We start from the raw sequence: 56,923 nt of genomic DNA, 5'->3' as shown, positions 1-56,923 counted from the left end.
ATGGCCTGACCTATTATGGCACTCTCGCCGATGTGCCAGATCCTGTCGACATGGTGGATGTTTTCCGCGCACCGGAGAACCTGCCCGGCATTCTGGAGGAGGTTCTCGCTTTGCCGCACCGCCCGCGGGTGCTTTGGATGCAGCTTGGCGTAAGGGATGATGCCATTGCGACACAGGCGGAAAATGCCGGCCTGAAGGTGGTGATGGATCGTTGCCCCAAGATTGAATATCCGCTTCTCTTCCCCAAATAGCATCGAAAGCATGCGAATCGCGCTGTAATGACAGCAAGAGTATGTGGAATATATACAATCTAAAGACCAGGAAGGAACGATAATGAGTGATGAAACGCCCGTTTCGCAGGCTGCATCCCCCGGTTTTGCGACACTCGCCGTCCATGCCGGCGCCAAGCCGGACCCGACGACCCATGCACGCGCAACCCCCATCTACCAGACAACCTCATTTGTCTTTGATGATGTGGACCATGCAGCTTCGCTGTTCGGCCTTCAGGCTTTCGGGAATATCTATACGCGCCTGACCAATCCCACCACCGCCGTTCTGGAAGAGCGCGTCGCGGCGCTGGAAGGTGGCACCGCAGCGGTGGCAACGGCATCCGGGCATTCCGCGCAGCATCTGGTGTTCCACACCCTCCTGACGCCGGGTGACGAGTTCGTCGCGTCGCGCAAGCTGTATGGCGGCTCCATCAACCAGTTCAACCATGCCTACAAGAATTATGGCTGGAACGTCGTATGGGCCGACCCGGATGACCTGTCCACGTTCGAGCGTGCCATCACGCCGAAAACCAAGGCCATTTTCGTCGAGTCCATTGCCAATCCGGGTGGTGTTGTCGTTGATATTGCGGCCATTTCCGCGATTGCCCGCAAGGCCGGCATTCCGCTGATCGTGGACAACACGATGGCGACCCCCTATCTGTGGCAGCCGATCAAGGATGGCGCGGACATCGTCGTCCACTCCGCCACCAAGTTCCTCGGCGGGCATGGCAACTCCATGGGCGGCATTGTGGTGGATGCCGGCTCCTTCGACTGGTCGGCAACCGATCGCTACCCGATGCTCTCCAAGCCCCGCCCGGAATATCAGGGCATGGTGCTGCACGAGACCTTCGGCAATTTCGCGTTTGCCATTGCCGTTCGTGCCCTCGGCCTGCGCGATATCGGCCCTGCCATCTCGCCGTTCAACTCCTTCATGCTCCTCACGGGCATCGAAACGCTGAACCTGCGCATGCAGCGCCACAGCGACAACGCCCTTGCCGTCGCCCGCTTCCTCAGCGTCCATCCGAAGGTGGAGTGGGTGAGCTATCCGGGGCTGGAGAGCGACCCGTATCACGCGCTTGCACAGAAATATCTGCCCAAGGGGGCAGGGGCTGTTTTCACCTTCGGGCTGAAGGGGGGCTATGAGGCTGGCGTGAAGCTGGTTTCGAATGTGCACCTGTTCTCGCATCTGGCCAATATCGGCGATACACGCTCGCTGATCATTCACCCCGCCTCTACCACGCACCGCCAGCTCACCGATGAGCAGAAGACCATAGCGGGCGCCGGCCCGCAGGTGGTGCGCCTGTCTGTCGGAATCGAGGATCAGGCGGATATCATCGCGGATCTGGAGCAGGCGCTCGCCCAGCTCTGATCGACTCATGAATGGCACAGAGTTGAAGGCGTCGCGAAGAGTGAGGGACCATGGTTTCCGATCGTAATCTAGTGCGTAACGTCATCATCATCTGTGCCATTCTGGCCCTGATGTATTTCGCATGGCTGATCGTCGACGTTCTGTTGATGGTTTTTGCCTCGATCCTGCTCAGCATCGTCTTTCACAGCCTTGCCGTGCCGTTTTCCAGAGTCACCCGCATGCCTCTGCGTTATGCGGTCTTTCCTGTCGCCGTGTTGCTGGTCGGCGCGATCGGGACGGTGCTGTATCTCTTTGGCTCCACGCTTCAGGCTCAGGTTATCGAGCTGATGCAGGGCCTGCCCACCGCATGGGAGGGGCTGAAGGAGCGCCTCCATCTGGAAGGGCTGGGGCTGGATCTCATCCAGCGCGCCGAGTCTGTCGCCCCATCCGGAATCACGATTCTCTCAGGGTTCACGAGTAATGTGTTCGAGGCGCTGGTGGGGGCCTTTCTGGTGCTGGTGGGGGGCATCTATTTTGCCCTTGAGCCGACCCTTTACCGCGATCTTCTGCTCAAGCTGTGGCCTGAGAACAAGCGCGAGGATATTTCCCGGGTACTGCATTCCATCACCGGGGATCTTCTGGCCTTTCTGAAAGCCCAGTTCATCGCCATGCTCGTGGTGGGTGTGCTGGCCTATATCGGTCTGAGCATCATTGGCGTGCCATCAGCACTGGCGCTGGCGCTGTTTGCCTGCCTGGCCGAGTTCGTGCCGCTTATCGGCCCTATCATCTCGGCCATTCCCGCTCTTCTCATTGCGCTGACACTTGGGCTGGATACCGCGCTGTGGACCCTGCTGGTGTTCATCGTGGTTCAGCAGTCCGAGAGCAATGTCATCACGCCCCTGCTTCAGGAGCGCATGGTCTCCCTGCCGCCGGCAGTCACCTTGTTTGCTGTCGTGGTCTTTGGCTCCATCTTCGGGGTCATGGGGATCATTCTGGCTACGCCTTTGACTGTCCTGACCTTTTCCGCGATCCGCAATCATCCGAGATGAAACACGCGGATCCAGCTGACGCTGGGTCAGGAAGAAGGGGCGTTTGCCTTGCTCCTTTGGATGTGTATGGTCTCGCCTCCTGCTTTGAAGAGATACCCGCATGGCTCGCGATACGGTCGATGAAACCCCGATTTCCTCACGCGATGAATTGGTCGCCTGGATTGAAAAAGGGGTCAAACCGTCCAGTGCCTTCCGTATCGGTACGGAGCATGAAAAAGTCCCTTTTACTCTGGGCCGGCATGAGCCCGTGCCTTATGAGGGACCAGCCGGCATTCGCCGCCTGCTGGAAGGCATGCAGCTGTTGCTGGGGTGGGAGCCCATCATGGAAGGCGAGACCATTATCGGTCTTGCCGATGTGACGGGTGGTGGAGCCATTTCCCTTGAGCCCGGCGGGCAGTTTGAACTTTCCGGCGCGCCGCTGTGTAATATTCACGAAACCAGTGTGGAGCTGAATGCGCATCTGGCGCAGGTGCGGGAAGTGGCCCAGCCGCTGGGCATCGGCTTTCTCGGCATTGGCATGAGCCCGCGCTGGACCCGGGCGGAAACACCCGTGATGCCCAAGGGGCGCTACCGCATCATGGCCGGCTACATGCCGAAGGTAGGCACGCTCGGGCTGGACATGATGTTCCGCACCTGCACCGTGCAGGTGAACCTCGATTTCTCCAGCGAATCCGACATGGTCCAGAAGATGCGGGTGGGTCTTGCCCTCCAGCCTCTGGCAACCGCCCTGTTCGCAAATTCTCCCTTCACCGATGGAAAGCCCAATGGCTTTCTCTCCTATCGGTCGGAAATCTGGCGCGATACCGATAATGCCCGCGCCGGCATGTTGCCCTTCGCGTTTGAAGAGGGCTTCGGCTTTGAGCGTTATGTCGATTATGCGCTTGATGTGCCCATGTATTTCGTCAAGCGCGGGAATGACTATCTGGATGTCTCCGGCAGCTCCTTCCGCGATCTTCTGGCCGGGCGCCACCCCGCACTGCCGGGCGAGAGCGCGACTCTCTCGGACTGGGTGAACCATCTGTCCACCATTTTCCCGGAAGTGCGCCTGAAGCGTTTCCTGGAGATGCGCGGAGCCGATACCGGCCCGCGCTCATCCCTGTGCGCCCTCCCGGCCCTCTGGACGGGGCTGCTCTATGATGGGCAGAGCCTCGATGCCGCATGGGATCTGGTGAAGGGCTGGAGCGATCAGGAGCGGCAGGCGATGCGGGACGATGTTCCGCGTCATGGCCTGAAAACCGTGATTGGCGGGCGCACCCTGCGCGAGGTCGGCCGTGATGTGCTCGAAATCGCGGCGGCCGGCCTTCAGCGCCGGGCCCGCCTGAATGATGCCGGGCAGGATGAGCGCTCCTTCCTCGCCCCCCTCCATCCCGTGATCGAGAGCGGGCGCAGCCCGGCCGAACTGCTGCTGGAGCAGTATCATGGGGCGTGGAAGGGCTCTATCGAACCGGTTTTTCAGGAGCTTGCCTATTGAGGCCAAACCTGCCTTAAGCAATAGGGGCTTGTGTGGTGCTTACAGGGCCCGCGCAGAGGATGAGCCCAATGGGTGCCGTTTCGATCAATGACAAGCCGCTCAACGGGTTCGATTATCTGCTTTATGCAGCAAATATCCTGATTTTTGGCTCCGGCTGGCTGCCCATGCGGTTGCAGCTCGGGACCGTGGCGCCTGAAGTCTCGGTTCTCTGGCGCTTTCTGGCGGCAACGATCGTCATTTTCCTGTTTCTGGCCTTCCGTCAGGAGCGTTTCATGTTCCGCTGGAGAGACCATCTGCTCTTCGCGGGCATGGGCGCGACATTGTTTTCCCTGAACTTCCTGTCCTTTTATTATGCCGGCTATTATCTGTCATCGGGCCTGACTGCGGTCGTCTTTGCCCTGGCGGCAATTGTCATTCCGGCACTTTCGGCTGTTTTCCTGAAAGTGCCGGTGCATCCGCGTCTGATCATGGGGGCTGTTGCAGGCATCGGCGGTATTGCGCTGGTCTTCGGCCCGGCCCTTGCGGGAGCGGATCGGGTGCCGCATATCGGGACAGGATTGCTGCTTTCCCTGTTTGGAATGCTGTGCTTTTCCTGCGGCAGCCTGCTTTCCGGGGTGGCCGCAAGAAGGGGGCTGCCCCTGCTTTCCATGACGGCATGGGGCTTTTTCTACGGGCTCATCATTATTGGCGCGATCGTGCTGGCGCGCGGCGAGCCGCTTATCGTGGAATGGAGCCCACGCTATCTTGGCACGCTTTTCTATCTGATTTTCATTCAGACCCTGCTTGGCTTCGCCATCTATCTGCTGCTTGTGCGGCGGATAGGCACCAGCCGTGCAGGTTATGGCACGGTTCTGTTCCCGCTGGTCGCTCTTGCCATGTCCACACTCTTTGAAGGCTACCAATGGACCTTGACGGCGGGGGCAGGGGTTGCGCTGGTGCTGACAGGTGCGCTTCTCGTGCTCATGCCCCGCCAGTCTGGCAACCGCACGAACCGGACTGGATGACGCTGACAGGTTTCAGTCCGCAAGGGAGGCCTGGTCGGCGAGAGAGGCGAGCGCCTTGACCGTTTCGGCCTCCATGACCTTCAGTTCGGCGATGGTTTCCTCCAGCGCCTGCCGCTGGCGCTCCAGAAGGTCGAGACGGGTGCGGACCCTGTCCAGCAGCATGCGCATCTGCTCGACCTGGGTCGGGTCCATGTCATACAGATCGAGATATTCACGGATATCACGCAGGGAGAAGCCCAGCTTCTTGCCCCGCTGGATGACAATCATCCGCACCCTGTCCCGCTTGGTATAGATGCGGATATTGCCGGCGCGCTTGGGAGACAGGAGGCCCTTGTCCTCATAGAAGCGGATGGTGCGCGGCGTAACGCCCAGCTCACGGGCCAGTTCGGTAATGGTGAAGAAGACTTCCGCGGATGCGTTGCGTTTGTCACGCTTGGATTTTTCGTTCACTGCCTCACCTTTACGTCACCTCACATGCGTGACGATACATGCTCTCCCCCCATATGCAAGTCCATGGGTCCGGGAGATTCGAAGACACATGTCCACGACATCGGCCTGACAGGGGAGGTATTTGAGGAGGGATTCCCCTCTATCCACCGGCTTTCCATTCTGTGCGCTTCTGCCGCAGCTCGGCGGAAGCGGCAGGCTGAATGTTGGAAGGCGCGATAGGGTACTATAACATATTGAAAAATATTATGTTTCATAAATGTAATAGCTAAAAGCTATCAATTTCAACATATTTATCTATTTCACTTACCGCCGCTGGTTGCGTATGGTGCCGCTCGTTGGCTTCGGCCTGTTGCGTTGCAATCTGACCCTAAGGAATTGCCATGTCTCTCGTGAATACCAAGATCAAGCCCTTCAAAGCCCAGGCTTTCAAGGACGGCAAGTTCATTGAGGTGTCCGACGCTGATCTCGCCGGCAAGTGGTCTGTCTTCTTCTTCTACCCGGCCGACTTCACCTTTGTGTGCCCGACCGAACTGGGTGACATTGCCGACCACTATGAAGAGTTCCAGAAGCTCGGTGTCGAGATCTATTCGGTCTCCACGGACACGCACTTCACCCACAAGGCTTGGCATGACAGCTCCGAGACCATTGCCAAGATCAAGTATACCATGGTTGGCGACCCCACCCAGGTGATCAGCACCAATTTCGACGTGCTGCGCGAGGACGTCGGCCTTGCTGATCGCGGCACCTTCGTCATCGACCCGAACGGTGTGATCCAGGCCGTGGAAATCACTGCCGAGGGTATTGGCCGTGATGCGACCGATCTGTTGCGCAAGGTCAAGGCCGCCCAGTACATCGCGGCCCATCCTGGTGAGGTCTGCCCGGCCAAGTGGCACGAGGGCGAGAAGACCCTTGCCCCGTCTCTCGAGCTCGTCGGCAAGATCTGATCTTTCAACGCTGCCCCGGCCAGAAGGCCGGGGCAGCTTCCCGGCGGGAATGACCCGCCATGGTTTGTAACATGCGTTATCCATCTCTGATCGGAGCAAAGACCAATGCTTGATGATGCCATGAAGTCTCAGATCAAGGCCTATCTGGAGCGGGTGGTCCGTCCGATTGAGATCACTGCATCGCTTGATGACAGCGATCGTTCCAAGGAAATGCAGGCGCTGCTGGTCGATCTGGAGGCGCTTTCCGACAGGATTACCCTGAAGGAAGTGCGTGACGGTGAAGGCCGCGTTCCTTCTTTCGCGCTGAACAGCCCGGGTGAGAACATTCACCTGCGCTTTGCCGGCCTGCCCATGGGCCACGAATTCACATCGCTGATCCTGGCCCTGCTGCAGACGGGCGGCTACCCGCCGAAGGTCGAGCAGGCGGTGATCGACCAGATCAAGGGTCTGGACGGCGATTTCAAGTTTGAGACCTATTTCTCCCAGTCCTGCCAGAACTGCCCGGAAGTGGTGCAGGCGCTGAATCTGATGGCGGTGCTCAACCCGAAGATCCAGCATGTGGCCATTGATGGTGCCGGCTTCCAGAAGGAAGTGGACGAGCGACAGATCATGTCCGTGCCCACCATCTATCTGAATGGTGAACTCTTCGGCCAGGGTCGCATGGGCGTGGAAGAGATCGTCAACAAGCTCGATACCGGGGCGTCCGCGCGCGAGGCCGAGCGCCTCAATGCCATGGAGCCCTTTGATGTGCTGGTCGTCGGCGGTGGCCCGGCCGGTGCGGCGGCAGCCATTTATGCCGTTCGCAAGGGCGTGCGCACGGGTATTGCCGGTGAGCGTTTCGGTGGACAGGTGCTCGACACTCTGGGCATCGAGAACTTCATTTCCGTGCCCTACACGGAAGGCCCGCATCTCGCCGCCTCTCTGGAAGAGCATGTGCGCAGCTATGATGTCGAGCTCATGAACCTTCAGAAGGCCGTGAAGCTGGAGACAGGTGCTGACAATATCTCTGTCGAGTTCGCCAATGGGGCGAAGCTCAGCTCGCGCACCGTCATTCTCGCTACCGGCGCCCGCTGGAGGCAGATGGGCGTGCCGGGCGAGGAAGAGTATCGCACCAAGGGTGTGGCCTATTGCCCGCACTGCGATGGCCCGCTGTTCAAGGGCAAGCGCGTCGCGGTGATCGGCGGCGGCAACTCCGGTGTTGAGGCAGCTATCGATCTTGCCGGCATTGTCGGCCATGTCACCCTGCTGGAGTTCGACAGCAAGCTGCGGGCGGATGAGGTTCTCCAGCGCAAGCTGCACTCTATGCCGAACGTCACGGTGCTGCTTTCGGCCAAGACGACAGAGGTCACGGGCGATGGCAGCAAGGTGAATGGTCTTGTTTACGAGGACCGCACCACGGGTGAAAGCAAGAAGGTGGAACTGGAAGGCGTGTTCGTCCAGATCGGCCTCCTGCCGAACACGGAATGGCTGAAGGGCGCGGTCGAGCTGTCCCAGCATGGTGAGATCGTGATCGACAATCGCGGCCAGACCTCGGTTCCCGGCGTGTTTGCCGCCGGTGACTGCACCACCGTGCCGTACAAGCAGATCGTGATCGCCATGGGTGAGGGCGCGAAGGCCTCGCTTGCCGCCTTTGATTATCTCATCCGCTCTTCTGCCCCGAAGGCGGACGAAAAGGCGGCCTGAGCCTTCAGCCCCTCCGGTCAGGGCAGGCTGGGGATGTGAGGGGGGATGATCGCAAAGACTATCCCGTCTTCGCATCCATTGCGCGGGGGCCCGGCTCCCGCGCGCTTCCCTGAGGGACATGATGACCCTGCGTGAGTTGCAATATCTGATCGCGCTGGCGGACCATCGCAACTTCCGCCGTGCGGCTGAAGCCTGTCATGTCAGCCAGCCGACCCTGTCGACCCAGATCCGCAAGCTTGAGGATGAGCTGGGCGTGAAGCTGGTGGAGCGCGCCCCGCGCCGGGTGATGCTCACGCCAGCGGGGCAGGATGCTGTTGAGCGTGCACGCCGCATTCTCCATGAAGTGGCGCAGATGCAGGAGGCTGCACGTCGCGGGCAGGAATCGGAAGCCGGCTCGCTGCGTCTTGGCGTGTTTCCCACACTGGGGCCTTATCTGCTGCCGCATGTGGTGCCCCGGATCAGAGATCGCTTTCCGCGCCTTGAGCTGCTCCTGTTTGAGGAAAAGAGCGATGCGCTGGTCTCGCGCCTGATACAGGGTTCGCTGGATGCGGCCTTTCTGGCCTTGCCGGTTCATGACACGCATCTTCATGCCGAACTGCTGTTTGAAGAGCCTTTCCTTGTGGCCGTCCCCCCCGGGCACCCCCTTGCCGCACAGGACAAGCTGACCCTGCCGGAATTGAGGCATCACAATCTGATGCTTCTGGAAGACGGGCATTGCCTGCGCGATCAGGCTCTTGAAGTCTGCCAGCTCTCCGGCGCCCGGGAAACATCCGAATTCCGCGGCACAAGCCTTGAAACCTTGCGTCAAATGGTCGTCGCAGGAGTTGGCATCACCTTGCTCCCGGCGCTTGCCGTACAGGGCAAGGGGCAGGGGGGCGAGAATCTGCATCTGCTGGAATTCGTGGATTCGCGCCCCAGTCGCCAGATCGCACTGGTGTGGCGCAGGACTTCAGCACTGGAGCCTCTGCTGCGTCAGTTGGCGGATGTCTGCAAGGCCCTGCCGCCTTCCTTGTTCTCTCCTCTGGAGGCCGGGCAGCGCAAGGGTGAAAACGCGTACCCGGACTGAACTTGTGGCATTTGGTGCCGCCTGCACTTGTCTCTATAAGTTGTCCATGCACGGGTGCAGCAGACCGTGCCTTGCAGCTGCTGGAGGGAAATGATGGTGCTCTGGTGCTGGCGATGGGTCAAGCGAGGGGCCTTTGCCCTCGGCATTGTGCTGCTCACGCTTCTGGCTGTGCGCGCTTTCGATGCCTGGCGGGGGCCGCCGCTGGAACTGTGGCACACGGTGGTACCGCATGAACTCACCTCCCAGCAGATCGATGAGACCGATCTTGCCGGATACCTTGCTGCTGAAGAGCGCGTGTTCAAGGAGGTGCGGGAGAAGGTCACCGATCAGCTGTCGCCGGAAGAGCAGCTCCGGTTCAACCGCTATTTCGAGAACAGCGCCGTCTATCCTGGCAATTTCAGCCAGAACTTCAACCGGACCTTTTCCCTCTCGCCATCAGGTGAGGCCATTGGCGCGGCAGTTTTCCTGCATGGACTGACAGATGCGCCCTACAGCCTGCGTCATCTGGCGATGCATTATCAGGCGCGCGGTTTCCATGCTCTGGTCATTCGGCTGCCCGGACATGGAACAGTGCCGGGGGGATTGACGGACATAGATTATGAGTCATGGCAGGCAGCCGCACGTCTGGCCATGCGGGAGGCCCGCAAGCTTGCAGGGCCGGGCAAGCCGGTGCACATCATCGGCTATTCCAATGGTGGCGCCCTGGCGCTGATGCATGGGCTGGATGCACTCTCCAACCCTGCACTGGTGGCGCCAGACAAGATCGTGCTGCTCTCGCCCATGATTGGGGTGACGGAGTTTGCTCGGTTTGCCGGCATTGCAGGCTGGCCGGCCATATTCCCGGCCTTTGCGAAAGCCGCCTGGCTGAGCATTCTGCCAGAGTTCAACCCGTTCAAATACAACTCGTTTCCGGTGAATGCGGCACGGGAATCCTATCAGCTCACGCAAGCCCTGCAAACCAGCCTGCAACGCCATGTGGAAAATGGGCAGATTGCAAGGCTGGCGCCCGTTCTCACCTTCCAGTCGGTTCTGGACCATACGGTGAGCACCCGCGCTGTCATCCGCATGCTGCATGAGCGCCTGCCCGATAATGGCAGCGAGCTGGTGCTGTTTGATGTGAACCGCAATACCCATTTCGAGCAGTTGCTGAATGCGCGTGCTGATACCGCTCTCTCCCGCCTTTTGCCTCCTGCGCCACGCCAGTTCAGAACCAGTGTCGTCACCAACAGCACCCCCGGCTCTGATGCGATGGAGGTGCAGGTGACCCCGGCTGGCAGCACGGATACCATGACCCGGCCACTGGGGCTGGCCTATCCGCCGGATGTCTACTCACTCTCCCATGTTGCGGTGCCTTTTCCGCTGAGTGACGGGCTTTATGGGCTGGAACGGGATTCGGCAGACTATTTCGGCGTGCGGCTGGGTGATGTTGCAGCCCGCGGGGAATATGGAGCCCTCATCGTGAATATCGACATGCTGCTGCGCATGTCGTCCAATCCCTTTTTCCCCTATCTGCTGGAGCGGCTGGACGCAGATCTGCCATCCGCGCCTGCCCGCCAAAGATGATGGGCTGCGACCTGCCGTCGCTTTGGGGCAGATGAGGCGGCATTAGCCGAAAAAGACCCTTTCTAAAATCATGATTGCATGCCATTGAGGCGGCAGAACATGATTTTAGAAACGTGGAGGCATCATCATGGCACAAGCGCAGGCGTCTGGATGGGGAGGACCGATCCTCGCTGTTCTCATTCTTCTGTCTATTGTCGCGGCGGTTGTTCTCACGGCCATCTTCTGGAACCCGGCCATTCTTGGCCTGGTCGGAATCGCCGGAACGTTTATGGTGCTTTCCGCCCTGATTATCGTTTCCATTTCGTGAGCGCCCTTTCCCTGTGAGGGAATGAGAGCGCTCCGGTCCTGGGCCAGAAACAAAAAAGCCACCCTTCGGGGTGGCTTTCTCGTTTGTGCCGGCAGACTGCTCAGTCTTCCTTGGCGAGCGCGGCCGCGATGGTGTCCTTCAGGGCAAGACGACGCTTGCGCAGGATGGCCTCATCCTCATCGCTGATGGTGTCGATCCGGCTCTCGGCGCGGTGGATCTGGTCATTGACCTCGTCATATTCCTCAAGAATACGAGCGAAATGCGCATCCTTGGCCTTGAGGGCGTGGATCTTCTCCAGCTGATCGGGAAATTCATCGCCCAGGGTATGCGGGGTATTGGACATCACGTCTCCTGCACTTCGTTTTCTTTTATATTCTAGGCCGCCGCGAGAGTTTCCGAACTTGATTCGGATCAATGCCCGGCCTTTATAAGCGACAACTGGTATTGAAATACATAAGAAATCCTTGGCCGGATACAAGTGGATCAAGGATGGAATGCCCCGCTGCCCGTGTGGAAAACAGCACCCCATCCCACCCCCTGGCCTGCATCCTCAGGGCTGGCCAAGGCCAGACGTCCCCCATATAAGAAGACGTTACGGACGAGCCGCAGGCTCGGCCGCGTTTTGCTTTGGAGAGAGTACTTCATGAACGGCTCCCCGCGTTCCAGCGCTGATCTCGACCCACGCCGTCGCCGTCTGCTCTACCGGGCGTGGCATCGCGGCATTCGTGAGATGGATCTCGTGATGGGCCGTTTTGCGGATGCGGAAATCGCCAATCTGACGGATGATGAGCTGGATCAGTTCGAGCATCTCGTCGATGCGCAGGACCATGACGTGTTTTCATGGGTGAGCGATACGGTTCCGCTGCCGGCGGAATATGATACGCCCCTGTTCCACAAGATGAAGAACTTCCACCTGTCCGGGCGCGGCCTGCCGGAATAGGCGCGCCTTTTCCAAGCCCAATCACCAGCCAGATGATGCCCCCTGTCCGGTGGGCGACACTTTTCCCGGAGTCTGCCCCGTGAAGCGCCCCCGTCAGCTTGCAGAAGCGCTGGTCAAAGGTCGTCCTGTCCATTTTTCGCGGGTTGCGGATGGCATGGAGGCCATGGTGGTGGCGGATCTCGCCCGCGCCATCGCCGCCGAGAAGAATGCTCCATGGCCCAGCCTTACCGTGGTATGCCGCGATGGCCAGAGGCTTGCCGCGCTGGAGCGCGGACTGGCCTTCTTTGCCCCCCAGATGGAAGTGCTGACCTTTCCGTCATGGGATTGCCTTCCCTATGATCGCGCCTCGCCCAACCCCGCCATCGTCGCCCGCCGCATGGCAACGCTGGCGCGTCTTGCGCGGGTGAAGGGGGGCGGCGCCAGTGTGCTGCTCACCACGGTGAACGCCACCGTGCAGCGTGTGCCAGCGAAGGGGCTTGTCGCCGCGCAGTCGCTCTCGGCGGCTCCGGGACACTCCATCGCTCTGGATGGTGTGGTTGAATGGGCGGAGCGCAATGGCTTCCTGCGCACCTCCACCGTGCGCGATACCGGTGAATATGCCGTGCGCGGCGGGCTGATAGACCTGTTCCCACCCGGCTATGATGCGCCCATCCGCCTCGATTTCTTTGGCGATACGCTGGAAAGCATCCGCAGCTTCGATCCTGAAAGCCAGCGCACCACGGGCCAGCTCAAGGCGCTGGAACTGGTGCCCATGGCCGAGTTCCAGCTCACGACAGATACGATGCGGCGCTTCCGCATGGCCTATGTGGCCGCCTTTGGCGCGGCCCAGAAGGGCGATACGCTGTATGAGGCCGTGAGCGAAGGCCGCCGCCATGCCGGAATGGAACACTGGCTGCCCCTGTTCCATGAAAGCATGGATACGCTTTTTGATTATCTGGATGATGGCCCGCTGCTGCTGGACAATCTGGCGGAAGAAGCCGCCGGCGAGCGCGTCGGCCAGATTGCCGATTATCATGATGCCCGCCGGGAGGCGCTGGAGCATCAGGTGCCGGGGAGCGCGGTCTACCATCCCTTGCCGCCTGAGCAGCTCTATCTCTCCGGTGCGGAATGGAGCGCCCATGTCGCGGCGGCCCGGCTCGCCCATATGTCGCCCTTCGCCGCACCCGAAGGACGGGGCATCACCCAGATAGATCTGGAAGGTGTGGCAGGCCGCTCCTTCGCTGCGGAGCGCGCGGACCCTGAAGGCAATGTGTTTGATGTGGCGGTTGCCCATGTCCGCGAATTGCAGAAGCACAAGAAGGTCATTCTTGCCGGCTGGTCCGAGGGCTCGCGGGAGCGGCTGGGCACAGTGCTGGCAGACCATGGCCTGACCAATTGCACCACCATTTCCCGCTTCGAGCTGCTCGGCGCCATTCCGCGCAATCAGGCGGTTCTGGCCGTTCTGGGGATCGAGACCGGATTTGAAACTCCGGATTTCGCGGTGATCGGCGAGCAGGATATTCTGGGGGACAGGCTGGTGCGCCCCAAGCGCCGCGCCCGCAAGCCACAGGATGTCATCTCCGAGCTGACGGCTCTCACGGCCGGTGATCTCGTGGTCCATGTGGACCATGGTATCGGCCGTTTCATCGGCCTGAAGACCATCACCGCCGTGGGCGAACCGCGCGATTGTCTGGAGCTGCACTATGCCGGTGGCGACAAGCTGTTCCTGCCGGTTGAAAATCTGGAGCTTCTGAGCCGCTACGGCTCGGAGGAGACGGAAGCCCAGCTCGACAAGCTGGGTGGTGGGGCATGGCAGGCCCGCAAAGCACGGATGAAGAAGCGCATCCTTGAGATGGCTTCCGCCCTTATCCAGATCGCCGCGCAGCGCCAGCTGGGCGAGGCCCCCAAGCTGGAGCCCCCCACCGGGCTTTATGATGAATTCCGAGCCCGCTTCCCCTATGAGGAGACGGATGACCAGGATGCGGCGATTGAAGCCGTTCTGGATGATCTGGCCTCCGGTCATCCCATGGACCGGCTGGTCTGTGGTGATGTCGGTTTCGGCAAGACCGAGGTTGCCCTGCGCGCGGCCTTTGTCACCGCCCTCTCCGGCAAGCAGGTGGCCGTGGTGGTGCCCACCACGCTGCTGGCCCGCCAGCATTTCAAGACCTTTACGGATCGCTTCCAGGGCCTGCCGGTGAATGTGGCGCAGGCCTCGCGCATGGTGACGGGCAAGGCCCTGACCGAGGTGAAGAAGGGGCTGGCCGATGGTACGGTGGATATCGTCGTCGGCACCCATGCCCTGCTTGGCAAGAGCATTCAGTTCAAGGATCTTGGGCTCGTCATCGTGGATGAGGAGCAGCATTTCGGCGTCTCGCACAAGGAGCGGCTGAAGCAATTGCGCGCCGAGGTGCATGTGCTCACGCTGACGGCGACTCCCATTCCGCGCACGCTGCAACTGGCCATGACTGGTGTGCGGGAGCTCTCCATCATCGCGACCCCGCCGGTGGATCGCCTCGCCGTGCGCACCTTCGTCACCCCCTTCGATGCGCTGATCGTGCGCGAGGCCCTGTTGCGCGAACGTTATCGCGGCGGGCAGAGCTTCTATGTAGTGCCTCGCATTGAAAACCTTGCCGAGGTGCGCGAGTTCCTCGCCGCGGCCGTGCCGGAAGTGAAGGTGGCCGTGGCCCACGGGCAGATGGCGGCGACCGCGCTGGAAGACATCATGACCGCCTTCTATGACGGGCAATATGATGTGCTGCTCTCCACCACCATCGTGGAATCTGGGCTGGATGTGCCCAATGCCAATACGCTGATCGTGCACCGGGCCGACATGTTCGGCCTTGCCCAGCTCTATCAGCTGCGGGGCCGCGTGGGCCGCGCCAAGGCCCGTGCCTATGCCATCTTCACCGTGCCCGAGAACAGGGCCATGACAGCCCAGGCAGAGCGTCGCCTCAAGGTTCTGCAATCCCTTGAAACGCTGGGAGCCGGTTTCCAGCTTGCCAGTCATGATCTGGATATTCGCGGTGCCGGCAACTTGCTGGGCGATGAGCAGTCCGGTCACATCAAGGAAGTCGGCTACGAACTCTATCAGGAGATGCTGGAGGAGGCGATTGCCCACCTCAAGGCCGGGATTACCGAATATGTGGACGACAAATGGTCGCCCAATATCACCATCGGCATTCCGGTCATCATCCCTGAGGATTATGTGGCCGATCTGCATGTGCGCCTTGCACTCTATCGCCGCCTTGCTGATTTGCAGGAAGATCAGGACATCGACGCCTTCGGTGCGGAACTGACAGACCGCTTTGGCGCTGCCCCGCCGGAAGTTGGCCAGCTTCTGCAACTGGCCAAGGTGAAGGCGCTGGCCCGCGCCGCGAATGTGGAGAAGGTGGATGCCGGCCCGAAGGGCGTGGTTCTGGCCTTCCGCGGGAACGAGTTCGCCGACCCCTCCGGCCTTGTGAAGCTGATTGCGAATGAAGGCGCGGCTGCCAAGGTGCGGCCGGACTTCAAGGTCGTTTTCATGCGCGAGTGGTCTTCGGCCGAGGCGCGGCTGAAGGGCACGATCGAGGTGCTGAAGAAGCTGGCGGCACTGGCGCAGAAAAAGCAGCTATAGGCAAAAGGGGAGGGCAACCGTGGCCATGGGGCCACGTTGTTCATGATTTGACAGATAGGGCCCCGGCATGCCTCGCCGGGGCTTCCCTAAAGCCACAGAGAAGATTACAGGCAGGATAGAATCTTGCCAGATACGTCCTGCCCATGACCGGGGCAGACTTGGCCCCCTTACAGACATTCTTCCACACCAGGAGCGAACATGAGCGAGGAGCTGCATCCCGCCGATGCCGAGCGCATTGATGCCGTGCCTGATGTGCTGGACGATGAAGACAGTTTGACCGAGGCCTTCCGCGCCCATGTGGTGGAGGCCATTGAAGCGCGTGATGTGGAGGCCCTGAAGGCTATCGCCCATGATCTGCATGAGGCGGACATGGGCAGCCTTCTTGAGGCACTGGACGGAGAAGAGCGCCGGCGGCTGATCGAGCTTCTTGGTGCGGATTTCGACTTTCTTGCCCTGACCGAAGTTGACGAGACCGTGCGCGTGCAGCTTCTGCACGGGCTTTCTCCCGGTACCGTCGCCCAGGGGCTGCGGGCGCTGGATTCGGATGACGCGGTCTATATTCTCGAAGACCTCGCCGAAGATGATGTTTCCGCCATTCTGGAGCGGATGCCCGCGCCGGAACGCGTGGCCCTGCAACGCTCGCTTGATTACCCGGAAGAGAGCGCGGGCCGGCGCATGCAAAGCGCCTTCATCGCCGTGCCGCCCTTCTGGACCGTGGGGCGAACGATTGATTACATGCGGGAAACCGAGGACCTGCCCGATACCTTCTATGAGGTGTTCGTGGTGGACCCTGCCTACAGGCTCGTGGGCTCCGTTCCATTGAACCGCCTGCTGCGCTCGCGCCGCCCCGTGCTGATGACGGCGGTGAAGACCGAGCAGTTGCAGGTGGTGCAGGCTTCCGATGACCAGGAAGATGTGGCGCGCATGTTCGAGCGCTACAATCTGGTTTCCGCCCCGGTGGTGGATGAATCCGGGCGTCTGGTTGGTGTCATCACCATCGATGATGTCGTCGACGTCATTCAGGAAGAGGCTGATGAGGATCTGCGCGCGCTCGCCGGCGTGGGCAGCGATGAAGAGCTCTCCGACTCGGTGGGATACACCGCGCGCAGCCGCCTGCCATGGCTGATGATCAATCTTGGCACCGCCTTCATTGCCTCTTCGATCATCTCGCTGTTTGAAGGCACGATTGAAAAGATGGTGGCGCTCGCGGTGCTGATGCCCATCGTGGCCTCTGTGGGCGGCAATGCGGGTACGCAGACCATGACAGTCGCCGTGCGCGCGCTCGCAACCCGTGATCTGAGTAGCCACAATGCCCGCCGGGTCGTGACCCGAGAAGTGATGGTTGGCCTGTTCAATGGCGTGGTTCTGGCCTGTCTTCTGGGCCTGATTGCCTGGGCCTGGTTCGCCAGTATCGATCTGGGACTCGTCATTTCGGCCGCGCTGATCCTGAACATGGTTTCAGCCGGGCTATTCGGCATCCTCATCCCCATCATCATATCCCGCCTGAAGCTGGACCCAGCCGTAGCGTCAGGGGTTTTCGTCAGCATGGTGACGGATGTGGTCGGGTTTTTCGCCTTTCTCGGTCTGGCCGCGCTGTGGTTCAGATGGCCGTAGGTTGGGCGCAGGCAGAGAGTGAACGCAGACAGGACAAGCCCCGCCTGGAAGTCAGATTCAGGTTTCAGACAGGTTGGGAGGGCGGCTATTCTTACTCTGCCAGTTCAGCAGGTCTGCCTGTATCAAAAACAGATGATAAAGAGAGCTTCTGGTGTGGCGGGCAGCAATAGTTGCAAACCGGCGTGCGCAGCTGACATTTGCTTTTACGCGCAGCAGATTCCGATCTGCTTCCCAGACTTACCATCTGAAAAGAATCACCGCTCATAAACATTTGATATGATTGGTGAGCCCGTTGGGATTCGAACCCAAGACCCCATGATTAAAAGTCACGTGCTCTACCGACTGAGCTACGGGCTCACTGTGGTGCTGGTTAAGCCCTTGATGCACCATGGTCAAGGGTTATGCCTTCGATTAAGGCCTGACAGCTCAAAAAGCTTTGGATTGTTCCGCCCCTAAAAGGCGGCATTTCAGCTTGGCTTGTGGAGCGTGAAGGTGAGGCGCCCGGCCTCTACCTTCCGGCTTTCCAGCACGGCACCGGTTTCATGGGCCGCATGGGGAATGTCGATCACGGCCATCGGGTCCGTGCAGGTCACGACAAGGCGGCCGCCGGCCGGAAGTGATGCCAGGGCCTTGCGGGTATGCAAGGCGGGGAGGGGGCATTTCAGCCCCATCAGATCCAGCTCCACAAGAGGAGCGCCCGCCTTGCCCGTATTGCTCACGCCACCTGGTCCCGGATGCGGGCGAGGCTTTCATCGCGCCCCAGAATGGCGAGCACATCAAACACGGGCGGGGAGGTCGACTTGCCCGTGGATGCCGCGCGCAAAGGCTGGGCGACAGCCCCAAGCTTCACGCCCGCCTGCCCGGCATATTCACGCACGGTGGCCTCAATGGCATCGGCGGTCCACTCCACATTTTCGAGCAGCGGAAGCAGGCTTTTCAGATGTGCGCGGGCCTCTTCATTCAGCAGGGTGCCGGCCTTCTCATCCAGCGGCAAGGGTCGCTCGGCGAAGATGAAGCTGGCATTATCCAGCAGCTCCAGAAGCGTTTTCGCACGCTCCTTCAGGCGTGGCATGACGGCCTGAAGCTGTTCGCGCCGCTGCGGGGTGAGTGCCTTCAGCAGCTCTGATCCATTTGAAAGATGGGGGATCAGCTCATCAAGGGCCGACATCAACTCTGCATCCGTACTGGCGCGGATATATTGACCGTTGAGATTTTCCAGCTTCTGGAAATCAAAACGGGCTGCGGAGCGCCCAACCTTGTCGAGATCAAAGAAGGAGATCATCTCCTCGGTGGAAAACACCTCCTGATCGCCATGACTCCAGCCAAGGCGCACGAGATAGTTCCGCAGCGCGGCCGGCAGATAGCCCATATCGCGATAGGCATCCACACCCAGCGCACCATGGCGCTTGGAGAGCTTGGCGCCGTCCGGCCCGTGAATCAGCGGAATATGCGCCATATGTGGCACGTTCCACTCCATGGCGCGATAGATCTGTGTCTGGCGCGCGGCATTGGTCAGGTGGTCATCCCCGCGGATGATATGGGTGATGCCCATGTCATGATCATCCACCACAACGGCAAGCATATAGGTGGGGGTGCCATCGGAACGCAGCAGGATGAGGTCATCCAGATCCTTGTTCGGGAAGGTGACGGTACCCTGCACCATGTCCTCGATGACGGTCTCGCCATCACGCGGGGCCTTCAGGCGGATAACAGGTGCACGGTCCGCCGGGGCTTCCGAAGGGTCGCGATCACGCCAGCGGCCATCATAGCGTGGAGGGCGACCTTCCTGCCGGGCGCGCTCGCGCATTTCATCCAGTTCTTCGGGGGAGGCGTAGCAGCGATAGGCCGTGCCCCGCGCCAGCATCTCCTCCACCACGGCACGGTGCCGCTCGGCCCGCGCAAACTGGTAGATCGGCTCTCCATCACACTCGATTCCGAGCCAGCTCAACCCTTCGAGGATCGCATCAATGGCTTCCCGCGTGGAGCGCTGGCGATCGGTATCCTCGATCCGCAGCAGCATGCGGCCGCCCTTCGCTCTGGCATAGAGCCAGTTGAACAGAGCCGTGCGCGCGCCGCCAATATGCAGGAAGCCCGTGGGTGAAGGTGCAAAACGTGTGACGATCTCGGACATGGAGAACTCGGCGAAGCCAGACTCGCATAAGCAAGCAGGACATTTTGACGGAAAACGTCATGGCAAAGCCTGACGGCGTTGTACGCATAGGCGCACGATGTTCGTCCGTGTAGCATAGCCGTGACAGACAAGAAACCGGAACAGGCATGAGCGAGGGCAGGGGGCATGAGAAGCAGGAGCGGCTGGCGCTTCCGGGCGCGCGTGTTCCTGAACCGCCACCCGGCGCGCCACCTGCCCACCATGAAAGGGACTGGAGAGACGGTTTCGCGCGCCCCTGGAGGGTGCCCGGCATCATTCATCTTGTGTTGCGCCGGCTGGGTGAGGAATGGGCGCTGCAAAGTGTCGCCGGGCGCCTCTCCCTGTGGCTGCCTGTCGCGCTGGGTCTTGGCGTTCTGCTGTATTTTGCAGCCCCGCAGGAACCTGCGCTCTGGGCCTGCCTGATTCTGTTCGCGATTTCTGCCGGCGGGGCATGGATCAGCCGCAGGCGGCCTTTTGCCTTCAGCGCCATGCTTGTTCTCGCGGCCATCAGCGGCGGTATCACGCTGGGGGCGGGGCATACGGCGTGGATTGCCCATGATGTTGTGATTCCGCCGGATTATCCCGTGCGCCTGACCGGCTATGTGGAAAAGGTCGAGAGGCGGGTGAAGAGTGACCGTATCCTGCTTCGGCTGGATGATACGCCCATTCGCGGATTGAGTACCCCGCCTGCGCTGGTGCGCCTGACCCTTCGCAAGGGCACTGCTCCGCCCGTGGGAAGCCGGGTGAGACAACTGGCCCAACTGCTGCCGCCATTGGGCGCGGCCATGCCCGGAGGGCATGATTTCGGGCGCGCACCATGGTTCTCCGGCATCGGGGCGGTGGGTTTCGGGCTGGGTGCGCCAGTTGTGGAGCCTGCTGGGTCTCCACCCTTTTCCGTCCGGTTTGCCATGGGGATGGATGCCGTGCGCAGAGGGCTGGAAGCGCGGATTTACCAGTCCTTGTCCGGTGTGCCGGCGGCCATTGCGCTGGCTCTGGTTTCGGGCGACCGCACGGCCATTCCCCTTGAGGTGGAGGACAGCATGCGCGTCTCCGGCCTCACCCACATTCTCTCCATTTCAGGGCTGCATATGGCGATGGTGGCAGGCACGCTGTTTGCCATCATCCGGGGAGGACTGGCGCTTTTCCCGGCGCTGGCACTGGGCTGGCCCATCAAGTCCATCGCGGCTGTGATCGCCCTTGCGGGCAGCGCCTTCTATCTGCTGCTTTCCGGCAATGACCCACCGGCACAGCGCTCCTTCATCATGGTTGCCGTGGTGCTCGCGGGGGTGCTGATTGGACGAAGGGCCCTGACCCTGAGGACGGTTTCCGTTGCGGCAGTCATCATGCTTGCCTTCACACCGTCCGCCATTCTGGGGGCGGGGACGCAGATGTCCTTTGCGGCAACTCTGGCACTGGTTGCCGGATATGAGGTGTTCAATATTGCCCGGTTGCAGCCGCGCATGACGGGCTTGTCCAGATGGCTGTTGGCGGTGCCCATGCTGTTCATGCTGGGCATTGCCGTAACAACACTGCTTGCGGGCACTGCCTCATCACCCTATGGGGCCTATCATTTCCAGCGCGCGGCAACATATGGGCTGCTGGCCAATCTGGCCGCCATGCCGGTGGTTTCCTTTCTGGTAATGCCTTTTGGGCTGGTCGGGGTTCTGCTCATTCCGTTTGGCTGGGACGGGCTGGCCTGGCCTGTCATGGGGCTTGGCATAGAGCTGATGGTGCAGATCTCCGATTGGGTGACCCGCCTGCCAAATGCCGATGTCGCCGTGACATGGATGAATCTGGGCTGCCTGATGTGGCTGACACTGGCGCTGCTGTGCGCCTGTCTCTTCATCGGACGCCTGCGCCTTCTCGCGCTGTTTCCTCTGGCTTTTGCCGCGCTTGCAGCCGGGCCCCTGCCACGCCCGGATATTCTTGTTGCATCCAACGGCACGACCATTGGCATCAGGGGGGCGGATGGACGCCTTTCCATTGTGGATGCCAAACGGGGACGTTTGACAGCAGAACAGTGGCTGAGCCGGGAGGGCGACAGACGCACCGCCACAAGCGAAGGGCTGGATCACGCCTTCCGCTGTGATGCTGAAGGCTGTGTTGGCCAGTTGCCGAACGGCGAGCGTATCGCCATATCGCACCAGCCGGAAAGTCTGGTGGCCGACTGTCTGAATGCCAATATCGTCGTCAGCCGTCACATGCCGCCCGGTGATTGCCAGGCCCGTGTCATCACACTGGAGGAACTCTCCCGCACAGGCACACTGGCCTTGTTTCTGAAGCCGGAAGGCTGGCACGAGATGCCCACCCGGGCGCCATCTGTAGACCGTCCCTGGCTGCCTCCTGTCGCCAAAGAACCCACACCCGGCTCTTCGGGAACATGGGATACAGGCTCGGCAGAAGCAGAGGCATTTTCTGAATAGGCGACGCCATTCAGTAGCGGCGCATCAATCCGACAAGACGGCCCTGAATGCGTACCCGGTCCGGGCCAAAAATGCGGGTTTCATATGCAGGATTGGCCGCCTCAAGGGCAATGGATGCCCCCTTGCGCCGCAGGCGTTTGAGTGTGGCCTCTTCATCATCGATCAGGGCGACGATGATGTCTCCGGTCTCCGCACTTTCGCATTTGCGGATCAGCACCGTATCCCCGTCGAGAATACCGGCCTCGATCATGCTGTCGCCCCGCACTTCCAGAGCGTAATGCTCGCCGGAACCAAGAATTTCAGGCGGAACATTCAGGGTGTGGCTGCGGCTCTGGATGGCGGAAATAGGTGTTCCGGCGGCTATCCGTCCCATCATCGGCACGGCAACGCCCTGCGCCGGGGCATCTTCTTCCCCCTCCGGCACGGAGTGTACCCGCCCCAGGCTTCCCTCGATAACAGATGGAGAGAACCCCCGCGCCGAGCTGCGTCCACCAATTCCGGGAGAGACGCTGTCAGGCAGGCGCACGACCTCAAGAGCGCGGGCACGATTGGGCAGGCGGCGGATGAAGCCCCGCTCTTCCAGAGCCGTAATCAGCCGGTGAATGCCGGATTTGGAGCGCAGATCGAGCGCTTCCTTCATTTCGTCAAAGGAAGGCGGAACACCGGTTTCCTTTACACGTTCATGAATGAAGCGAAGCAAGTCATATTGCTTGCGTGTCAGCATCTCCACGCCCCCGTCTCGATGCGGCAACCACGGGCTGCGGCACAAATGCCGCTCAATCCTGCCCGCTGAACGCGCCATGAGTGAAACAAATCAGGAACGATGATTTATCTGTTCCATTTGTGTTCTGCAAGAGTGAAGATGGAGTTAAAGTCCATTTAATCAAAAAACGGGATGATTTCACATGTCTCGCCAGCGCGGGCGGCTGGCGCATCAGGCGCGCGCACCAGCAGGCAGTCCGAGCCGGCCATCACGGCCAGCATGGCACTGTCCTGCACTTTTGCCGGGGTCACGAGCAAGGCGCCATCATCCGCGCGAACAGTCGTGGCGCGCATGAAATCCTTGCGGGAGCCGTTGGACTTCACATCAACAGCCAGACGCGCGGGAATGGTCGGCAATGTGCCGGCCGCCTCTCCCTGCATCACCCGCAGCAGCGGTGCCATGAAGAGGACAGAGCAGACATGGGAGGAGACCGGATTGCCGGGCAATCCAAGACACAATGCCTTGCCTTTTGTACCGAACATCAATGGCTTGCCCGGTCGCAACGCAATCTTGTGGACATGCAGGTCCACCCCTTCCGCACGCAGGGCAGGGGCTACAAGGTCATGATCCCCGACCGATGCCCCGCCTGTTGAAACCAGCAGGTCGAACTCCCCGCCCACACCACGCGCAACGGCTTGCCGGGTGGCCTCCATCTGGTCTGGCACAATGCCGAGATCCGTCACCTCGGCCCCGAGCTGGCGGGCGAGGGCAGCAAGCCCAAAGGCATTGGAGACGACAATCTCACCCTGGGCACCGGTCCCCTGACCGGGCAGGACAAGCTCATCACCCGTCTGCATCAGCGCCACGCGGGGGCGGCGCGCCACCAGCAAAGTGGGATGGTCCATCGCCGCAGCCAGCATGACATCGCGCGCACTCAGGCGATGCCCCGCCTTGAGACCGGGCGTGTCTTTCAGAAAATCACAGCCCATTCGGCGGATATTGCGTCCCATGGGCGTGGGCTGGGTGGTGGTGATGAATTCATCTTCCCGCTGCGTATCTTCCTGAATGACAACGGTCTGCGCCCCCTCGGGAATGACCGCGCCGGTAAAGATCCGCACCGCCTCGCCAGAGCCGACAATGCCCGCGAAGGGGCGACCTGCGGCAGATTCGCCGATAATCCGCAGTCTTGCGCCCTGCTGTGTGCCATCAGCGCCGCACACGGCATAGCCATCCATGGCAGACATGTCCGCCGGGGGCTGGGAACGCCGCGCCAGCACATCCTGCGCCAGCACCCGGCCTGCCGCCTGCCCAACCGGAACCTGCTCCACGCCGAGAAGAGCGGCGGAAGAGGTGATCTGACACAGGGCGTCCTCAACAGCGATCAGGGCCATGATGGCGCGTCCTCCCGTTAGAATGACCTTTAGGCCTGCGCCTGCCAGTGTCCGCTGCGGCCGCCGGCCTTTTCCAGCAACCGGATGGCCTCGATCCGCATGCCGCGGTCAACGGCCTTGGCCATGTCATAAATGGTGAGGCAGGCCACGCTCACAGCCGTAAGGGCCTCCATCTCCACCCCCGTCTGCCCAGAGGTCTTGACCCGGGCCGTGACACGCAGGCCGGGAAGGGCCTCATCCGGTTCCAGCTCCAGCTCAACCTTTGAGAGCATGAGCGGATGGCACAGGGGAATCAGCTCATGGGTGCGCTTGGCGGCCATGATGCCAGCAATGCGGGAAACGCCAAGAACATCCCCCTTCTTCGCATTGCCGGAGAGGATGAGCGACAGGGTCTCCGCCGCCATGAGAACACAGCCTTCCGCCACCGCCTCACGCGCGGTGATGGCCTTTTCGGAGACATCCACCATATGGGCATTGCCCTGGGCATCAAGATGGGTGAGATGAACCATGAGCTCACTTTCGCAGGCGAAAGACCAGACGGCCGCAATTTATCCCAAGCGTGCCGCCCCGGGCCGTGGAAGTCCAGCCATGAGCAGCCTCGTGGCTGGCAGGTGACCCTAGAGCGAGAGCAGATAGGAGGTCGCTCCGGCCACATCCTCCTGCCGCATCAGGCTTTCGCCGACAAGAATGGTGCCAATGCCGGACTGTGAGAGGCGCAGCACATCTTCCGGTGTGAAGATGCCGCTTTCACCAATCACGATACGACCCTGCGGCACCCGCGGGGCGAGCCGCTCACAGGTTGCAAGATCGGTGTGGAAGGTCCGCAAATCACGATTGTTGATGCCAATCAGCCGGCAGGGCAGATTGAGCGCACGATCAAGCTCCGCCTCATCATGCACTTCCACGATCGCATCCATGCCATAGGCGCTGGCGGCATCCGCGAGATCTCGTGCGGTCGCATCATCCACACCTGCCATGATGATCAGGATGCAATCCGCCCCCCAGGCGCGCGCTTCCGCGACCTGATAGGTGTCATACATGAAATCCTTGCGCAGCACCGGCAGGCTGCAAGCCGCGCGGGCGGTGCCCAGATATTCCGGCGCTCCCTGAAAAGAAGGACCATCCGTGAGGACTGAAAGGCAGGTGGCGCCACCACGCTGATAGGCCCGCGCGAGGCTTGGCGGGTCGAAGTCCTCGCGGATCAGCCCCTTGGAAGGGCTGGCCTTCTTGATTTCAGCGATGAGTGCAGTTTGCCGTTCGGAAAGGGTCTGCTCGATCGCGCCGGCGAAGGGGCGCACACGCGGGGCCACGCGGGCAGCCGCCTCGATTTCGGAAAGAGGATGCGCGCGCTTGGCTGCGGCAATCTCTTCACGCTTGTAAGCTTCGATACGTGTGAGAATATTGCTCATTGCGCAGCCTCCGGGGCGAGCCGGGATGATACCTCAACCAGCTTCTCCAGCCGTTTGAGGGCAGAGCCGGAATTGATGCTTTCCTGTGCCATCTCCACCCCATCGCTCAGGGTGGGAACGACCCCGGCCACGACGAGAGCCGCCGCGGCATTGAAGACCGAAACGTCGCGATAGGCGCTCTTCTCGCCTTCCAGAACACGGCGCAGGGCTGCCGCATTGCAGGCCGCATCCCCGCCTTTCAGGGATTCCGGGGGAGCCCGGGTCAGGCCCACATCCTCGGGGGTCACCTCAAAGGTGCGGATATGCCCATCTTCCAGAACAGCGATATCCGTGGGGCCGGAGATGGTGATTTCATCCAGACCATCGGAACCATGGACCACAAAGGCCCGCTCCGCGCCAAGAGTCTTCAGAACCTCGGCCAGCGGCACGATCCATGATTTTGCAAACACGCCCACCATCTGGCGGCGGACACCGGCCGGATTGGCCAACGGGCCAAGAAGATTGAAAATGGTGCGCGTGCCCATCTCAACCCGTGTCGGACCCACATGCTTCATTGCGCCATGATGGTTCGGCGCAAACATGAAGCCGATCCCGGCTTCCTCGATGCAGGTGGAGATTCCCTCCGGGCCCAGATCGATATGTACGCCCAGTGCCATGAGGGCATCAGCAGCGCCGGATCTGGAAGAAAGCGCGCGGTTGCCATGCTTTGCCACCGGCACGCCAGCACCGGCAACAATGAAGGAGGCGCAGGTCGAGATGTTGTAGGAACCAGAGGCATCCCCGCCTGTGCCCACAATGTCCACGGCATCGGCAGGAGCCTGAACAGGCAGCATCTTTGCCCGCATGACAGAAACCGCGCCGGCAATTTCATCCACCGTCTCGCCACGCACCCGCAGCCCCATCAGCAACGCACCCATCTGTGAGGGGGTCGCCTCACCGGACATCATGGTGTTGAAGACGCTGGCGGCTTCATCCCGTGTCAGGCTTGCTCCGGTTGCCACCTTGCCGAGAAGGGGCTTGAACTCATCGGTCATCTCTTGTCCTCAGCAGGTCGGCGGCTGAAATCCTGGGCGGGCAAACATATGAGGCCCGGGCCGCGCCCCGCGCGCCGGTATGCGCCTCAATCCGCTGCCCGTCTATCTCGGGTTCGCCGCATTGAAGGCGTCTGCAATCTCCAGAAAGTTGCGCAGCATCGTGTGCCCGTGCTCGGAAGCGATGCTTTCCGGGTGGAACTGCACGCCATGAACGGGCCGGGTTTTATGGGCCAGCCCCATGATGAGCCCGTCTGCGGTCTGCGCCGTCACCTCAAGCTCATCCGGCAGTGAGTCCCGCTGCACGATCAGGGAATGATAGCGCGTGGCCTGAAACGGCCCGTTGATGCCGCGAAAGACGCTGCGCCCCTGATGCAGGATCTCGGACATCTTGCCATGCATGGGGGTGGGCGCGCGGATGACATCGCCACCAAACACCTGACCGATGGACTGATGCCCGAGGCAGACCCCCAGCATCGGCACCGTTTCGCTGGCCGCGGCGATCAGATCGCAGCAGATCCCCGCCTCGTTCGGCGTGCAGGGGCCGGGGGAAAGCACAATGGCATCCGGCTTGCCGGCCAGCACATCGGCGACACTCAGCGCATCATTGCGGTGAACAGTAACGGCTGCGCCCAACTCGCCCAGATAATGCACGAGATTATAGGTGAAGCTGTCGTAATTATCGATCAGCGTAACGGTGGTCATGAACGCTCCAACCCCGATGCTCTCGGGCTACTCATTCATTTTTAAAGCGCGTTCCGGGGGGCGGGGTCAAGCATGACAGTATGCCTGTCTATTTCACCACGGCAAGCGCGCCGGCCAGGGCAGAGACGGGCAGGGTGATGAAAGCGGCATGCACAATTGTAAACCGCACCATGAACATGCCGAGTTCCACAATATCGGCGGGCTTCTGCCAGCCCAGAACAGGGTTCTGCAACACGAGCAAAAGCACCGTGGCCAGAAAGACGGCGCAGGGCAGGGCACAAACCAGCGAAACGGCCCCGATGCCCATTCTGCGCCAGTGCCCGGCCTGCCGGCTCCCCCGATACAGACGCCAGAAAACGAAGGCCAGAGCCCAGGTGCAAAACCCCATGAGCATGGCGGCCAACCCTTCCGCCCCCGGCGAGAAGGCCGTGGCAACGCCATATCCATAGAGAGCACCCAGCACGAGAGTGACCGGGGCCAGAAACACGGGCGTCCAAGCCCCTGCTTCCGGCTGCATGGTCATGTAGCTGGCCCGCCCCTTACTGCCCGTGGCGCGCACCAGCGGCAAAGCGCACCGCTTCCTCACCGGCGCGGAACAGGGCGCGGGCCTTGTTCACACACTCCTGCTGCTCGCTCTCCGGTACGGAATCATAGACGATGCCTGCGCCGGCCTGCACATACATGCGCCCATCCTTCACCACTGCGGTGCGCAGCACGATGCAGGTATCCATCTCGCCATTGGCGCCGAAATAGCCGATGGCACCGGCATAGATACCGCGCTTTTCCTTCTCCAGCTCATCAATGATTTCCATGGCGCGCACTTTCGGCGCACCGGAAACCGTGCCCGCTGGAAAACCGGCGGCCAGCACATCCAGCGCATCAGCGCCATCCTTCAGCTGGCCTTCGACATTGGAAACAATGTGCATCACCTGGCTGTAGCGCTCGATGAAGAAGCTGTCTGTCACCTTCACGCTGCCGATCTGCGAGACCCGGCCGGTATCGTTGCGGCCAAGATCGAGCAGCATCAGATGCTCGGCGCGCTCCTTCGGGTCCGCCAGCAGTTCGGCGGCGAGCGCCTCGTCCTCTTCAGCCGTTGCACCACGCTTGCGGGTTCCGGCGATGGGACGAATGGTGACCGTGCCCTTGCGCAGACGCACCAGAATCTCGGGGCTGGAGCAGACCACCGAGAAGCCTTCAAAGTTCAGATAGACCAGAAACGGGGCAGGGTTCACACGCCGCAGGGCACGATAAAGCGCAAATGGGGGCAGGGTGAAGGGGCTCTCGAACCGCTGCGAGAGCACAACCTGAAAGATGTCTCCGGCGCGGATATATTCCTTCGCCTTCTCAACCATCGCCAGATATTCAGCCGGCTCCGTATTGGAGACAGCGCTCACATCCCCATGAAAGGGCTGCGGAGAGGTGTGGGCAACGGCGCTTTCCAGCGTGGCTGCCACCCGCTCGATCCGCTCCAGAGCAGCCTCATGGGCGGCGCGGGCGCTGATCCCCTCACGCGGGCGCACAGGGGTGACGACATTCAGCTCGTTCCGAACTGCATCAAACACCACAATGATGGTCGGGCGGATCAGCAGCGCTTCCGGCACGCCGATAGGGTCGGGCTTGGCCGGGGGCAGATTCTCCATCTGCCGCACCATGTCATATCCCAGATACCCGAAAATGCCGGCCGCCATGGGAGGGGCCCCCTCCGGCAGCTCGATGGCGGATTCGGCCAGAAGCTGGCGCAGGGCCTGAAGCGGAGGGGCATCGCAAGGCTCGAAAGCCGTGCTGTCCGTTGCGGCAGAGCGGTTGATCTCCGCCTTGTCACCTGTCGCGCGGAAAATGAGATCCGGCGCGAGGCCGATCATGGAATAGCGCCCGCAGGTCTCTCCCCCTTCGACAGATTCGAGGAGGAAGGAGTTCGGCTGGTCCCCGGCAATTTTCAGGAAGGCTGAAACCGGCGTTTCCAGATCTGCGACCAGGCTGGTGGAGACCACCTGCGCCTTCCCCTCGGCATAAAGCCGGGAGAAGGTTTCAAAGTTGAAAGGTTCAGTCACGGTCGAGACCACCCTAATTGATATTCCCGGCGCCAATGGCCTGGGAAAGCGCACGCTGGTTGATCTGGACACCAATCTCGCGCTGGATGGCCCCGAGATATTGCAGCAGGATGTCACTCTCGATCTGCTGCGCAATCTCGTTCGCAATCCGCGTGTCTTCCTCCGCCGAAAGCTGAGGGGCGATGACATTGGTGACCTGGAAAACGAGACGCTCCGGTGCATTCGTGGCAAGAGCCTCGCCAAGTCCGCCGTCCTTCAGGTCAAACACCCGGTTCACGGCATCCGTCGAGAAGGGGCCATCAACCCGTCCTCGACGCAGGCCATCCGCAATGCGCAGGGGCAGTTCGGCCTCGCCGGCAACCTGCGCCAGCGGAATGCCGCCCTCTGCCCGCTTCAGAAGCTCCTCCGCCTTGGCCTGAATGGCCTTTGCGGTTTCCTCTTCGGTCCAGCGGGCGGTCACGGCATCCTTCACTTCATCAAACTCGCGATCCCGCGCGGGGGTGACCGAAACGGTCTCGAACCAGATGAAGCCTGCATTCTGCGGCAGCTGGATGGTTTCAGCCTCAACACCCGGCTGGGTGTCAAAAGCGGCGGTAATGACAAGAGAGGCCCCCGGCATGGCGGCCGGCTCCCCGTCCGGCATGCGGCCGGAGCGATCCACAGCCTCGAAGGTCTGCACCTTGAGGTTCTGCTTTCTGGCAATCTCGGCAAGCGTGGAGCCGGAGGCGCGCTCATCCTCCACCGCATCATGCTCATCCAGCAGACGCGACTCGGCACGACGGGCGGCGATCTCCTGCTTGAGGGTCGCCTTGACCTCATCAAAGGGACGGATACTGCCCGGCTCCACCTTGGCGACATGCAGCAATGCACTGCCAAAGCGGCCTTCGACAGGTGCGCTCACGCTCCCCTCATCAAGGGCAAATGCGGCTTCACCCACCTTCGGGTCAAGAATGGCGCCCTGTTCAACAAGGCCAAGATTCGTCTCTTCCGGCTTCAGACCCCGCTCGGCGGCAATATCCGCGAAGCTGGCGCCAGCCTTGATCTTCCCGGCAGCGGCGGCGGCATCCTCCGGCTTGGTGAACATGATCTGATGCACTTCGCGGCGCTCGGCGGTTCCGAACCGCCCCTTGTCCGAATCATAAGCGGCGCGGGCATCCTCGTCACTGACCTCGATCTTGCCGGCCAGCTCTTCCGGCGTGAGGGCGATCAGGTTGATCTTGCGATATTCGGGCGCGCGAAAGCTGATCTTGTTCGCATCATAGAAGGTCCGCAGCTGCTCCTCGGTCGGGGCGGGCAGGGGGCCAACAGCGGCGGGCGTGACGGCGATATAGGATACATTCCGCACCTCGCCCTCAAAACGCTCCAGAGCCTCGACCAGAACCTTGGGGGCAACCACGCCCTCGCCAAAGGACTGGACCAGTTGCTGGCGCAGGGCGCGCTGGCGCTCGGCGGCAAGGAAGCGCTGCTCGGTCATGCCGTTGGAGCGCAGAAGCTGCGCAAAATAGGCTGGATCAAACGCCGATGCCCCCGGAGGACGATAGGCGGGGTTCTCCTGAATCAGGCGCACCAGCTCTTCCGGGCTGATGGACAGGTCCATCCGCGAAGCTTTTTCATCCAGGGTCGCATCGGCAACCATCTGGTTCAGCAAGCGCCGGTCCAGCCCGAAGGCGCGGGCCTCATCCGGTGAAATTCCCCGCCCGGCCTGCTGCCCGAGCCGCTGGATCTGATCCAGATAGCGCTCACGGAAAGCGCTTGAGGAGATGCTTGTTTTTCCAACCGTTGCAACATCTGTGTCGCTCATGCCGCGGAACACGTCGGCAATGCCCCAGATCAGAAAGCTGAACACCAGCAACATAAGGAAAATTTTGGCGACCCAGCCGGATGCACCCTTGCGGAGATTCTGAAGTGCCATCGTCCAATCATCTGGTAGGCGCGGTTCGGAACGCGCACGGAATTTGGCGCGCATCATAGGGACGGGCAGGGGGGCAGGCAACGTATCGTTAATGCTGTGCCCCACTCATTTGCAGCCCACCCCCAGCTCTGCTAGAGCCCGATGGGAGCCACCCCGGTGAGGGGAGGCCGGAATTTCCGGGAGAAATATCAACATGGGCAGCCCGCGCCGCATTCTGATTGTCGGAAACTGGAAAATGAATGGGAGCCGGCAGTCCAGGCAGGAACTGGACGCCATGGCGGCTGGCCTTGATCCGGCGTTTAGCGAAAAGGCGGACATGCTGGTGTGCCCTCCGGCCGTTCTGCTTGCCGGCTTCACTGAAAATGCCACAGGTCCGATCCGTTTTGGCGGGCAGGATTGCCACTTCAACGAATCCGGCGCGCATACGGGCGACATTTCCCCCGAAATGCTGCGCGAGGCCGGGGCTGTGGCCGTCATTCTGGGGCATTCCGAGCGGCGGGCAGACCATGGCGAGGGGGATGCCGTGGTGAAGGCCAAGGTCAAGTCTGCCTGGCGCGCGGGCCTTCTGCCTATCGTGTGCGTGGGGGAAACCCTTGCCGAACGCGATGCGAACGAAGCTTCAGCGGTTGTGGCCCGGCAGGTGCGCCAGTCCATTCCGCGCGGGGCGGAGGGCGGCAATCTCGTGGTCGCCTATGAGCCGATCTGGGCGATCGGTACAGGCCGTATTCCCACGCCCGAGGATGTGGCGCAGGTGCATAATACCATTCGCAATGTGCTGAACGAGCGCTTTGGCGAGGAAGGCGAGAAGATCCGCATTCTCTATGGCGGATCGGTAAAGCCTGATAACGCAAAGACCCTGCTGGCCATTCCCAATGTGGATGGCGCGCTGGTTGGCGGTGCGAGCCTGAAGGCGAACGATTTCCTCGGCATCGCCCATGCGGTGCTCTGAAGCCTGAGGAGGGGCGCCGGTCCGTCCTCAGCTCCGGTCATCTGGTCCAGTCCATGCAAAAGGGGCACGGCTTCAAACCGTGCCCCTTCTTTTTGGTGCGCCACCGGGCTCAGAAGGTAATGAGGCCGATGAGCTGGCGGACCAGGCTCAGATCCTCGCCGCTGGTGGGCGTGGTCTGGGAAACGAAGTCGAAGACCTTGCCGTCCTTGGCGCCATACTGGGCGACACGGCTCACGCGGCGATTCTTGTCGAAATAGACCGCGACCACCTTCTGGTCGGAGATTTTCGGCTTGAGGAAGGCCGTGCGCTTCTCGGTCTGCGAAATATAATAGAAGACCTCGCCATTCACGGTCGCCACAGTCGAGGGCGTGCCCATCACCAGCAGCACCTGCTCCTGGCTGGAGCCGACGGGGATCTGGTCCAGGGCATCATCGCTCAGCACATAGCCGCGCTGATATGTGCGCGTGATGCCGGAAAGGCTGGTGCCCTTGCCGCTCACCATTTCCGCACAACCGGCTATGGCGGGCACGAGAGTCAGCAGCGCCAGCGCCAGCGGCCAGCTTCTGGAAAGGCGATAGCTATCCTGCATGTTCTCACGTGCCATGGACCCGGCGGCGGTCGTGTCATCGCCAGAATTCTGCGTCTTTCCCAAGTGCCGTGTCACTACACCGTTCCTCATATGCTGGTCATTCCGTCCGCAACCATCCAGCTGTTTATGCCGTTCTCTGACAGGCTGCACAATACAGGGCCTTGCCAGTCCGTCGCGTGGGCGTTACGCCGCTGGGCAGGAATATCATACACACCGAGCCCTGCCTGATTCTTAAGCGCGATGTTCAATCTCTTCCGCCCCAACAAAACCCGTGTGATCGTCGAGCGTCTGTATGGCGCGATCGTGACACAGTCACGGCATCCCGCCTTCTACACGGACTTCGGCGTTCCCGATACGGTGGAAGGGCGCTTCGAGATGATGCTCCTCCATACCATCCTGCTGTGCTATCGCCTGAAAAACGGGGATGCGACCGAGAAGGCCCTGTCTCAGGATATCTTCGACACATTCGCGGATGATATGGATCGCACCCTGAGGGAAATGGGGGTCGGAGACCTGACCGTGCCGAAGAAGATGAAAAAAATCGGCGCCGCCTTCTACGGACGAGCCGCCGCTTATGACGCGGCGCTGGATGCACGCGACAGCGCGGCGCTGGAACTGGCGCTGGCCCGCAACATCCATGGGAACGAGGCGGACCGTCACGCGGCCGCACTGGCAACCTATGTGCGGAACGCGGCAGACCTTTTGGGGAATACGTCTTTTAACGTGCTGGCCGAGGGTGAGCTGCCCCTGCCTGCGCCTGAAGCCAAGTGAGGGTGAGCCATGTCTGATATCGAGCCCGGTGCCCCTGAAGCTTCCTCCGCCTCGCCTTTGCCGCTCTCCCGGCCTGTCACGATCGCCGAGATCAATCCCAGGGGGCTGGAAATCGACATCAGGGTCGATGAGCCCGCGCTGCTGCAGGAGCTGGCGCGCTATGTGGATGTGCTGGCGGTTTCCGATTTCCGGGCGCAGATCCGTCTGGCCCATGAGGGGGCCGATGGCATTCATGTGACAGGGACGGTGCGCGCCACCATCCGCCAGAATTGCGGCGTTTCGCTTGAGCCGTTCGATGCCCCGCTCAATGAAATGGTCGATGTGCACTTCGTTCCGGCCGGCACGGCGATTCCCTCCGAATCGCTGGAGGATGAGGATCATGACCTGCCGGATGAGATTCTCGATGGCCGGATTGATGTGGGCGCCCTTGCGCTCGAGTTTCTCGCCCTGGGGGTAGACCCTTATCCACGCAAACCGGATGCTGTATTTATAGCGCCCGAGCCCGAGCCCGGCGCACTTTCCCCCTTTTCCGCCCTCGCGCGCCTGAAGGATTAAATCATAAGCATACGGGCGGGAGTGATGGATATGGTTGCGATGCCTGCGAGAGGCGTTATTGTCGCGCCCGCTGGCAAGGGAGAGGGCATGAGCCGAGAGGGCATGAGCCTTTCCACTTTCAGGCGTGGGATGCGTCCGGGGGCAGGCATCGCCGTCGATCACATTGCCACGCATAAAATCTTGGCTGTGAGGCCGGGAATGTATTCCGAGCTGAAACTGGGAACGCAAACCCGAGTCACATGGCTTTTCGCATTTCTGCAGAGATCTGCCGCCGATATGAAAGCCAGTTTCAGATGACTGCATCCGTCCGCATCGCTCTTGATGCCATGGGAGGAGACCATGGCCCCGAGACGGTTCTTGCCGGAGCGGAGATCGCCCTCGGTCAACACCCTGACATCTCCTATGTCCTTTATGGCGATGAGACCCGCGTGAATGCGACGCTGGCGTCCCACCCCAAGCTGGCGGCCGTATCGACGGTGATCCATACCGATGTCGTTGTCGGTATGGATGACAAGCCGAGCCAGGCCCTGCGGCGCGGGCGTTACAAGTCCTCCATGTGGCGCGCCATCGATGCCGTGAAGCTGAAGGAGGCCGATGCCGCCGTCTCCGCCGGCAATACCGGCGCGCTGATGGCCATGGCGAATTTCAATCTGCGCACCATGCCCGGCGTCAGCCGCCCGGCAATCGCGGCCATCTGGCCAACCCTGCGCGGGGAGAGCGTGGTGCTCGATGTCGGCGCATCCATTGGCGCCAGCGCCCGCAGCCTTGTGGAAATGGCCATCATGGGCTCGGCCATGGCGCGGGTCCTGTTCGATATCGAAAATCCCACCGTCGGCCTGCTGAATGTCGGGGTCGAGGAAATCAAGGGTATCGATGAGGTGAAGGAAGCTGCCCGCGTGCTGCGCGAAGAGCAGGTTCCTGTGAATTATCATGGCTTTGTCGAAGGCAATGATATTGGCGCCGGCACCGTTGATGTCGTGGTGACGGAAGGCTTTGCCGGCAATATTGCTCTCAAGACGGCGGAAGGCACGGCCAAGCAGCTTGCCTCCTATCTGCGCAGCGCCATGGGGCGGACCCTGCGTGCGCAGATCGGCTATCTGCTGGCGCGGGATGCATTTCAGGTCCTGAAAGAAAAGATGGATCCCCGCCGCTCCAATGGCGGTGTTTTCCTTGGTCTTAATGGTATCGTGATAAAAAGCCATGGTGGGACGGATGCGGAGGGCTTCGCTGCCGCCGTCGATCTCGCCTATGACATGGTGCGCCATCAACTGCTGGCGCGTATCGAAGCCAGCCTTGTCAGCCGTCGACCTTTTGAGACGACGGCCCGGGCGCTTCAGCCAGCTGGTGCGGAAGGACAATCGTGAGCGGTATCAGGTCTGTCGTCAGGGGGATCGGATCTTATCTCCCGGCAAATATCGTTACCAATGCTGAGCTTTCTGCACGCATTGATACATCTGATGAATGGATCGTGCAGCGCACGGGCATCCGTCAGCGCCATATTGCGGGGGAGGGGGAATTCACCTCCCATCTGGGCCTTGCCGCGGCCCGCAATGCCTTGGCTGCCGCAGGATTGCAGCCGGCCGACATCGATCTGATCGTTCTGGCGACCTCCACGCCGGACCAGACCTTTCCGGCCACTTCAGCCGTCATCCAGGCTGAACTCGGCATCACACATGGTGCAGCCTTTGATGTGCAGGCCGTGTGCTCGGGCTTCGTCTTTGCGCTTTCCACCGCGGATGCCCATCTGCGTACGGGCGCATTCAAGCGTGCACTGGTGATTGGCGCGGAGACCTTCTCCCGCATTCTGGACTGGGAAGACCGCGGCACATGCGTGCTGTTCGGCGATGGCGCCGGCGCCATGGTGCTGGAGGCCGTACCCGTCAATGAGGCCGGAAACAACGGCGTTCTGACCAGCCATTTGCGGACGGATGGGCGCCACCGTGCAAAGCTTTATGTGGATGGCGGCCCGTCTTCCACCGGCACTGTCGGACATCTGCGCATGGAAGGGCGCGAGGTGTTCAAGCATGCCGTCGGCATGATCACCGATGTGATCGAGGATGCTTTTGCCGCCACCGGCGAAAGTGCCCAGAGCATCGACTGGTTCGTGCCGCATCAGGCCAACCGGCGCATCATTGATGCGAGTGCCCAGAAGCTTGGCATTGCCCCGGAAAAGGTTGTGATGACCGTGGACCGGCACGGCAACACCTCTGCAGCCTCCATTCCCCTCGCCCTCGATGTGGCGGCAAGGGATGGGCGCCTCAAGGCCGGAGACCTGGTTCTCATCGAGGCCATGGGCGGCGGGTTTACATGGGGTTCGGCGCTGTTGCGCTGGTGATGCAGAAGGGCGTTGACCAGCCTTGTGACCCGCGTCTAGTGTTGGTCATCAATGGTTCGGGACTGAACCGGGGGCACATTTCCGTCTGTCAGGCACTGGCCGGGCAGGCGCGCGAAGGGTGTAACCGGGGAGGGCCTCACTGGTTTGGCGCAATCTTGAAAGAGGTCAGGTAGACACATGGCTGGTCGGACTGTGACACGCGCGGATCTGTGCGAGGCCGTTTATCAGCAGGTGGGGCTGTCTCGTACAGAATCAGCTGCGCTCGTGGAGCTTGTGCTGAAGGAGATCGCCGACTGTCTGGTGGGTGGCGAGACAGTAAAACTCTCCTCATTCGGCTCCTTTGTGGTGCGGGAAAAGGGCCGTCGTATCGGCCGCAATCCCAAGACCGGCGAAGAGGTGCCGATCGAGCCGCGCCGGGTGATGGTGTTCAAACCCTCATCCATTCTCAAGAACCGCATCAATGGCATCACCTCCGACGCGGCGGAGAAGGACTGAACTCCCCGCCGGTTTCGGGGCCGGGTGCTTTTCCTGAGGCTCTTTTTTTACCTGTAGAATCTGGAACCATCACCGTTGCCATAGATTTTCCGGCAACGGCTGGGGAAGTTTGATCTGATGGTCGCGGCCTTCCCCCAATTTGCGAGGACAGGACATAGTGGCCGATGCGCGCGAGACCGAGAAGGACCCTGATGCCTTCCGCACAATCAGCGAGGTGGCTGAGGAACTCGCATTGCCGCAGCATGTCCTGCGTTTCTGGGAAAGCCGCTTTCATCAGGTAAAGCCTGTCAAAAGGGCAGGGGGACGCCGCTTCTACCGCCCTGAGGATATCGACCTGCTGCGCGGCATCCGGCGGCTGCTGTATGAAGATGGGTTCACCATCAAGGGGGCACAGAAGATCCTGAAGGAGCAGGGGGTCCGGCATGTGCAGGACCTTGGCATTGAGGGTGATGTCGCCGCCATGCGAAATGCGGCAGAGCCCGAGGTGCGCAGCCCCTCCCCTGAGGGGAAATCCTATGGCGGCCTGCTCGGCCTGCTGCCCTTGCGGCGCGGCAAGGCGCAGGAAAATGCGCGCCACGAGGAGCCTCCCGCTCTGGATGAGCCGCCTCTGCCATTTGATGATCTGGCCCCACTGGATTCGTTCGCCCCGGAAAATGAGGAGCCGGTGCATGCCCCGCCACGCACCCGGGCAAGGGCCCAGCGTGTCGAGGAGCGGCGTTTTGACGGCTCCGTCTATGAAGAACGGATTGTCGAGGAACGGCGCTATGAGAGTGAGATCTCGCATCAGCCGGAGGACTTGTCCTTCCCTGAAGACGACATCGCGCTTCATCATGATGAACCGCCCTTCCTTGATGAGATAGAGGCACCGCCGCCTCCACCGCCTGCGCCGCCGCCATCCTTTGCCCCCTCATCCGCGCGAGACACGCGCATGGGCGGGAGAGTGCGCGCCGAGCCGGTATTTCAGCCGCGTCCCAGCCGTGGGCCGGCCGCCCATATCACCAGTCCTTCCCGTCCGGAATTTCAGGACCCTTTGCTGCCCTTCATGGATGACGCCGCCGCTTCCGAGGAGGAGGAGTCCGAGCCCCTGGAAGAGCGCATTCGCCGCAAGAAGGCGCATGATCAGCAGCACGAAACCGCCGCCCACCGGGCGGAGGAGGGGCCGCCGGCTGAATATGTGCCGCAAAGGCATCGACATGCCATGGATGCGGAAACGGACAGAAGAATGCTGCAGGAGGAGATCGAAGAGGACGATCTCCCCTCGGTTGTGCGCGGCACTGCGCGGGACCTGCCCCAGGAGCCACATATGACAGACAGATATGTGGAGGCGGGGCGTGCGCCTGCTCCGCGCCCGCAAGCGCATGAAGAGCCTGCCCGTGCCCCTGCGCCGGACTTTCCTGCCTACAGGGAGGCCGGGCGCCTTGAGCCGGAAATCGAGCCAGAGCTGTTTGCCACTCCGCCGGGCCCGCGCCCCATGCGCCCGGCCATGCCCGAACCAGCACCGCAGCCGCGCCGCTTTGGCCCCTTCATTGAGCCCGTGGTGGAGGAATTCGAGCTGCCGCCGGTGGATATGCGCCGTGCGCCCAGCGGCCGTGCCGCATGGGAAGAGCGCACCGCATGGGAGGATGACTATCCCCAGCGCCCCGCGCATCAGGATGCATATCGCACGCCGCCACCGGCACCGGAACGCATCCCGGCCTCCGCAGCCGCCCCGCGTATGCGCTATGGTGTAGACCCGCACGGAAACGAGGCTTCAGCTCCATATGCACCTGCCCCCCAGCCCCCGCCCTATGATGGGCGAAGGATGATGGGGCAAGGTGTCATGCCTGTACTTTCCCGTGAGGATATTCATCGCCTGCAGGCCGCCCTGTATGAACTGAGCGAGTGCCAACGGCTGATGGAAAATATTCTGAACGACAAGAAAGACTGAGATCCGCCTTCCGGCCGTCAGCGCACCAGTGCGATCGAAACATGGGTAACGCCCTGCCTGGTGAAGCCGAGCTGGCGGGCTGCCGCGCGTGAAACATCAATGACCCGGCCACGAATATAAGGGCCTCGGTCGTTGATCCGCACAATGACGCTGCGTCCATTTTTCAGATTGGTCACACGCACCTTGGTACCGAAGGGCAGGGAGCGGTGGGCCGCTGTCATGGCCTCGGGATTGAACCGCTCACCATTCGCCGTACGCTGATCTTGCCAGTAATAGGACGCGATGCCCGTGGGAATGTCTGCGAGAGCAGGGCCGATATTCCATGTGCTGGCCATCATGCCCAGCGCTGCACAAGACAGGACCACGCTTCGTTTCATCCGATCAACCTTCCTGCTGTTAGGGATGGCGGTTCGAATGGCGTGGAAATTTGTTTAGAATGTCACGATTATGGGGTGAATAAGTGAAAGGAGCCGGAAGGGCCCGCTTGATTTCCCCCGGAATGGAGAGATTGCCGGTATCTTCCACAGATTCGAGAAGGGGCCGGATCTTTCCTGCCGGAAAGCGCTTGTGCTGTCAGGGAACATCCTTTAAAGCTGCGCACCAAGTCGGAGCGTAGCGCAGCCCGGTTAGCGCACTAGTCTGGGGGACTAGGGGTCGTGGGTTCAAATCCCGCCGCTCCGACCATTTATCCAAGATCCGGGCAGAGATATTCACCCCTCAGGGGTGCGCCGGAATCTCGCCATTCTTCCACAATCAGATGTTTTCAGTTCACAGATCGCCATGCAGGCCCGCTCCAGCGGTTCGGCATATGGCTTTGTGACCCTGCATCACTATGATGCAGAAGGTGAAATATATACGATCTGGTCGGAAGCCCCATGTCTCTTACCATCACAATTCTCGGCTGCGGCTCCTCTGCGGGCGTTCCGCGTGTAGGGCAGGGGTGGGGGGAATGTGACCCGAACAATCCGCGCAACCGGCGCCGGCGCTGCTCCATTCTTGTCGAGCGTCGCGGTGAGCATGGCACCACAACAGTGCTGGTCGATACCTCACCGGATCTGCGCGAGCAGCTCCTGGATGCGCATGTGCAGCATCTGGATGCCGTATTGTTCACCCATGCCCATGCGGATCATACCCATGGCATTGATGATTTGCGGCCCCTGTATCTGATGGATGGCAAGCGCATCGATGCCTATGCCGATGATGAAACCCTCAATGCGCTGGACAAGCGCTTTGGCTATTGTTTTCAAACACCGGCCGGCAGCTCGTATCCGCCCATCCTGCGCGCGCACACCTTTGGCCATGGGGATCTGATCACCGTGGAAGGGCCGGGCGGCGCCATCCAGGCCCTGCCTTTCCTGCAACACCATGGCGATGTGGACTCTTACGGCTTCCGCTTTGGCGATGTCGCCTATTCCAGCGATGTCAACGGCCTGCCCGAACAGAGTTTCCCGCTGCTGGCGGGGCTTGATGTGTGGATCATTGATGCCCTGCGCCAGCGCCCCCATCCATCCCATTTCTGCGTGCAGGATGCGCTGGACCATATTTCGCGCCTTGAGCCTCGCCGCTCCATTCTGACCAATCTGCATACAGATCTGGATTACGAGAAGCTGAGGCAGGAGCTGCCCGCACATATTGAGCCGGCTTATGATGGGATGCAATTCACCTCATCACTACCAGGTCGTTAACCACACTTGTAAGACGTGAATTCCAAATGCGTCGCATGCCAAGGCGCATATCCGCCCCCACATATGTTCCATAATATATCTTCTGCGAATTCAAGATTGATGTCTCTGCAAAGGTGCTATCCCTTTGCACTCCCATAGGTTTTGAAAGCCTGCCCGTTGAAAGAGCGGCCAAACTGACAATCCTTCCCAAGCCTGCATCCATCAGGCGCCACCCTTGGCCGAACCGCTCCTGATGAGACCTCGCCCCTGTGATGCTGTATAAGCCGGGCAGCTGAAAAATGAGGATGTGTTATGGCCGATTCCCGTGATGTCGCCCGCTTGCTGGAGATCATGGCGGCCCTGCGTGATCCCGCCACCGGATGCCCGTGGGATATCGTGCAAACCTTCGAAACCATCGCTCCATACACGCTGGAAGAAGCCTATGAGGTGGCGGATGCCGTGGCGCGCAATGATTTTGATGACCTGCGCGAAGAGCTGGGGGACCTTCTGTTGCAGGTGGCCTACCATGCTCGCATGGCCGAAGAGGCTGGCCACTTTGCATTTCCCGATGTCGTCGAGGCCATAAATACCAAAATGGTCAGGCGCCATCCGCACGTATTCGGGCAAGCGCGCGACCTTTCGCCTGAGGCGGTGAATGCCTTGTGGGGGCAGATCAAGACGGAGGAAAAGCGTGAGCGGGCAGAGCGGCGGGCAGCGGCCGGACGACCGATAGAGACGCAGGATCAAGGCATCCTCTCCGGCATTCCCCTGCCCTTGCCAGCCCTGACGCGCGCCCTGAAGCTTCAGGAAAAGGCTGGCACTGTCGGGTTTGACTGGCAGGATGCCGGAGCTGTTCTGGACAAGATCCGCGAGGAAACGGCGGAGGTTTCCGAGGCTCTTGAGGCTGGCGGGGTTGAGGCTATCCGGGACGAGATTGGTGACCTGCTTTTCGCCGTTGTGAATCTGGCTCGCCATGCCGGAGTTGATCCGGAAACCGCACTGCGCGGAACGAATGACAAATTCACCCGGCGTTTCAGATATATAGAAAAGAGCCTCGGCGCTTCGGAGCGCACTCCCGAACAGGCCACGCTGGAAGAGATGGAAGAGTTGTGGCAAGAGGCCAAGCAGGATGAGCGCCGCAGCTGAGCCAGCATAAGCAGGGGTCGAAAAGGGGCAGGAGAGATCTCAAACAGAGGCTCCGCCTGCCCTCTTTCCATTTATCTAGTCAGCTAAATTGCCGCCATCGTGCCGCAGGAGAATGACCCGCCCTGCCCCGAAACGGCGGATCACCAGAGATGCGCGTTCAGGCAGAATCCGCAGCTCCACATGCACGTCTCCATTCGGCTCCATATGGCGCTTCAGAACTTCGCCCTGACGATACAGCCAGCTGAGCCCCTCTCCGTCTCCGGCATCGAGATGCACGCCCAGAAGGCTGTGTCCAGCGGTGATATGCTGTTCGATGCGGTTGAGAAGGGCATCGCTCCCCTGCCCTGTCAGGGCTGAAACGGCAATGGGCGCTTCATCGCTCTCCTGCCGGATCAGCTGGTTTTCCAGCGCCTCGGCCTCTTCAGCCGAGAGGCGGTCAACCTTGTTCCAGACATCCAGAACACGCCCGCCCGTTGTCAGCTCAATGCCAAGGCTGGTGAGAACGTCTGTCACATCCTGCGCCTGGGCTTCCGCATCAGGGTGGGAAATATCCCGTACATGCAGGATCAGATCAGCCTCAAGAACCTCTTCCAGTGTTGCCCGGAAGGCGGCAACCAGCTGGGTGGGCAGCTCGGAGATGAAGCCCACCGTATCGGAAAGGATGATCGGCGTGCCATGCGGCAACTTCACCGCCCTCAGCGTGGGGTCAAGAGTGGCGAACAGCAGGTCCTGCGCCATCACATCCGCCCGGGTCAGGCGATTGAACAGCGTGGATTTTCCCGCATTGGTATAGCCCACCAGAGCCACCACCGGGTAAGGCACACGCTTGCGGCTGGCCCGGTGCAGGCCACGGGTGCGCTTGACCTGTTCCAGATCCTTCTCGATCCGCACGATCCGCTCGCCGATCATCCGGCGGTCGGCCTCGATCTGTGTTTCACCGGGGCCGCCCAGAAAGCCGAAGCCGCCCCTCTGGCGCTCCAGATGGGTCCATGACCGCACCAGACGGGAGCGCTGGTAATTGAGGTGGGCAAGCTCCACCTGCAATGCCCCTTCCCGCGTGCGGGCGCGGCGGCCGAAGATCTCAAGGATCAACGCCGTGCGATCCACCACCTTGGTGGACCATGCCCGCTCCAGATTGCGTTGCTGGACAGGGGTCAGTGCGGCATCGAAGAAGACCAGCCCGATCTCCTGATCGCGCACGATCTCGGCCAGCTCCTCGACCTTGCCACCCCCCAGATATGTCGCCGGGCGGATCTCGGAAAGCGGCGCCAGTCCGGAATACACCACATCCAGATCAATGGCCGCAGCAAGGCCGATAGCCTCCTCAAGCCGCGCCTCTGGAGAGCGACGTTCGGGGGTGGCGCGCTGGGCGCGGCGTGAAAGCGCAGGCGTAATGACAGCGCAGCGTGTGGGCCGCACGCGATGATCAACGCCGGAGCCCTCGCCCCCGGCGTTCTTCACATCACGTCCCCCACGCCCTTCAGCGGGCTCTCGTTCCACAGGTGTCAGCTCTTTTCCGCCCCTTCATCGGTCGGGTCGAAGAGCTGCACGGGCTGGCCCGGCATGATGGTGGAGATGGCATGCTTGTACACCAGCTGGGAATGCCCATCGCGGCGTAGCAGCACGCAGAAATTATCGAACCAGGTCACCACGCCCTGAAGTTTCACCCCGTTCACCAGAAAGATGGTGAGGGGAGTCTTGGTCTTGCGTACATGATTGAGAAACGTGTCCTGAAGATTTTGGGTCCGTTCCGCCGCCATTTTCGTATCCGTTTGTTCCGGCGTTATGTCCACGCGCCACACGCAGAAATAGCAAAGCCGCCCGTGGAAGTTATTTCGCTAAAATGACACAGCCATTGGGCAGTGCAATAGTCTTTTGCCATGCAGCAGGGCAATGTGCTTCTCTTAGCTCATGAAGAAAATTCTGTAAAATCGTGAAAGCGTTGCCGCAAACGCATGGCAACCGGCCCCGGCTTTCCGGCCCCGACAATGGTGTCATCAATCCGCACAACCGGCATCACAAGGGCTGTTGCGGCGGTATTGAAGGCCTCGGCCGCCTCGTATGCCTCATTGAGGGCGAAGGGGCGCTCCTCCACCCGCAACCCCAGCGCGGCGGCCTCCTCCAGCACGATCGTGCGGGTGATGCCCCGCAGAATCCCGAAATCGGCCGGGCGTGTCACCAGCGTGCCATCCTGCGTCACAATCCAGGCATTGCTGGAACCACCCTCTGTCACCAGACCCCGGCTGTCCACGAACCACACCTCGCGGGCCCCGGCCTCCCGCGCGGCCTGCTTGGCCAGCACATTGGGCAGCAGGCCAACGGTCTTGATATCCACACGGGCCCATCGGCACTCCGGCTGGGAGATGACGGCAATACCATTGCGGGCCAGCGCATCCGCCGCCGCCCTGCTGGCGCTGCGCGCTGTCACGACAATGGCGGGTGGAACCTGCGGAGACGGGAAGAAATGGTCTCGCCGCGCCACGCCGCGCGTGACCTGAATATAGACGATCCCCTCTCGCACCAGATTGCGCCGGGCGACCTGCCGCAGCACGATTTCCAGAGCCGCCCGCGACATCGGCATGGCGATGCGCAGCTCGGACAGAGAGCGCTCCAGGCGGTCCAGATGCCGGCGCATATCCACCAGATGCCCGCCACGCACTTCGCAGACTTCATAAACCCCATCTGCAAACTGGTAGCCTCTATCTTCGATATGCACCCCCGCCATGGCGTGAGGCACATACTGACCGTTGACATATGCAATGCGAGACATGAACCACGCGCCTCAAGGCCGCCAGAAGGCGTAGTGAATGGTGACGAGAAGACCGATGATTTCCAGACGACCGGCCACCATGGCCAGCCCCGCCACAATAACAGAGCCCGCAGGCAGGGAGGACAGCGCCGGCCAGCCTGTCCCGCCCGCATCATAGATGGGGCCGGTATTGCTGACGACAGCCGCCGACGCCATCAGGGCGGCATCAAGGCTTGGCAGGCCGGGGGCAAGCGCAATGACGCAAAAACCGAAAATGGCGAACAAGGTCGCCAGAGCCACCCACACGCCACGCATGGTGGAGGCCATCCCGCCTTCCCCAAAGGCAACCGGCTGCGCCAGATTGGGATAGACCAGCCGCAGCAGATCGCCCCGCGCCCGCAAGAGCATGGAGCGCAGGCGCATGATCTTCAGCCCGCCTGTCAGGGACAGCGCACCGCCACCCAGCAGAACCACACAGATGACCAGCACCAGAGGCAGGTTCTGATAGGTGCCGTCATCCGGCCCGATGCCGCTGGTGGCAATAAGGGAAGCGGATGTGAACAGCCCGTCCCGCAGCGCCTCCAGCGCCTCCGGGCTGGTGGTGCGGAACATGACCGAGCCCAGACCGATGCCCAGAATGACCCAGTAAATGAGGAGAATCAGGCTCTCCTTCTGTTCCGGTGAATTGTTCACGCGACGGGAAAACAGGGTGCGATGCCAGAGCACGCTGGTGGCTGCCCACAACAGAAAGGGAATGAGAATCCATTTCGGCGCCTGATCTCCCTCCAGCGCAATCTGCGCCTCGGGCGGCAGATGCGCTCCGGTGGAGGCCACAGCCGATGCCAGCGTAAAGCAGACATAGATGGTCTGCCCATTGATCAGCAGGGCCAGAAAACAGGCTATCGTCCCCCCCACATAAAGGGGCACGATCTGGCGCATGGCGCTGCGCAGATCCACCACATCGGGCATCATGCCGCCGCGTGGCGAGCGGTCCGGCAGGCCGCCAAGGCCCGTGGGTGCCAGAATGGCGACAACGGATGTCAGGGTCAGCAGCCCTCCACCCCATTGCAGCAAAGCGAACCAGATATAAAGGCTTCGCGGTCCCAAGCTGACGGCACTCGTTCCGGTTGCCGTCAGGGCCGAGACGCTTTCCAGCCAGGCGGCCAGAGGCGAAAGGCCGGAGATCGCGGCAATGGAGGGCATGGCGGCAACGGGCAGGGCCATCCACAGCAGAAAGAGGCTGAAGAGGCCATCCATCCGCCGGAACCGCAGGGAGTTGCCTTCCGTAGTGAAGCGCATGGCCCCACCCAGAAAAATGCACATCAGCGATGTGATGACATAAATGGAGACATGCTCCTCGCCATCGCGCAGAGCCACCAGCGCAGGCGCCAGGGCCAGAATGCCCACAACGATCAGGGCGCTGGAAAGCGGGCGGGCGGAATAGATCATCGACGATGCCGATCAGAAGAATTCAAGCGCGACACGGAACATCTGTTCCACACGCTTGATCCGCTCGGCAAGGGCGAACAGCACCACCCTGTCATGCGCCCGCACGACCAGATCCCCCCGGGGCTGCAAGACCTTGTGATCCCGCAGGATCGCGCCGATCCTCACCCCATCCGGCAGGTTCAGGTCTCGCAGGGCCTTGCCCACCAGCGGTGAGGTCTCAAGCGCCTCAGCCTCAATGATTTCACCAGAACCATCCAGCAGGGCATGCACGCCGCAGATGCGGCCGCGCCGCACATGCTGCAACACTCTGGAGACCGTGATCTGGCGCGGATTCACATGGGCATCAATCCCCAGCCCCCGGGCGAAACCGGCATAGCCCTGCTCGTTCAGCAGGGCCAGAATGCGACGGGCGCCGATCTGGCGGGCCAGAAGGCAGGAAAGAATGTTGATCCTGTCATCATTGGTCAGCGCAACCATGATGTCAGCTTCACCGACTCCGGCTTCATCCAGAATCGAATGATCAAGCGCATCACCATTCAGCACGAGAACCCGTTCTGTTGCTTCTGCAATGGCTTGCGCGCGTTCCTTATCATGCTCGATCAACTTGATGCGCGCCTGGGGATTTCTCTTCTCAAGTTCGCGCGCCACATAAAACCCGATATTTCCGCCCCCTGCGATGACAATGCGCTGCCCCGGCATTTCGTCATAGCCGAACAGGGTCAGCGTGCGCTCAACCTGATCGGCCTGAGAGACAAAATAGGCCGTATCCCCCGCATGGAGCTGGTCCATGCCGGAAGGCACAATGGTACGGCCGTTCCGGTTGATCGCGACAATGGTGGCGTGCAGCTCGGGAAACAGGTCCGTCAGCTGCTGGAGGGGAGCATTCAGAATGGGGCAGTCTTCCGCGCAGATCACACCCGCGGCCACCACGGCGCCATCGGCGAACGACACCGTATCAATCGCGCCCGGCAGGGAGAGGCGGCGCAGGACCATTTCCCCGACCTCGATCTCCGGTGAAATGACGACATCAATCGCCAGATGCTCCCGGGAGAACAGGTCGCTCCATTCCTGCGCCAGATAGGTCTGGGCGCGGATACGGGCCACCTTGGTGGGAACATTGAACAGCGCATGGGCGATCTGGCAGGCGACCATATTCACTTCATCATGAAGCGTGACGGCTATGAGCATGTCTGCCTGATCGATTCCGGCGCGGGCCAGAACATCCGGGTGCGCACCCCAGCCAACGATCCCCCGGACATCCAGCTGCTCGGTCACCAGCTGAATACGGCGCGCATCGGAATCAATGATCGAGACATCATTCTGCTCGGCGGCGAGGCGCTCGGCGATACCAAAGCCAACCTGCCCTGCGCCGCAGATCACAACGCGCATGGTTCTTCCCTTGCTTGCTCAACAACAGAGCCGAAGACGGACGAGACAGATCATGTCTGCGAGTATCGCGCAAGCCATGCCGCGATGAGACGATTGGCGGGGCATGGGGCACCGGCCGCGCGAGCCGGCCAGCCCATGCGCCTGCGCACTTCACCGGGTCTCAGCGATTGAGGAACTCCAGCTCAGGAATCGGGATGAATTCCACATCGCCCGATTCATAGGCCGGCAGGCCGCACAGAAACTGCCCGGTTTGCCGACTCACAAACACGCCCGGCTCACGTCCTCCGCCGATAAAGAAATAGAGCGTGCGGCCGGCTATGGAGCCCATTTGGGGGTCTGACCCCGGAATGTGACGGGGCTTGTTCGAGATATTCGCGGTCAGATGAATGGCGGTGATCCAGCCCTTCTCCCGCCGGTATGGCGCATATTCGGGGGTGATGCGGGCGGTGATGTCATTCAGATCGCCCCACTGCTCTCCGCCCAGAGGCTGGCAATAAGCGCGCAGAGCTGCAACCGCCTGCTCCACCTCTTCCTGGGAATAAACGGAACGCGTGCCCGTTACCCGAATGGCCGGGGGCGGTGGGGGCTGGAGGGCGGCTTCCGCCTCATCTGTCCGGGCGGGCGGGGCAGCCGCCGGCTCGGAGGTGGAGGGGGCCGGCTGGCGGGCAGGCTGGCGGGCAGGACCGGGCAGGCGGAGTTGCGGCTCCGGCCTCTCCTGTTCCTGCTGATGCTCCTGGGCCTTCACAGGCAGAATCCCGATGACGAGGGCCAGCAGCATCGGCCCACACCGCACCATCCATGACCTGCCCATATCTTCCCCTCGCCTTGCAGCAGCCCGCAACAGACTCACCCGACCCCAAGGGCCTTGAGCTTCCGGTGAAGGGCCGAGCGCTCCATGCCGACAAATTCTGCCGTGCGGGAAATATTACCGCCGAACCGGCTGATCTGCGCGGCCAGATATTCACGCTCGAAAACCTCACGCGCCTCACGCAACGGAAGCCCCATGAGATGCTCCCCCCCATTGCCATTGGGCAGGCTCGGCACCATGGCGCCCACATCCGGCGGCAGCATGGAGGCAGTGATGGTGCCTTCGGGGTCGCCACCGGCCAGAATCAGCAGCCGCTCCACATTGTTGCGAAGCTGGCGGACATTTCCTGGCCAGTCGTGGGACTGAAGTACCGCCATCGCATCCTCGCCGATTGGCCGACGCGGCATGCCCGTGGACTGGGAGATGGTATCGACAAAGAACTCCACCAGAAGCGGCACATCCTCCCGGCGCTCCGCCAGCGGCGGCACGCGCACAGGCACCACCGAAAGGCGATGGTACAGATCCTCACGGAAATGCCCGCGGGCGATCTCCTCTTCCAGATTGCGGGCGCTGGAGGAAATGATCCGCACATCGACACTGATGCGCTCATTGGAGCCAACGCGCGAGAAGGTCTGCTCCACCAGAACGCGCAGCACACGGCTCTGGGTTTCGCGGGGCATGTCGGCCACTTCATCCAGAAAGAGGGTGCCGCCATGGGCCTCCTCCAGCGCGCCGCGCTTGGATTCACGCCCCTCACCATCAGCAACGCCGAACAGCTCCACTTCCAGCCGCTCCGGCGTGATCGCCGCGGAATTCAGCACCACGAAAGGCCCGTGCGCCCGCGCCGAACTGGCATGGATCATCCGCGCGGTCAGTTCCTTACCGGAGCCCGAGGGGCCGACGATGAGGATGCGGCTATTGGTGGGGGCCACCCGCTCAATGGTATTGCGCAACTGCTGGATGGCGCTGGACTGGCCAACCATGGAGCGCGCATTCGGCGTCAGTTGCTTGAGCTCCTTCAGCTCCCGCTTCAGGCGCAGGGTCTCCAGCGCCCGCTCGGCAACCATCACCAGCCGATCGGCATTGAACGGCTTCTCGATAAAGTCATAGGCACCGCGCTTGATGGCTGCCACGGCCGTTTCGATATTGCCATGCCCGGAGATCATCACAACTGGAATATCCGGATGTTGTGCCTTGATTTCATTCAGCAATTCAAGCCCATCAAGGCGGCTGCCCTGAAGCCAGATATCGAGAAAGATGAGATTGGGGCGACGCGATGAAATGGCCGCGATCGCACTGTCGGCATCGCGGGCCGTGCGGGCGCTGTAACCCTCATCCTCCAGAATGCCGGCCACCAGTTCGCCGATATCGGCTTCGTCATCAACGATGAGAATGTCCATGGCCATATGTCAGGCCCTCCCGGCTTCTGTTGTGCCCTGCTTTGGGGTTCCGGCCTCTGCGGGCTGGCCGTCCACGCGCAGGTAAAGGCGAATCCACGCTCCGCGCCCCTCCGGGGAGTCCTGAAGCTGGATGGAGCCGCCATGCTCTTCCATGATCTTTCCAACAATGGCGAGGCCAAGCCCCGTCCCTTTTTCACGTGTGGTCACATAAGGCTCCAGAAGCCGGCTGCGCTGATCCTTCGGCAGCCCCATGCCATTGTCCGTAATATCGATAATCAGGTTCTCACCCACCTGTTCCGCCTTGATGCGGATACACCCCTGCCCCCGAATGTTTTCAGGAACTGCATCAATGGCTTCTGTGGCATTCTTAAGGAGATTTGTAAGCGCCTGAGAAACCAGCCTGCGATCAAACCGGGCCGGCAGGCGATCCGGCAGGCTCATCTCGAATTCCACAGAGGGGTACCCTACCCGCATCAGGAACACGGTCTGGCGGATCGTTTCCGCCATGTCCTGCGCATCCACCACAGGCTTGGGCATGCGGGCGAATGAGGAGAACTCATCGACCATGCGGCCAATATCGCCGACCTGCCGGATGATCGTATCCGTACATTGGTCGAACACATCCCGGTCCTGCGTGATATGCCGGCCATATTTGCGCTTGAGCCGCTCGGCCGAAAGCTGGATCGGGGTGAGCGGGTTCTTGATCTCATGGGCGATGCGACGGGCCACATCAGCCCAGGCCGCGGTGCGCTGGGCATTCACCAGCGCGGTGATGTCATCCAGCGTCACCACCCAGCCATGGTCACCCTCGGTCGATTGCTCGGTGGTGACGCGCATGGCCAGAATGCGCTCGCGCCCATTGCTCTGCACGGTGATGTTGCCCTGAACAATCCGCTCGCCAGCCTTTTCGGCATCGGCCAGAAGGGAGGCGGTTTCAGGCACCACCTCGGCCAGCTTGCGCCCGAGCGCCTCGGCCTCGCACACCCCGAGGAGGCGCTCTGCGGAGCGGTTGGCGATGGTCACCCGCTCATCGGCATCCAGACCGATCACCCCTGCCCCGACACCGGCCAGCACGGCTTCCGTGAACCGGCGACGACTGTCGATCTGGTCGCGGGCCCGCACGATATCATTGCGCTGGGTCTTCAGCTCGGCCGTCATGTTGTTGAAGGTCGCGCCGAGCGTGGCGAGATCCCCTTCGGCCTTGTGGACGGGAACCTGCACATCCAGATTGCCTGCCGCCACCCTGTCTGCCGCCCACATCAGGCGACGGATGGGCGCCACCAGCCATTTCGAGAAATTGATACCCATCCACATGGCCGAGAGCAGCACGATGAGCGTGATGAGCGCATACATGATGGCGAAGGCCAGCTGCACATTGAAGCGCCGCTCCTCCAGCTCCCGGTAGTCATTCAGCGTATCGCTCGTCACCTTCAGAAACCCGATCACGCGCGGGTCGATCGGGCGGGCGACATAGAGAAACAGGTCGTCAAAATCGGCCAGGGGAACGACCGCACTCACGAAATCCGCATCCGAGGGCAGATAGATGATCGGCTGGTCGCCTTCCGCCTCATTGATCGCGATATTGGCGGGCACGAGATATTCACGCTCCGTACGCAGATCCGCCTTCTGCACCACGGAAAGGTTGCGCTCGATGATCTGCGCGCCGGGCACATTGCGCAGGGCGGCCTGGGCGGTCAAAATCTCGCGGAACTTCTTCGGATCGTTCTTGTAAAGCTCCTTCAGGCGCGACAGATCCTTGGACATGGCGAGCACATCGCCACGAATGGAAAGCGCATGCTCCCGCACATAGGCCTGCGCCACGGAGCCGGCCGTCGCCACAATATCCTGCGTTCGGGTTGCGAACCAGCGATCCAGACTCCGGTCCAGCGTCAGGCTCGCCACCACGGCCACCACCAGCGCCGGCACCACGGCCACGACAGCAAACAGGCCGACGATGCGCACATGCAGGCGGGCCGCCGCCCTGCCCTTCACGCGCGCGCGCAGGATGCGCCAGACCTCTGTGGCGATGATGGCCAGCAGCACCAGCCCCGCCCCGCCGCAAATCGCCAGCGTGATGACCACCACCTCGGGCGTGGGCACGATGGAGGTCAGCCCCATCAGAATCAGGAATGTCGCCACCGCTGAGGCCAGCGCGAGCGTCATCACCACAGGTATCAGCAGGCGCTTCAACAGGCTGCGCCTGCGCTGCGGCAAGACCGGCCCATCATTGGCTGGCATCATCTTCATGCTTACACATGTCCTCGCTCCTGATGCCACCTGTTGGCGCGGCTTCAGATCGTGACTGATGCAGTGATATGACACTGGTGCAAAAATGTGACATTGCGCGCCACCATCTCGTTTTGCACCCAGCATTTCCGAAAAAAGGTACCATGGTGAGTTGCTGCGCGTGTGAATGCACAAAAAAACCGGGCGCGGAAAAAGCGCCCGGTCTCATTTCACGGTGTGGATGTGAGCCTGCTACCGGTTGGTTCGGATCACCTGCAGGTCCAGATCGCGAATCTTCTTCCGCAGGGTGTTGCGGTTCAGGCCGAGCAACTCCGCCGCCTTGATCTGGTTGCCCCGTGTGGCGGCCAGCGCCGCCGACAGCAGCGGATATTCCAGATCCCGCAAGATCCGGTGATACAGCCCCGGCGGGGGCAGATCATCACCAAAGCCTGCGAAATAGGTGTTCAGGTGGCGCTCCACAGAGGCTGCCAGCGTGGCATCCCCCGCCCCCTCCTCACCCGAAACGCCGGGCTGGTTTTCGGAGAGCTCGGCATCGATGATCGCCGTGGTGATGATATCCTGCGGATAGAGCGCGGAAAGCCGGCGCACCAGGTTTTCCAGCTCACGCACATTGCCGGGCCAGCGATAGCGCTTCAGCTTGTCGAGCGCGGCCGCCTCGATCTGCTTGGTCGGCAAGCCCTCACGCTCGATCAGGTGGAAGAAGTGCCGCATCAGGTCCGGCACATCTTCGGAACGCTCGCGCAAGGGGGGCAGGCGCAGGGGCACCACGTTCAGGCGGAAGAACAGGTCCTCGCGGAACAACCCCTGCTGGATGAGGGACCGCAGATCCTTGTTGGTGGCGGCGATGATCCGAACATCGGTCTTGATCGGCGTGCGCCCGCCCACGGTGGTGTATTCACCCTGCTGAAGCACACGCAGAAGGCGGGTCTGCGCCTCCATCGGCATGTCGCCGATTTCATCGAGGAACAGCGTGCCCCCCTCCGCCTGCTCGAACTGTCCGGGGTTGCGGGCGGTGGCTCCTGTGAAGGACCCCTTCTCATGGCCGAACAGCTCGCTCTCGATGAGATCACGCGGAATGGCGGCCATGTTGATGGCCACGAAAGGGCCGCTCCGCCGCTTGCCATAATCATGCAGCGCGCGGGCCACCAGTTCCTTGCCGGTGCCGCTTTCACCCACAATCATCACGGTGAGATCCGTCTGCATGAGGCGTGCGAGCAGCCGGTAGATTTCCTGCATGGCGGGGGAACGGCCCACCAGCGGTATATTCTCCTGCTCGTCCTGCGAGAGGCCAACGGCATGCCCCTTGCGCGGCTCCGCCAGCGCCCGCCCCACGATGGAGGTCAGCTCCTTCAGGTCGAATGGCTTGGGCAGATACTCATAAGCCCCCCGCTCCGAGGCGCGGATGGCCGTCATGAAGGTGTTCTGGGCGCTCATGACGATGACGGGCAGCTCTGGACGCAGCCTCTTGATGCGCGGCAAGAGATCAAAGGCATTCTCATCCGGCATCACCACATCGGTGATGATGAGATCGCCGTCGCCCTGGCTGACCCAGCGCCAGAGTGTCGCCGCATTGCCGCAAGAGCGCACATCATAACCTGCACGGGACAGGGCCTGATTGAGCACCGTGCGGATCGCGGCATCATCATCTGCGACAAGTATGCTTCCGCTTGGCATGGAGGACCTCATCTGGATTCTGCGGTCATGCTCCTGCTGTGTACATCGGCAGGAGCACGCGGAATGTGGTGCGACGCGGCTGGCTCTCGCATTCGATCAACCCGCCATGGTCGCCTATAATCTTGGCAACCAATGCAAGACCCAGGCCACTTCCGGTGGGCTTGGTGGTCACAAACGGGTCAAACAGGTGCGGAATCAGGTCATCCGGCACGCCGCGCCCGTTATCACGCACGCAAAACTCAAGCGGCAGGCTGACTCTGCTCGCCGCGCCGGGAATGGTGAGCCGGACACCGGGACGGAATGCGGTGGTGATCTGAATTTCACCATCCGGCAGGCCGTCGATCGCTTCTGCCGCATTTTTAATCAGGTTGAGAAAGACCTGAATCAACTGGTCCCGGTTGGCGAAGACCGGCGGAAGGGAGGGGTCATAATCCTCCACAAAGCGCACATCCCGCCCGAAGCCTGCCGAAGCCAGGGTCCGCACATGCTCCAGAACCGCATGAATGTTCACCGGCTCGCGCTCCACCGGCCGCTCATCGGAAAAGACCTCCATGCGGTCCACCAGCTTCACGATCCGGTCCGCCTCGTCGCAGATCAGCCGCGTCAGCACCCGGTCATCATCGCCCGCGGATTGCTCAAGCAGTTGGGCCGCGCCGCGAATGCCGGAAAGCGGATTCTTGATCTCGTGCGCCAGCATGGAGGCCAGAGTCGTAACGGAACGTGCCGCACCACGATGGGTGAGCTGGCGGTCCATCTTGTCGGCGATGGTGCGCTCCTGAAACATCACCACCACATGGCCGGGATTGTCGGCCACGGGGGCGACATGAATATCCACCACCCGTTCACCGCCATTGCGCGGGGTGCCGAGATCCACCCGATACTCGTTCACTGGCGCGCCCCTTTCGCGCACCTGCTCGATGAGACCCAGCAGGGGGCTGCCAAAGGGCACGAATTCGGCAAAGGGGCGCCGGCGCAGCAAAGGCGTGCTGACCTGAAAGAAGGTCTCCGCCGCCACATTCGCCTCAATCACATATCCATTGCCGGCAATGGTGAGAATGGGGTGCGGAATAGCGTCCAGAATGGCAGAGCTGAGGCTCTGTCCAGATTTTCCATTGAAATCCATGAGCTTCTCGCCACTACCGCTCCAGGCATCGGTCATCATGCCGCCGCCCTCCACATCAGTTCTTCATAGGCTTGCGCAATGCCGGCCCTCACAGCCAGCGGGTCCTCGCTGGTCAGGAGGCTTTTGCGCCAATTGCGGACGAATTCTTCCGGCGTGCGCTCCCCGGCCGAGGCACAGGCCGCCAGCAGCGCCCACCCCACATGCTTGCGCGCCTGCCGTATGCCCAGCTCCAGCCCGTAAAGAGTGAGCCAGCCTTCATAAAGCTCCAGCAGAACATCCCGCTGCTCGGCAAGGGGCGGATCTGCGGGCGCCTGCCCCTGCGCCAGATGCTGCGCCACCTGCCCCGGAAACCATGGCCGGCCCTGTGCGCCACGGCCGATCATCACCCCCGCGGCGCCGGAAAGGGCCAGCATGCGCGGGGCATCCCCGGCAATGGTGAGGTCACCATTGGCCAGAACAGGAATATGAATGGCCTCCACAACCGAGCGGATGGCCGCCCAATCCGCCTGCCCGGTATAAAACTGGCAGCGGGTGCGGCCATGGATGGAGACGAGGGAAAGCCCGGATTCCTCGGCAATATGCGCAAGCTGCACGGATGTCGGCGTCTCGCCATCCCAGCCCAGACGGGTCTTCACCGTTACCGGCACCTGCACGGCAGCACGCACCGCCTCAATGATCCTGCGCGCCAATGGCAGATCCCGCAGAAGCGCTGCGCCGGCGGCCCCTGTGGTCACCCGTTTGGAGGGGCACCCCATATTGATATCAATGATCTGGGCGCCGGCAGCCTCCGCATGGCGGGCGGCCTCACCCATCCAGTAGGGGGAGTTGCCGGCGATCTGGACAGCATGAAGGGGCACCCCCTCACCGTCTGCCTTCAGCATCATTTCCGGCTTTTCATGAAGAAGAGCCTCGCTGGCGATCATCTCCGAAATCACAAGCCCCGCGCCATAGCGCACCGCCATGCGCCGCACGGGCGCATCTGTAATTCCTGCCATGGGCGCCAGAACGACTGCATTTGGAAGCACATGCGGCCCAATCTGCAGGGGTTTCATGGCTGCTGGATCATTATTCTGCACAGAAAATAGGCTTCTTTGTTTCTGCATTTATTTTAGACGCACTCAAACTCCATGCAAGACAAAACACTTCTGTCCCGCGGAATTTATCCGGCGTGGCGGCGCGGCGAGGCCGCAATGACCGGCCCTGCCATATGGAGAACTCTTGCACGCCCCTTGCCAGTATCAGCACAAAGGGCTTCAAGACAGCGACAGAAGAGGAAGGCTCATGCGCTCCATCGCCATCATTGTCGCTGCCGGTCGCGGCACCCGGGCCGGCGAGGGCCTGCCCAAACAATATCGCCTGCTGCATGGCGAGCCTGTCCTGCGCCGCACCCTGCGTCTTTTTTCAGAAGCGCCGGGCATTGATGGCGTGCTGCCTGTCATACACCCGGATGATGCTGATCTTTTTGCACAAGCTGCGGGCGGACTGCCTAAAATTATGGCACCCATTGCCGGTGGAGAGAGCAGGCAGTCTTCCGTACGCAATGGCCTTGCCGCCCTCAGGGACGCAATGGCGGATATCGTGCTCGTGCATGATGCCGCCCGCCCCTTCGCCACAGGAGAACTGATCGCCCACGCCATTGCGATGGGCCGCTCCCGCGGGGCTGCGGTGCCGGTTCTGCCGGTTACGGACACGATCAAGGCGGTGAATGCAGAGGGGCGGGTTACAAACACCCTTCCGCGCGATACGTTGCGCGCGGTGCAGACGCCGCAGGCTTTCAGCTACAAGGCCCTGCTCGCGGCGCATACCCTTGCCGCCGAAGCCGGCGTTCTGGAACTGACGGATGATGCCTCAGTGATGGAATGGGCCGGGCATGCCGTTTTCACCTTCGCGGGAGAACCCACCAACATGAAGCTGACCTCAGCCGAAGACTTCGCCAGGGCAGAGCGCGATCACGCCCCCTCTTCCCGCCCGCCCCGCTGGAGCGAGCTGAATGACGTGCGCACCGGCACCGGCTTTGATGTCCATGCATTTGCGGAAGGTGACCATGTCATTCTCGGGGGCATTTCCATTCCGCATGATTTTGCCCTCAGCGGCCATTCCGATGCCGATGTCGGCCTCCATGCCCTGACGGATGCCCTGCTTGGGGCGCTGTGCGATGGGGATATCGGGGCGCATTTCCCGCCATCCGATCCCCAATGGAAGGGCGCATCGTCTGATCGCTTCCTCCAGCATGCGGTGGCGAAGGTCCATGCGCTGGGCGGACGGATTGCGCATCTCGATCTGACCCTGATCTGTGAGGCGCCCAAGGTGGGGCCGCATCGCGATGCCATCCGGGCCTCCATCGCGCAGATCACCGGCGTGCCGGTGGCGCGGGTGAGCGTGAAGGCCACGACCTCCGAGAAGCTGGGCTTCACCGGCCGCAGGGAGGGCATTGCCGCCATGGCCAGCGCCACCATCCGCCTGCCCCTCGCGGAGGATGATGCATGATCGAGGCAGATCTGCGCGCGCGCGCCGAAGAGGTTCTGGAGGCCTTCCGGGTTCGGGGCTGGACTCTGGCCACCGCCGAATCCTGCACGGGC

General features: G+C 61.5%; 50 protein-coding genes, 2 tRNA genes and 1 pseudogene (2 of these 53 running past the window's edge). 26 read left to right on the top strand and 27 right to left on the bottom strand.

All coding sequences use genetic code 11. The features are described 5' to 3' along the window. From ACT6QG_RS01720 to ACT6QG_RS01700, 5 genes are all read left to right on the top strand, one after another. A protein-coding gene (locus ACT6QG_RS01720) for a CoA-binding protein (protein WP_444975871.1) crosses the window boundary here: on the top strand, positions 1–251 show its 3' portion. Its footprint begins 181 nt before the window's first position; only the last 251 of its 432 coding nucleotides appear in the window; its start codon lies off the left edge, out of view; its stop codon occupies positions 249–251. An 82-nt stretch (positions 252–333) separates the two neighbouring features. Continuing rightward, positions 334–1,638 carry an O-acetylhomoserine aminocarboxypropyltransferase gene (locus tag ACT6QG_RS01715; protein ID WP_444975870.1) on the top strand — a complete coding sequence of 435 codons (1,305 nt, stop codon included), beginning with the start codon at positions 334–336 and terminating at the stop codon, positions 1,636–1,638. A gap of 50 nt (positions 1,639–1,688) precedes the next feature. Continuing rightward, complete coding sequence (locus tag ACT6QG_RS01710) at positions 1,689–2,666, top strand: AI-2E family transporter (protein WP_444975869.1); 978 nt, start codon at positions 1,689–1,691, stop codon at positions 2,664–2,666. 100 nt (positions 2,667–2,766) lie between these two features. Beyond that, positions 2,767–4,137, top strand: coding sequence for a glutamate--cysteine ligase (locus tag ACT6QG_RS01705; RefSeq protein ID WP_444975868.1), 1,371 nt, complete (start codon positions 2,767–2,769; stop codon positions 4,135–4,137). 68 nt (positions 4,138–4,205) lie between these two features. Beyond that, positions 4,206–5,141: a DMT family transporter gene (locus tag ACT6QG_RS01700; RefSeq protein WP_444975867.1), complete on the top strand. Its 936-nt coding sequence runs from the start codon at positions 4,206–4,208 to the stop codon at positions 5,139–5,141. Between the two features lie 12 nt (positions 5,142–5,153). On the opposite strand, the gene ACT6QG_RS01695 is transcribed toward ACT6QG_RS01700, so the two are convergent. Then, entirely contained in the window at positions 5,154–5,591 is a 438-nt protein-coding gene (locus ACT6QG_RS01695) for a MerR family transcriptional regulator (RefSeq protein WP_444975866.1), read from the bottom strand. 380 nt (positions 5,592–5,971) lie between these two features. On the opposite strand from ACT6QG_RS01695, the gene ahpC reads away from it, so the two are divergent. From ahpC to ACT6QG_RS01670, 5 genes are all read left to right on the top strand, one after another. Continuing rightward, positions 5,972–6,535 carry an alkyl hydroperoxide reductase subunit C gene (ahpC, locus tag ACT6QG_RS01690; protein WP_444975865.1) on the top strand — a complete coding sequence of 188 codons (564 nt, stop codon included), beginning with the start codon at positions 5,972–5,974 and terminating at the stop codon, positions 6,533–6,535. A gap of 105 nt (positions 6,536–6,640) precedes the next feature. Next, positions 6,641–8,218 carry an alkyl hydroperoxide reductase subunit F gene (gene ahpF, locus ACT6QG_RS01685; protein ID WP_444975864.1) on the top strand — a complete coding sequence of 526 codons (1,578 nt, stop codon included), beginning with the start codon at positions 6,641–6,643 and terminating at the stop codon, positions 8,216–8,218. Between the two features lie 118 nt (positions 8,219–8,336). Continuing rightward, positions 8,337–9,284 (top strand): LysR substrate-binding domain-containing protein, encoded by a 948-nt coding sequence (locus ACT6QG_RS01680; RefSeq protein ID WP_444975863.1) that lies wholly within the window; start codon positions 8,337–8,339, stop codon positions 9,282–9,284. A gap of 90 nt (positions 9,285–9,374) precedes the next feature. Continuing rightward, positions 9,375–10,847: an alpha/beta hydrolase gene (locus ACT6QG_RS01675; protein WP_444975862.1), complete on the top strand. Its 1,473-nt coding sequence runs from the start codon at positions 9,375–9,377 to the stop codon at positions 10,845–10,847. Positions 10,848–10,974: 127 nt separating this feature from the next. Further along, positions 10,975–11,154, top strand: coding sequence for a hypothetical protein (locus tag ACT6QG_RS01670; RefSeq protein ID WP_444975861.1), 180 nt, complete (start codon positions 10,975–10,977; stop codon positions 11,152–11,154). A 100-nt stretch (positions 11,155–11,254) separates the two neighbouring features. Here ACT6QG_RS01670 and ACT6QG_RS01665 read toward each other — a convergent pair whose 3' ends face one another. Continuing rightward, the gene (locus ACT6QG_RS01665; RefSeq protein ID WP_444975860.1) at positions 11,255–11,497 is read right to left on the bottom strand and encodes an HP1242/YdcH family protein; all 243 of its coding nucleotides are present in this window, start codon (positions 11,495–11,497) and stop codon (positions 11,255–11,257) included. 300 nt (positions 11,498–11,797) lie between these two features. Here ACT6QG_RS01665 and ACT6QG_RS01660 point away from each other — a divergent pair, with 300 nt between their 5' ends. From ACT6QG_RS01660 to mgtE, 3 genes are all read left to right on the top strand, one after another. Continuing rightward, entirely contained in the window at positions 11,798–12,094 is a 297-nt protein-coding gene (locus ACT6QG_RS01660) for an FAD assembly factor SdhE (RefSeq protein ID WP_444975859.1), read from the top strand. A gap of 49 nt (positions 12,095–12,143) precedes the next feature. Beyond that, entirely contained in the window at positions 12,144–15,686 is a 3,543-nt protein-coding gene (mfd, locus tag ACT6QG_RS01655) for a transcription-repair coupling factor (RefSeq protein WP_444975858.1), read from the top strand. A 198-nt stretch (positions 15,687–15,884) separates the two neighbouring features. Continuing rightward, entirely contained in the window at positions 15,885–17,300 is a 1,416-nt protein-coding gene (gene mgtE / locus ACT6QG_RS01650; RefSeq protein ID WP_444975857.1) for a magnesium transporter, read from the top strand. Between the two features lie 281 nt (positions 17,301–17,581). Here the strand turns inward: mgtE and ACT6QG_RS01645 are convergent. From ACT6QG_RS01645 to gltX, 3 genes are all read right to left on the bottom strand, one after another. Continuing rightward, positions 17,582–17,657: transfer RNA gene (locus ACT6QG_RS01645), tRNA-Lys, on the bottom strand. 110 nt (positions 17,658–17,767) lie between these two features. Beyond that, complete coding sequence (locus tag ACT6QG_RS01640) at positions 17,768–17,971, bottom strand: sulfurtransferase TusA family protein (protein ID WP_444975882.1); 204 nt, start codon at positions 17,969–17,971, stop codon at positions 17,768–17,770. Between the two features lie 44 nt (positions 17,972–18,015). Further along, entirely contained in the window at positions 18,016–19,431 is a 1,416-nt protein-coding gene (gene gltX, locus ACT6QG_RS01635) for a glutamate--tRNA ligase (protein WP_444975856.1), read from the bottom strand. A 146-nt stretch (positions 19,432–19,577) separates the two neighbouring features. Between gltX and ACT6QG_RS01630 the strand changes: the two genes are divergently transcribed. Then, positions 19,578–21,872, top strand: a complete 2,295-nt coding sequence (locus tag ACT6QG_RS01630; RefSeq protein ID WP_444975855.1) for a ComEC/Rec2 family competence protein — start codon at positions 19,578–19,580, stop codon at positions 21,870–21,872. A 10-nt stretch (positions 21,873–21,882) separates the two neighbouring features. On the opposite strand, the gene lexA is transcribed toward ACT6QG_RS01630, so the two are convergent. The 9 genes from lexA to ACT6QG_RS01585 form a co-directional block, all read right to left on the bottom strand. Then, entirely contained in the window at positions 21,883–22,596 is a 714-nt protein-coding gene (gene lexA / locus ACT6QG_RS01625) for a transcriptional repressor LexA (protein ID WP_444975854.1), read from the bottom strand. A 155-nt stretch (positions 22,597–22,751) separates the two neighbouring features. Beyond that, on the bottom strand, positions 22,752–23,966 hold the full coding sequence (locus tag ACT6QG_RS01620; protein WP_444975853.1) for a molybdopterin molybdotransferase MoeA: 1,215 nt from the start codon (positions 23,964–23,966) through the stop codon (positions 22,752–22,754). A gap of 29 nt (positions 23,967–23,995) precedes the next feature. After that, positions 23,996–24,475, bottom strand: a complete 480-nt coding sequence (gene moaC / locus ACT6QG_RS01615; RefSeq protein ID WP_444975852.1) for a cyclic pyranopterin monophosphate synthase MoaC — start codon at positions 24,473–24,475, stop codon at positions 23,996–23,998. 108 nt (positions 24,476–24,583) lie between these two features. After that, positions 24,584–25,375: an indole-3-glycerol phosphate synthase TrpC gene (gene trpC, locus ACT6QG_RS01610; protein ID WP_444975851.1), complete on the bottom strand. Its 792-nt coding sequence runs from the start codon at positions 25,373–25,375 to the stop codon at positions 24,584–24,586. Beyond that, the gene (gene trpD, locus ACT6QG_RS01605; RefSeq protein ID WP_444975850.1) at positions 25,372–26,409 is read right to left on the bottom strand and encodes an anthranilate phosphoribosyltransferase; all 1,038 of its coding nucleotides are present in this window, start codon (positions 26,407–26,409) and stop codon (positions 25,372–25,374) included. Before trpD ends, trpC begins: the two co-directional genes overlap by 4 nt. 102 nt (positions 26,410–26,511) lie before the next feature. Then, positions 26,512–27,111 carry an anthranilate synthase component II gene (locus ACT6QG_RS01600; protein WP_444975849.1) on the bottom strand — a complete coding sequence of 200 codons (600 nt, stop codon included), beginning with the start codon at positions 27,109–27,111 and terminating at the stop codon, positions 26,512–26,514. 88 nt (positions 27,112–27,199) lie between these two features. Further along, positions 27,200–27,679, bottom strand: coding sequence for a hypothetical protein (locus ACT6QG_RS01595; RefSeq protein WP_444975848.1), 480 nt, complete (start codon positions 27,677–27,679; stop codon positions 27,200–27,202). Then, on the bottom strand, positions 27,651–29,162 hold the full coding sequence (gene trpE / locus ACT6QG_RS01590; RefSeq protein ID WP_444975847.1) for an anthranilate synthase component I: 1,512 nt from the start codon (positions 29,160–29,162) through the stop codon (positions 27,651–27,653). Before trpE ends, ACT6QG_RS01595 begins: the two co-directional genes overlap by 29 nt. Before the next feature lie 13 nt (positions 29,163–29,175). After that, positions 29,176–31,074, bottom strand: a complete 1,899-nt coding sequence (locus ACT6QG_RS01585; RefSeq protein ID WP_444975846.1) for a peptidylprolyl isomerase — start codon at positions 31,072–31,074, stop codon at positions 29,176–29,178. Positions 31,075–31,267: 193 nt separating this feature from the next. Here ACT6QG_RS01585 and tpiA point away from each other — a divergent pair, with 193 nt between their 5' ends. Beyond that, the gene (gene tpiA, locus ACT6QG_RS01580) at positions 31,268–32,023 is read left to right on the top strand and encodes a triose-phosphate isomerase (RefSeq protein ID WP_444975845.1); all 756 of its coding nucleotides are present in this window, start codon (positions 31,268–31,270) and stop codon (positions 32,021–32,023) included. A gap of 109 nt (positions 32,024–32,132) precedes the next feature. Here tpiA and ACT6QG_RS01575 read toward each other — a convergent pair whose 3' ends face one another. Further along, positions 32,133–32,627, bottom strand: coding sequence for an outer membrane protein assembly factor BamE (locus tag ACT6QG_RS01575; protein ID WP_444975844.1), 495 nt, complete (start codon positions 32,625–32,627; stop codon positions 32,133–32,135). 225 nt (positions 32,628–32,852) lie between these two features. Here ACT6QG_RS01575 and ACT6QG_RS01570 point away from each other — a divergent pair, with 225 nt between their 5' ends. The 6 genes and pseudogenes from ACT6QG_RS01570 to ACT6QG_RS01545 form a co-directional block, all read left to right on the top strand. Next, positions 32,853–33,383, top strand: coding sequence for a ubiquinol-cytochrome C chaperone family protein (locus ACT6QG_RS01570; RefSeq protein WP_444975843.1), 531 nt, complete (start codon positions 32,853–32,855; stop codon positions 33,381–33,383). Positions 33,384–33,392: 9 nt separating this feature from the next. Next, positions 33,393–33,938 (top strand): YceD family protein, encoded by a 546-nt coding sequence (locus ACT6QG_RS01565; protein ID WP_444975842.1) that lies wholly within the window; start codon positions 33,393–33,395, stop codon positions 33,936–33,938. 293 nt (positions 33,939–34,231) lie between these two features. After that, on the top strand, positions 34,232–35,302 hold the full coding sequence (gene plsX / locus ACT6QG_RS01560; protein WP_444975841.1) for a phosphate acyltransferase PlsX: 1,071 nt from the start codon (positions 34,232–34,234) through the stop codon (positions 35,300–35,302). Beyond that, on the top strand, positions 35,299–36,273 hold the full coding sequence (locus ACT6QG_RS01555) for a beta-ketoacyl-ACP synthase III (RefSeq protein WP_444975840.1): 975 nt from the start codon (positions 35,299–35,301) through the stop codon (positions 36,271–36,273). Before plsX ends, ACT6QG_RS01555 begins: the two co-directional genes overlap by 4 nt. A gap of 177 nt (positions 36,274–36,450) precedes the next feature. Beyond that, on the top strand, positions 36,451–36,768 hold the full coding sequence (locus ACT6QG_RS01550; protein ID WP_444975839.1) for an integration host factor subunit alpha: 318 nt from the start codon (positions 36,451–36,453) through the stop codon (positions 36,766–36,768). 157 nt (positions 36,769–36,925) lie between these two features. Beyond that, a pseudogene (locus ACT6QG_RS01545) lies at positions 36,926–37,205 on the top strand (MerR family transcriptional regulator); the annotation flags it as partial. A 1,507-nt stretch (positions 37,206–38,712) separates the two neighbouring features. On the opposite strand, the gene ACT6QG_RS01540 reads toward ACT6QG_RS01545, so the two are convergent. Continuing rightward, positions 38,713–39,072: a septal ring lytic transglycosylase RlpA family protein gene (locus ACT6QG_RS01540; protein ID WP_444975838.1), complete on the bottom strand. Its 360-nt coding sequence runs from the start codon at positions 39,070–39,072 to the stop codon at positions 38,713–38,715. Positions 39,073–39,301: 229 nt separating this feature from the next. On the opposite strand from ACT6QG_RS01540, the gene ACT6QG_RS01535 reads away from it, so the two are divergent. From ACT6QG_RS01535 to mazG, 3 genes are all read left to right on the top strand, one after another. After that, positions 39,302–39,379: transfer RNA gene (locus tag ACT6QG_RS01535), tRNA-Pro, on the top strand. A gap of 191 nt (positions 39,380–39,570) precedes the next feature. Further along, positions 39,571–40,380 (top strand): MBL fold metallo-hydrolase, encoded by an 810-nt coding sequence (locus ACT6QG_RS01530; protein WP_444975837.1) that lies wholly within the window; start codon positions 39,571–39,573, stop codon positions 40,378–40,380. A 291-nt stretch (positions 40,381–40,671) separates the two neighbouring features. After that, positions 40,672–41,505, top strand: a complete 834-nt coding sequence (gene mazG / locus ACT6QG_RS01525; RefSeq protein ID WP_444975836.1) for a nucleoside triphosphate pyrophosphohydrolase — start codon at positions 40,672–40,674, stop codon at positions 41,503–41,505. A 75-nt stretch (positions 41,506–41,580) separates the two neighbouring features. Here mazG and hflX read toward each other — a convergent pair whose 3' ends face one another. From hflX to dusB, 11 genes are all read right to left on the bottom strand, one after another. After that, on the bottom strand, positions 41,581–42,966 hold the full coding sequence (hflX, locus tag ACT6QG_RS01520) for a GTPase HflX (RefSeq protein ID WP_444975835.1): 1,386 nt from the start codon (positions 42,964–42,966) through the stop codon (positions 41,581–41,583). Positions 42,967–43,010: 44 nt separating this feature from the next. Next, complete coding sequence (gene hfq, locus ACT6QG_RS01515; RefSeq protein WP_444975834.1) at positions 43,011–43,265, bottom strand: RNA chaperone Hfq; 255 nt, start codon at positions 43,263–43,265, stop codon at positions 43,011–43,013. A gap of 149 nt (positions 43,266–43,414) precedes the next feature. Further along, positions 43,415–44,275, bottom strand: coding sequence for a D-amino-acid transaminase (locus ACT6QG_RS01510; protein WP_444975833.1), 861 nt, complete (start codon positions 44,273–44,275; stop codon positions 43,415–43,417). A 12-nt stretch (positions 44,276–44,287) separates the two neighbouring features. Then, entirely contained in the window at positions 44,288–45,703 is a 1,416-nt protein-coding gene (locus ACT6QG_RS01505; RefSeq protein WP_444975832.1) for a hypothetical protein, read from the bottom strand. A 12-nt stretch (positions 45,704–45,715) separates the two neighbouring features. Beyond that, on the bottom strand, positions 45,716–47,092 hold the full coding sequence (gene trkA / locus ACT6QG_RS01500) for a Trk system potassium transporter TrkA (protein ID WP_444975831.1): 1,377 nt from the start codon (positions 47,090–47,092) through the stop codon (positions 45,716–45,718). A gap of 160 nt (positions 47,093–47,252) precedes the next feature. Next, positions 47,253–47,903, bottom strand: coding sequence for a hypothetical protein (locus tag ACT6QG_RS01495; RefSeq protein WP_444975830.1), 651 nt, complete (start codon positions 47,901–47,903; stop codon positions 47,253–47,255). A 35-nt stretch (positions 47,904–47,938) separates the two neighbouring features. After that, on the bottom strand, positions 47,939–49,306 hold the full coding sequence (gene ntrX / locus ACT6QG_RS01490) for a nitrogen assimilation response regulator NtrX (RefSeq protein ID WP_444975829.1): 1,368 nt from the start codon (positions 49,304–49,306) through the stop codon (positions 47,939–47,941). A 3-nt stretch (positions 49,307–49,309) separates the two neighbouring features. Next, on the bottom strand, positions 49,310–51,547 hold the full coding sequence (locus tag ACT6QG_RS01485; protein WP_444975828.1) for a sensor histidine kinase NtrY-like: 2,238 nt from the start codon (positions 51,545–51,547) through the stop codon (positions 49,310–49,312). A 231-nt stretch (positions 51,548–51,778) separates the two neighbouring features. Then, a complete protein-coding gene (gene ntrC, locus ACT6QG_RS01480; protein ID WP_444975827.1) occupies positions 51,779–53,221 on the bottom strand; it encodes a nitrogen regulation protein NR(I) in 1,443 nt (480 codons plus the stop codon). Positions 53,222–53,246: 25 nt separating this feature from the next. Next, positions 53,247–54,344 carry a two-component system sensor histidine kinase NtrB gene (locus tag ACT6QG_RS01475; RefSeq protein WP_444975881.1) on the bottom strand — a complete coding sequence of 366 codons (1,098 nt, stop codon included), beginning with the start codon at positions 54,342–54,344 and terminating at the stop codon, positions 53,247–53,249. A 35-nt stretch (positions 54,345–54,379) separates the two neighbouring features. Continuing rightward, positions 54,380–55,447: a tRNA dihydrouridine synthase DusB gene (gene dusB, locus ACT6QG_RS01470; protein WP_444975826.1), complete on the bottom strand. Its 1,068-nt coding sequence runs from the start codon at positions 55,445–55,447 to the stop codon at positions 54,380–54,382. Positions 55,448–55,625: 178 nt separating this feature from the next. Between dusB and ACT6QG_RS01465 the strand changes: the two genes are divergently transcribed. Both ACT6QG_RS01465 and ACT6QG_RS01460 read left to right on the top strand, forming a co-directional pair. Beyond that, the gene (locus tag ACT6QG_RS01465; protein ID WP_444975825.1) at positions 55,626–56,831 is read left to right on the top strand and encodes a bifunctional 2-C-methyl-D-erythritol 4-phosphate cytidylyltransferase/2-C-methyl-D-erythritol 2,4-cyclodiphosphate synthase; all 1,206 of its coding nucleotides are present in this window, start codon (positions 55,626–55,628) and stop codon (positions 56,829–56,831) included. After that, positions 56,828–56,923, top strand: partial view of a CinA family protein gene (locus tag ACT6QG_RS01460; RefSeq protein WP_444975824.1) — the start only. 414 nt of this gene lie beyond the right edge of the window; the window shows 96 of its 510 coding nt (coding positions 1–96); its start codon is at positions 56,828–56,830; its stop codon lies beyond the right edge, outside the window. The genes ACT6QG_RS01465 and ACT6QG_RS01460 overlap by 4 nt, the downstream gene beginning before the upstream one ends.

The sequence above is a fragment of the Haloleucobacter ellipsoideus genome (assembly GCF_052491725.1).
The sequence above is the reverse complement of the archived record's forward strand: the minus strand, read 5'-3'. Positions and strand labels throughout refer to the sequence as shown.

Excerpts from the sequence above, each read along its gene's own strand:
- ACT6QG_RS01715 (WP_444975870.1), top strand. The coding sequence starts at position 334 with ATGAGTGATGAAACGCCCGTTTCGCAGGCTGCATCCCCCGGTTTTGCG.
- ACT6QG_RS01710 (WP_444975869.1), top strand. The coding sequence starts at position 1,689 with ATGGTTTCCGATCGTAATCTAGTGCGTAACGTCATCATCATCTGTGCC.
- ACT6QG_RS01705 (WP_444975868.1), top strand. The coding sequence starts at position 2,767 with ATGGCTCGCGATACGGTCGATGAAACCCCGATTTCCTCACGCGATGAA.
- ACT6QG_RS01700 (WP_444975867.1), top strand. The coding sequence starts at position 4,206 with ATGGGTGCCGTTTCGATCAATGACAAGCCGCTCAACGGGTTCGATTAT.
- ahpC (WP_444975865.1), top strand. The coding sequence starts at position 5,972 with ATGTCTCTCGTGAATACCAAGATCAAGCCCTTCAAAGCCCAGGCTTTC.
- ahpF (WP_444975864.1), top strand. The coding sequence starts at position 6,641 with ATGCTTGATGATGCCATGAAGTCTCAGATCAAGGCCTATCTGGAGCGG.
- ACT6QG_RS01680 (WP_444975863.1), top strand. The coding sequence starts at position 8,337 with ATGATGACCCTGCGTGAGTTGCAATATCTGATCGCGCTGGCGGACCAT.
- ACT6QG_RS01675 (WP_444975862.1), top strand. The coding sequence starts at position 9,375 with ATGATGGTGCTCTGGTGCTGGCGATGGGTCAAGCGAGGGGCCTTTGCC.
- ACT6QG_RS01670 (WP_444975861.1), top strand. The coding sequence starts at position 10,975 with ATGGCACAAGCGCAGGCGTCTGGATGGGGAGGACCGATCCTCGCTGTT.
- ACT6QG_RS01665 (WP_444975860.1), bottom strand. The coding sequence starts at position 11,497 with ATGTCCAATACCCCGCATACCCTGGGCGATGAATTTCCCGATCAGCTG.
- ACT6QG_RS01660 (WP_444975859.1), top strand. The coding sequence starts at position 11,798 with ATGAACGGCTCCCCGCGTTCCAGCGCTGATCTCGACCCACGCCGTCGC.
- mgtE (WP_444975857.1), top strand. The coding sequence starts at position 15,885 with ATGAGCGAGGAGCTGCATCCCGCCGATGCCGAGCGCATTGATGCCGTG.
- ACT6QG_RS01640 (WP_444975882.1), bottom strand. The coding sequence starts at position 17,971 with ATGGGGCTGAAATGCCCCCTCCCCGCCTTGCATACCCGCAAGGCCCTG.
- gltX (WP_444975856.1), bottom strand. The coding sequence starts at position 19,431 with ATGTCCGAGATCGTCACACGTTTTGCACCTTCACCCACGGGCTTCCTG.
- ACT6QG_RS01630 (WP_444975855.1), top strand. The coding sequence starts at position 19,578 with ATGAGCGAGGGCAGGGGGCATGAGAAGCAGGAGCGGCTGGCGCTTCCG.
- lexA (WP_444975854.1), bottom strand. The coding sequence starts at position 22,596 with ATGCTGACACGCAAGCAATATGACTTGCTTCGCTTCATTCATGAACGT.
- ACT6QG_RS01620 (WP_444975853.1), bottom strand. The coding sequence starts at position 23,966 with ATGGCCCTGATCGCTGTTGAGGACGCCCTGTGTCAGATCACCTCTTCC.
- moaC (WP_444975852.1), bottom strand. The coding sequence starts at position 24,475 with ATGGTTCATCTCACCCATCTTGATGCCCAGGGCAATGCCCATATGGTG.
- trpC (WP_444975851.1), bottom strand. The coding sequence starts at position 25,375 with ATGAGCAATATTCTCACACGTATCGAAGCTTACAAGCGTGAAGAGATT.
- trpD (WP_444975850.1), bottom strand. The coding sequence starts at position 26,409 with ATGACCGATGAGTTCAAGCCCCTTCTCGGCAAGGTGGCAACCGGAGCA.
- ACT6QG_RS01600 (WP_444975849.1), bottom strand. The coding sequence starts at position 27,111 with ATGACCACCGTTACGCTGATCGATAATTACGACAGCTTCACCTATAAT.
- ACT6QG_RS01585 (WP_444975846.1), bottom strand. The coding sequence starts at position 31,074 with ATGGCACTTCAGAATCTCCGCAAGGGTGCATCCGGCTGGGTCGCCAAA.
- tpiA (WP_444975845.1), top strand. The coding sequence starts at position 31,268 with ATGGGCAGCCCGCGCCGCATTCTGATTGTCGGAAACTGGAAAATGAAT.
- ACT6QG_RS01575 (WP_444975844.1), bottom strand. The coding sequence starts at position 32,627 with ATGGCACGTGAGAACATGCAGGATAGCTATCGCCTTTCCAGAAGCTGG.
- ACT6QG_RS01570 (WP_444975843.1), top strand. The coding sequence starts at position 32,853 with ATGTTCAATCTCTTCCGCCCCAACAAAACCCGTGTGATCGTCGAGCGT.
- ACT6QG_RS01565 (WP_444975842.1), top strand. The coding sequence starts at position 33,393 with ATGTCTGATATCGAGCCCGGTGCCCCTGAAGCTTCCTCCGCCTCGCCT.
- plsX (WP_444975841.1), top strand. The coding sequence starts at position 34,232 with ATGACTGCATCCGTCCGCATCGCTCTTGATGCCATGGGAGGAGACCAT.
- ACT6QG_RS01550 (WP_444975839.1), top strand. The coding sequence starts at position 36,451 with ATGGCTGGTCGGACTGTGACACGCGCGGATCTGTGCGAGGCCGTTTAT.
- ACT6QG_RS01540 (WP_444975838.1), bottom strand. The coding sequence starts at position 39,072 with ATGAAACGAAGCGTGGTCCTGTCTTGTGCAGCGCTGGGCATGATGGCC.
- ACT6QG_RS01530 (WP_444975837.1), top strand. The coding sequence starts at position 39,571 with ATGTCTCTTACCATCACAATTCTCGGCTGCGGCTCCTCTGCGGGCGTT.
- mazG (WP_444975836.1), top strand. The coding sequence starts at position 40,672 with ATGGCCGATTCCCGTGATGTCGCCCGCTTGCTGGAGATCATGGCGGCC.
- hfq (WP_444975834.1), bottom strand. The coding sequence starts at position 43,265 with ATGGCGGCGGAACGGACCCAAAATCTTCAGGACACGTTTCTCAATCAT.
- ACT6QG_RS01510 (WP_444975833.1), bottom strand. The coding sequence starts at position 44,275 with ATGTCTCGCATTGCATATGTCAACGGTCAGTATGTGCCTCACGCCATG.
- ACT6QG_RS01505 (WP_444975832.1), bottom strand. The coding sequence starts at position 45,703 with ATGATCTATTCCGCCCGCCCGCTTTCCAGCGCCCTGATCGTTGTGGGC.
- trkA (WP_444975831.1), bottom strand. The coding sequence starts at position 47,092 with ATGCGCGTTGTGATCTGCGGCGCAGGGCAGGTTGGCTTTGGTATCGCC.
- ACT6QG_RS01495 (WP_444975830.1), bottom strand. The coding sequence starts at position 47,903 with ATGGGCAGGTCATGGATGGTGCGGTGTGGGCCGATGCTGCTGGCCCTC.
- ntrX (WP_444975829.1), bottom strand. The coding sequence starts at position 49,306 with ATGGCCATGGACATTCTCATCGTTGATGACGAAGCCGATATCGGCGAA.
- ACT6QG_RS01485 (WP_444975828.1), bottom strand. The coding sequence starts at position 51,547 with ATGAAGATGATGCCAGCCAATGATGGGCCGGTCTTGCCGCAGCGCAGG.
- ntrC (WP_444975827.1), bottom strand. The coding sequence starts at position 53,221 with ATGCCAAGCGGAAGCATACTTGTCGCAGATGATGATGCCGCGATCCGC.
- ACT6QG_RS01475 (WP_444975881.1), bottom strand. The coding sequence starts at position 54,344 with ATGGATTTCAATGGAAAATCTGGACAGAGCCTCAGCTCTGCCATTCTG.
- dusB (WP_444975826.1), bottom strand. The coding sequence starts at position 55,447 with ATGCAGAAACAAAGAAGCCTATTTTCTGTGCAGAATAATGATCCAGCA.
- ACT6QG_RS01465 (WP_444975825.1), top strand. The coding sequence starts at position 55,626 with ATGCGCTCCATCGCCATCATTGTCGCTGCCGGTCGCGGCACCCGGGCC.